Source organism: Streptomyces sp. NPDC037271, assembly GCF_055603605.1.
Window position 1 is genome coordinate 361,127 of sequence record NZ_JBVJVN010000002.1, and the last position, 56,684, is coordinate 417,810.

Here is a 56,684-nt window from a genome sequence, read left to right on the forward strand (position 1 = left end):
CCAGGCCCGTTCGGCGGCCTCGCCGGCGGCGGTGGCCCCCACCGCGTCCGCGATCCGGTCCGCGAACTCCTCCCGCGCCTCCTCGCTGAGCCCGGTCCGCCGCCCGGTGACGTACACGGGACGCAGGCGCCAGGCGGCGGCGTCCACGTCGGCCGCGATCCGGCGCGCCGGGGCCTGCCGTTCGGCGACGAACTGGCCGAGCGCGGCGCGCAGTTCGCCGATGCCGTCCCCGGTGAGCGCGGACAGGGCGAGCACGGTCGCGCCGGGTTCGTCGTACTCCCCGAGTGCGATGCCGTCCTCGTCGAGCAGCCGCCGCAGGTCGTCGAGGACCTGCTCGGCGGCCTCCCCGGGCAGCCGGTCGACCTGGTTGAGGACGACGAAGGTGACCTCCGCGTGGCCGGCCATCGGCCGCAGATAGCGCTCGTGGAGCACGGCGTCGGCGTACTTCTCCGGGTCGACGACCCAGATGACGGCGTCGACGAGCGCCAGGATGCGGTCCACCTGCTCGCGGTGCTGCACGGCCGCCGAGTCGTGGTCGGGGAGGTCGATCAGGACCAGCCCGCGCAGCGGCGAGTCGGCGTCCGGGTGCTGCAGCGGGCGGCGGCGCAGCCGGCCGGGGATGCCGAGCCGGTCCAGGAGGCTGGCCGCGCCGTCGCTCCAACTGCACGCGATGGGCGCCGCGGTGGTCGGCCGGCGGACGCCCGTCTCGGAGATCGTCACCCCGGCGAGCGTGTTGAACAGCTGCGACTTGCCGCTGCCGGTCGCGCCGGCGATGGCGACGACGGTGTGCTGCCCGGAGAGCCTGCGCCGCGCGGCGGCCTCGTCGAGGACCCGGCCCGCCTCGGCCAGGGTCCCGCTGTCGAGCCGAGTACGGGAGAGCCCCACCAGTTCGCGCAGCGCGTCGAGCCGCGACCTGAGCTGTCCGTCGTACGCCAGCGGCATCAGGGCCGAGGAACTGGCGGGCCTGCTCGGCACCACGGCGAACTGCTCCGCCCCGGCGTTCTCGTCCACCCGCCGCGCGATCAGCCCGTCGCCCCAGGCGCCTCCTCCGTCCCCGGCCCCGGAACCGGCCCCGGGGACGGAATGGGAATCGGGCCCGGCGGAACCACCGGCCGCGCGCTCCGTACCCGCCGCGCGATCGCGGCCGGCCGCGCCCTCCGTACGATCCCTGTCCGCCGTACGACCCCTGTCCGCCGCAGGGTCTCTGCGCTCCGTACGTCCAGGGGCCGCCGTGGGATCCCGATCCCCGCGCTCCGTACGGTCCCTGCGCTCGTCACCGCGGTCGCGGTCCAGGGCCGTACGCGGGGACGCTCCGTTGTCCTGCACGCGTGGGTGAGGGCCGGGGGCGCGCTCGCTCGCGCGGCCCTGCGCACGCGTCGCCCGCCCGGCCCCCGTGGCCTCCCGCCGCGCGGCGGCCTCCGCGCCGGCCCGCTCCGGGCCACGGCCGCCCCCGGGCCCCGCCTCGCCCCCCCGACCTCCCTGACCTCCCTGACCTCCCTGACCTCCGTGGCCCCCCTGCCCTCTTTGGCCTCCGGGACCTGCCTGGCCTGCCTGGCCTGCCTGGCCTGCCTCCTCCGTCGTGTGGTCGGTGTGCTCGGTGGGGTCCTGGTCAGTGACGGCGGTCACCGGTCACCTCTCCTTCTGCAATACGGACAGCGCTGCGATGAGTTCGGCCTGCGGTTCGGGATGGACCTCCATCCCGTCAAGCGGTGCCAGTCGGCGCTCGCGCTCGACGTGCAGGACCCGGTCCACCTGTTCGTCGAGCAGCCGCCCGCCCCGGTCGCGCAGCCGCAGCGCACCGTGGGCGCCGATCCGCTCGGCGAGCCGCTCCCCGGCGCTGCGCGCGCGCCGCCCGCCCAGCAGCACGGTGGCGACCAGCGCGGCGACCACCCCCGGGTCCGGTGCCATGCTCCGGTCGAGTTCGCGCACCTCCTCCTCGGCGTACTCCTCCAGCTCCCGCCGCCAGCGCCGTACGGCCATCCCGATGCGGTGCTCGGCGCTCTCCGTCGCCGGGGCGCGGTCCGCGAGTTCCGGTGCGGCGGCCGCCGGTTCGCGCCGCCACGCGTCGTCGACGCGTTCGTCGGCGGCGGTGACGGCGCACAGCAGCAGCGCGCTCAGGCTCTCGACCAGCGAGTCGAGGAGTTCCTCGGGGGAGCAGTCGAGGGGGAAGGCCCGCCACCGCTTCAGCGCGTCCCCGGCGAGCACGGCCCCCGCCTGCAGCCTCCCCCGCACGCGCGCGTGCTCTCCGTCGTACGCGCCGTCGACGGCCGCGGTGAGCCGCAGCGCGGCGGCGTACTGCGCGGCGGTGGCGCCGGCCAGTTCGGGCATCCGGGATGTGAGGGAGTCCAGGATGCCGTGCGCCGTACGGGCCATGGTGTGGTGCCGGGTGTCGAGGTCCTGTGCCCGGTGGACGAGCCAGGACCGCAGCGGCGCCACGGCGGTGGCCGGCAGCAGCCCGCCGCCCCACGCCGATTCGGGCAGTTCGGGCACGGTGAAGCGGGGGACCTCGCCGAGCCCTGCCTTGGTGAGCAGCGCCCCGTACTGCCGCGACACCTCGGCCACCACCTGGTGGGGCACCCGGTCGAGCACGGTGACCAGGGTGGCGTCGTACTCCTTGGCGGTGCGCAGCAGCTGCCAGGGCACGGCGTCGGCGTACCGGGCGGCCGTGGTGACCATCACCCAGATGTCGGCGGCGCAGATCAGTTCGGCCGCGAGGACGCGGTTGTCGGCGACGAGGGAGTCGATGTCGGGTGCGTCGAGGAGGGCGATGCCGGGCGGCAGGGTGTCGGCGGTCTCGATGCGCAGCACGCGCGCGGGCTTCTCGCCCGGCAGGAGCAGGTCGTCGTCCGGGTCCCGGTGGGGCACCCACACGCGCGTGAGGTCGGGCAGCACCCGCATGCCGCTGAACCAGTGGTGGTCCTCCGGATGACACACGAGCACCGGCGTCCGGGTGGTGGGCCGCAGCACCCCGGCCTCACTGACCCGCCGCCCCACGAGGGAGTTCACCAGCGTGGACTTCCCGGCGCCGGTGGATCCGCCCACGACGGCCAGCAAGGGCGCTTCGGGTTCCTTCAGCCGGGGCACCAAGTAGTCGTCGAGCTGTGCGAGCAGTTCGTCGCGGTTGGCACGCGCGCGTGGGGCCCCGGGCAGGGGCAGCGGGAAGCGTGCGGCCGCGACACGGTCGCGCAGGGCGGAGAGTGCGTCGAGCAGCTGAGGCCGTACGTCCAAGGTCACCACATGTGAAGAATGCCCAATTTCAGGGGAATTCTGAAGCATATGAGCATGCCTGCGCGCCGACCGGACACTTCGGACGGAAGGGACTACTGGGACGTGAGGCGACTCCAGGCATAACGAGTGCACAACACCCGATGCGCGAGACGCCAAAAGCGATGCAGGATTCGTACCTGCCTGCGATTATCAGGACCGCTTCACTGAACCTCCACATCGAGCCACGGAGGTGAAGCAGCAGGGACATGGAGCCGGGAGCCCTATCCTTGTCCCCGGCAACCGTCACGGATCAGCCCACACCCGGGCACCACGACCGAGGCCACCACACCAGGCCCCCGTAGCTCAGTGGATAGAGCAGGCGCCTTCTAAGCGCTTGGCCGCAGGTTCGAGTCCTGCCGGGGGCGCCACTGCCCGTTCCGTCGGGAGGGACCGGACGACGTGCGACTGCGCTGCGCGGTGCTCGACGACTTCCAGCAGGTGGCGACCGGGATCGCCGACTGGTCCCCGGTCGCGGACGACGTGGACGTCGTGTCCTTCGCCACCCATTTCGGCAGCGAGGACGCCCTCGCCGCCGCGCTCGCCGACGCGGACATCGTGGTCACGCTGCGCGAACGCGTGCCGTTCCCCGGGTCACTGATCGCCCGGCTGCCCCGGCTGAAACTGATCGTCGCCTCCGGCATGCGCAACAGCGTCATCGACTACGCCGCCGCCGACGCGCACGGCGTCACCGTGTGCGGTACGGCCTCCTCCTCGACCCCGCCCGTGGAACTCACGTGGGCCCTGCTGCTGGGTCTGGCCCGCGGTGTCGTCCGGGAGAGCAACGCGCTGCGCGAGGGCGGGCCCTGGCAGCAGACCGTGGGCGCCGACCTGCACGGTCAACGGCTCGGGCTGCTGGGCCTGGGCAGGATCGGCAGCCGGGTGGCGCAGGTCGGTCTCGCCTTCGGCATGCGGGTGAGCGCGTGGAGCCAGAACCTCACCCGGGAACGCGCCGAGGAGGTCGGCGTCGAACTCGCCCCCTCCAAGGAGGAGCTGCTGCGGGCCTCCGACTTCGTCTCCGTCCACCTGGCGCTCGGCGACCGCACCCGCGGCCTGCTCGGCCCCGCCGAACTGGCGCTGCTCAAGCCGACCGCCTACCTGGTCAACACCTCGCGCGCGGCGATCGTCGACCAGGACGCCCTGCTCGCCGCGTTGCACGGGGGCCGCATCGCCGGCGCGGGCGTGGACGTCTTCGACACCGAGCCGCTGCCCGCCGGGCACCCGATGCGCACCGCCCCGCGCCTGCTCGCCACCCCGCACCTCGGCTACGTCTCGCGCGCCAACTACGCCACGTACTACGGCCAGGCGGTCGAGGCGATCCGGGCCTACCTCGCGGGCTCCCCCGTACGCCGCCTGCCCTGAGGCCGCCCGTACGCCGCCTGCGAGGCCGCCCGTACGCCACCAGCCCCGAGGACTGCACGCCACTCGAAGAGTGCCCCCGGCCTTCCCAGCCGGGGCTCTTCCCGTCCGCGCCGTCCGCGCCGTCCGCGCCGTCCGCTCAGGCGTACCTGTAGATCCGGCTGTGGTCCTCCAAGTCGTCCGGCGTCACGTCCCACGGTGGCAGCCTCTCGTGCCGCGCGACGACCCGGCCGTGCTGCGCGCCGCCCCGGCCGGGCGGCTCGGCGGGCAGGTAGCGGGTGTCGCCGTGCCGGGCCTGCCAGCGGGACCACTGGAGGTCGACGAAGGCGTGGTGCAGCCAGAACACCGGGTCGTTGACCGAGGCAGCACCGACCATGGCCCCGCCGACCCAGCGGTGCACCCGGTTGTGGTTGCGCCAGGAGACGCTGCCGCGGCCGGTCCCCCACCCCTCCAGCTTGTTCCGGAACCCCTCGCGCACCGTGGAGTCCCAGGGCACGGTGTCGTACACCGGGTCGTCGAGCGCCCACTTCAGGTCGCTCTTCGTGGGCAGCTCGATGGGAGCGTCGGCGCGTCCGAGGTCCCGGGTGAGGTACTCGGTGTCGGTGACGTTCTCCTTGATGGTCCAGTTGCCCTCGGCGTGGGCGAACGGCCCGGTGGTGACCCGGCGGTCGGAACGCCGCCCGTTGCCGCCGAGGAGGTCGGCGGTCCAGGGCGAGGACGAGGTGGTGCGGTCCTTGGTCCAGTCCCAGTACGGCACCGTCACGGACGAGTCGACCCGGCGCAGCGCCTCCTCCAGGTCCAGCAGGAACCTGCGGTGCCAGGGCAGGAAGGACGGGGCCATGTGGGCGCTGCGCAGCCCGTTCTCGCCGTCGGAGACGTAGTAGACGATGTGGGTGCGCACGAACTCGTCGTACTCACCGCGCCGTTTGAGCTCCAGCAGCGCGTTGACGAACCGCCGCTTCTCGGAGCCGGTCAGTGTGCTGACGTCCTTACGCGTGTACGCCATGGCGCCCCCCGGAATGGTGCCGGCCGCCCTCGGCCGGCGTGTCGCGCAGCTGCTCGCCGGGGCCGAGTTCGTCGACGGCACCGCGGGCCGCGGCAAGGGGGGTGGGATACGACCGGTAGTGGTCGATCATGCTCAGCCAGCCGCCGTCGGCCCGGCGCATCAGGTGCAGCGGCCGGCCGTCCACGGTCACGTGCCAGGTGCCGACGCCGGTGGCCTGCCGTGCGGTGGGCCTGAAGCCCCGGATGTGGCGGCCCCGGTAGATCTCGTCGAACGCGGCGCCCGCGGCCGGCTCGGGGGCGTGCGGCGCTGGCCGCGCACCGGCCGCGGTGGGGGCGGTCCCGGTGTTCTCCGCGCTCTCGGCGGCGTCCGACGGCGGGGAGGGCCGGGAGGCCGCGATCAGGGGCGTCAGCGTCACGGCGAGGGCCGGGGCGAGCAGTCCCCGCAGCATCCGGCGCCGCGTTCCGTGACCGGGCCCGCCTCTCGCGGGGCCCCGCGTCTCCCCTTCCGCGCCGCTCACTGCTCTGCCCACGTTGGCGATCATGGCTCGCTCCTCGTCCGCTCGGTGGATCCGCACCGTTAACCGGGCGGCGGGCCCCGTGGTCACCGCTCGCTGGGCCACCCGGAGCACCGGCCGCCGACTCCGGCACAGAGGCGACGGGAAGTCGCCGCGGAGTACCCGCGAAGTACCCGTGGAGTACGGGGCAGGTGCTGGGAGCCGCTGGGGGACGCGCTTTCGTCCCGGTGTGCACGCTGGGGGTGGCCTCACACGGGATCACCCGTGCGCCGGGGCGCGGGTCAGCGGCCCAGCGAGAGGCCGCCGAGCAGCCCGTCCTTGGAGTTCAGCCTGTTGGTCGTGTCCTTCACGGTGTGCAGCACGGATCCCTTGTTCTCGCTGTCGGGCGCCTTCGGCCGGTGCTTCGGCGGCACCACGTTGGTGCGTTCCTCGGTGAGCGCGCTCACGACGCTGTTGAGGGCGCCGGACGTGCGGTCGGCGGTGACGTGGGCGGACGCGGGCGCGGCGGAACCGGCGACGGCCAGGGCCCCGGCAACGACAGCGACGGCCTTGAGGGACTTCATCATGTTCCTTTCTTCGGCGACTCACGTCGCCCGAGGACATACCGAGGACATACCGACGCCCTGCCCAACGACCTCCGCGGAGCGCGGAAACCCCGCGCTCGGAAGACATATGAGATATCCGGCAGGCGTCATCGCCCGACGGGACATCCCTGCGCGGGGAACCACGGGGAGAGGCACGGGAACCGGAACGGAGAAGGCCGTCGCGCCGCCCCGGAAGGGCGACGCGACGGCCTGGTTCGCCGTGCGGGCGTCAGGAGGGGTTGGCCGGCTGCGGGTTCGCCGGCACCGGCGCTTGCGGCGTGGCGGCTTCCGGCGCGCTCGGCAGGGCGGGCAGCCCGGCCAGGTCGGCGGCGGGCAGCCCGCTGCCGACCAGCGTGGCGGCGACGACGTTGACGACGCCGGTCACCACTTCCTCCACGGCCGGACTCACCTGCGCGGCCGTACCGGAGGTGGTGGCCTTGAGCAGGGCGTCGATCTGCGCCATCAGGTCGGCGTGTGCGGCGGCGGCCAGGCCGGCCACCGCCGTGGTGCCGTCACTGCTCTGCGCCACGACGGGCGCCGGCAGGGTCACCGGCGTCTCGGCGGCCGGCGGCTGGGCCGGGGTGGTGGTGCCGGGGGTGGTGGTGCCCGGCGTGGACGCCACGTCGTCGGCGTCCGCGTCCGCCGCTTCGGCCTTGGCGAGGGCGTCCTTGACGGCGGCGGCCAGCTTGTCCGCCTCCTCGGTGGACAGGCGGCCGTCGTCGGCCTTGAGTACGGCGCCGAGCAGATCGGTGACCGGCGTGAGCACTGCGCCCAGACCGGCCAGACTGCCGACCTGGCTCTGCAGTTCCGCAGCGTCGGGGAGGGGGGCTCGGGACGCCGCTTGGGTGCGTTCCCGGACCGATTCACCGTCGGCCGCCATCACCGCCGGACCGGAGAGGCCGATCAGCAGGCCGGCGCAGAGAGCGGAGGTGGCGATTCGCCGTGCGGGCAGACGCATGGGGGTTCCTTTCGGTGGTGCGTCGGATCTTGTGCCCACCGTGAAAGCGCCCATGGCGCTCTGCAACCGAGCGGTGACCCCGTGCGCCGGACCGCTTTCCCTCGCATCGGCGTCCTACCTGGTGAGAGGCCCTGTCAAGGTCCGCGTGCCGTGTCGGCGCCCACACCCCCCATTCGGGGCACACGCCGCCGTCCGCGCGGCAGCCGTCCGCACGGCGACGTGAACCGGCCGCCCGCTCGCGGAAGAGCCGCGGTACGGACGGCCGGTGCGGGTCCCCCGAGGCGCCGTCGGCCGTTCTCGCGCGCGTTGCCGAACGCCGGGTTCAACGGGCCCAGGGCCCGCCATGCCGGCGGTGCTGCCGCAGACGCCGGCCGGAGCCCGGACCAGACCTGCGCCACCACGCCGGACGGAGCACCCGGGACACGGGCGGCGCTCCGCCGCCGGCAGCGGCGGCAGCGGCGACACCGGCGGCACCGGCGGCTCCCGGCGCAGCGTCGGCGCGTGCCGACGCGTGCCGACGCGTGCCGACGGCGTGCAGGCGGCGTGAGCGTGCCGCCGATCGAGTGATCTCACAGGAGAACAACATTCACCAATCCAACACACTCGCCCGGCTTCGCCGGATTGGCATGGATCACCGCTAAAGTCCCACATCATCCGACGCATCCCCGTGCACCACTGCGGGACATCGGCCGAGGGGACCCTCCGGGAGCTCCGAACGCGGCGGACGCCCACCGGTCTTCCGGCTCGTTCCCCGGCGGGACGCCGCGTGCGCCCGCGTCCACCGTGTCGCGACGGTGCCCTGCGGTGAGACGCGTTCCCGCCCGTCCCGAGCATGTTCCTTGAGCGAGGAAACGCGTATGCACCTGCCACCGACCGACTCCCCGCCCCGGGTTCTCCACGTCACCCAGCCGGTGGACGGCGGGGTCGCCCGTGTCGTCGGGGACCTGACGCGGGTTCAGCTCTCCGCCGGACTGCGCGTCACGGTCGCCTGTCCCGACGGGCCCCTCGCGGGCGAACTCCGGTCGCTGGGCGCCGACGTCCGGCACTGGGCGGCGACGCGGTCACCGGGTCCCGCGCTGGTACCGGAGGTGCGACGGCTCGCGCGCGTGATCGCGGACGTACGGCCCGACCTGGTGCACGCGCACAGCGCGAAGGCAGGTCTCGCCGGGCGGCTCGCCGTACGGGGACGTATTCCGACGGTGTTCCAGCCGCACGCCTGGTCGTTCGAGGCCGTCGGGGAGCCCGCCGCGGCGCTCGCGCTCGGCTGGGAGCGGTGGGGGTCGCGGTGGGCGGCGCGGACGGTGTGCGTGAGCGAGGCGGAGCGGCTGCGGGGGGCTCGGGCCGGGGTCCGCGGGCGGTGGGCGGTGATCCCGAACGGCATCGACCTCGACCGCTTCCGCGACGACACGGTCTTCCACGACGGCACGGTTTTCCACGACGGCACGGTCTTCCGCGACGGTGCGGTCTTCCGCGACGGTGCGGTCGGAGGCCGGAACGGCGTGGCGGACCCGGAGCCGGCACGGCTGCGGGCCGGTGTCGGCCCGGACGCCCCGCTGGTGGTCTGCGTGGGACGGCTGTGCCGGCAGAAGGGGCAGGACATCCTGCTGGCGGCGTGGGGGTCGGTCCTCACGCGCGTGCCGGGGGCCCGGCTGGTACTGGTCGGCGACGGGCCGGAGCGCGCCCGGCTCGCGGCGCGTGCCTCGGCGTACGGATTCCTCGGCGACGGACCGCACCGGACCGGACCTGCACCCGGAACCCACGGCTGCGGACCGCACCCCACCCGCCCGCGACACCCCGACCCGGCGTCCGTGCTGTTCGCGGGTGCCGTCGCCGATGCCACCCCCTGGTACCGGGCCGCCGACCTGGTCGTCCTGCCCTCCCGCTGGGAAGGCATGGCGCTGGCCCCGCTGGAGGCGATGGCCTGCGGGCGGCCCGTGGTTGTGACCGACGTGGACGGCGCCCGCGAAGGACTGCCGCCCGCTCTCGCGCCGCACTGCCTGGTACCGCCGGAGGACCCGACGGCGCTGGCGGGCGCCGTCAGCGGCCTGCTGCTCGACGCTCCCCTGCGTGCGTCGCTCGGCCGCCGGGGGCGTGCGCACGTCCTGTCCACGCACGACGTACGGCTCACGGCCGCGGCCGTCGCGGCGGTGTACCGCGCCCTCCTCCACGACGGGCACGACGGGCACGACTGCCACGACGGGTACGGCGGGCACGACGGGCGGACGGCCGAACCGCGCCCCCTCCCCGGCCACCGGCCCGCCTCCACGGCGTCCCACCCCTCCGGCGACCGGTCGACGACCGTGGGGCGGTCGCCGGTCGTGCCCATCGAGTACAGGGAGTCCACGCACCCATGACCGCGGAAAGCACCGTCCCCGCCCCCGCCGGCCAGCCGCGCGCCCCGGGCTCCTCATCCCCCGTCTCGGTGCTGCCGCCGAGGGCCGGCACCGGGGGCCTCCGGTTCCCCACCGGGCGCCCCGCGCCACGGCCGGACTCCCCGCTGCCGCTGCTCGTCGCGGACGGCACGGCGGCCGCGGTCCCGGGCTCGCTGACCCTGACCGGCGTCCCGCACCAACCACTGCTGACGGCCCTGCTGGTCGCCGCCGCGCTGCTGCTGTGTCCGCGCCCGCGCCGACGGCTGCCGGGTGTGCTGGACGACCTGCCCGCCCTGTGCGGCCGGATCGCGGTGGTCTGGCTGTCGCTGGCGGCGCTCGTCGCGGCGTACGCCCCACCGCACGCGCTGTCCGCCCGCACGCTGCTCCTCGGCTTCCTGCTGCACGCGGCGACGGGCTGCGCCGGCCGGGGCGTCGTGCACGGGCGGCGCCGTGCCGCGCTGCTGAACCACCCGCGCGCGGCCCTCGTCGCCGGCCCCGCCGCGACCGCGCAGCGCGTGGCGTCGGCGGTGCTGCGCCACCCGCGCTGCGGGGTGCGCCCCGTGGGAATCGTCACCGACGACCCGGGCGGCACCACCGGCCTGCCCGTGCTGACCACGGGAGAGGAGGTGCGGCGGGCGGTCGTGCAGAACGGCGTACGGGACGTACTGGCCGTGCACCCTTGCGAACCGGCCCGGCAGGGGCCGCTGCTGCGGACGCTGGCCGAGTCGGGCTGCGTGGTGTGGGAGGTCGACGCGGACGCCTCCGCGTACCCGGGCCGGGACCGGATCGCCGGGTTCTCCTACCGGCGTCCGGAGCCGGCCGCGCGACGGGCGGGCGGTGCCGGCAAGCGGGTGCTGGACGTGACGGTGTCCGGGGCGCTGCTGCTGCTGCTGAGCCCGTTGCTGCTGACCTGTGCGACGGCGTTGAGGATCATCGGGGGGCCCGGCGTACTGTTCCGGCAGGAGCGCATCGGCAAGGACGGCAGGCCGTTCACGCTGCTGAAGTTCCGCACCTACCGCCCGGCCGACGAGCACGAGTCGGCGACCCGGTGGAGCGTGGCCGACGAGCGTCGGATGCCGTGGTTCTGCCGCTTCCTGCGCCGTACCTCGCTCGACGAGCTGCTCCAGCTGTGGAACGTCTTCCGGGGCGACATGAGCCTGGTCGGGCCACGCCCCGAACGGCCGTACTTCGTGGCGCAGTTCAGCCGGACCTACCCCGGTTACGCCGCCCGCCACCGGGTGCCGGCCGGCATCACGGGCCTGGCCCAGATCAACGGACTGCGCGGCGACACCTCCATCGAGGACCGGGCCCGCTTCGACAACGCCTACATCGACGACTGGTCCCTGTGGCAGGACGTCTGCATCCTGCTGCGCACGGCCGTCACGCTCGTGCGCCCCACCGGGAGCTGAGCGAGTGTCCCAGGCCCTGCCCCTGTGGTCCGCCGTGCGCGTACGGCGGCTGCCGCCCGTACTGGCCGTGGTCGCGGTCGTCGCGCTGCTCGCCCTGCCGGTCGCACCGGACGGCGGGGGCGGCGCGCACCCGGCCGACGCGGTCTCCGCGCTGGTGGTGCTGTACTGCGCCCTGCGCCTGGTACGGGACCGGCGGCGCCCCCTGTCCCGTACGGCGGCCGTGGTGCTGGGACTGCCCGTGTCCGGACTGGCCGTCGCCGCCATGGGGGCGGTGTCGCCGGGGGCCGGGCTCACCGGGCTCGGCCGCTACCTCCAGGTCTTCGTCCTCGTCCCCGCCGCCGTCCTGCTGCTGATCCGCGGCCGGGACGACGCACGGCTGCTCGCCTGGTCGATGGTGGGGCTGGCGGCGTGGCAGGGGGCGGTCGGCGTGCACCAGTACGTCACCGGGACCGGCGCCTCGTACCAGGGCGAGCAGATCCGGGCCGTGGGCACCTTCGGGCCGCAGGACGTGATGGGGATGGCCACCGTGGTCTCCCTGGGACTGGTCTGCGCGGTCGGGCTGGCGCTGGGCCGGCCCCCGGGGAGATCCACGCCATACACGCCATCCTCCGCGCCATCCATGCCATCCGCGCCATCCGCGCCATCCGCGCCATCCGCGCCATCCACGCCAACGACTCCATCGACGTCCTCCACACCGTGCACGCCGTCGACACCGTGCACGCCGTCCGTACGTCAGCGCGCACTCGCCGCCGGGTGCGCGCTCGCGCTGCTGCTGCCGCTCGCCCTGTCGTTCAGCCGCGGGGCGTGGATCGCCACGGCGGTGACGTGCGCGGCACAGCTGCTGCTCGCCGGGGTGCGCCGGGCGCTCACGGTGGGGGCGGCCGCGGTCGCGGCGGGGGTGGTGCTGGTGGGCGGGTTCGGTGTCGGTACGGCGATGCTCCAGGAGCGGGTGGGGAGCATCGCGCGGGTCACCGCATCGCCCGACCAGTCGGTGACCGACCGTTACGCGATGTGGGCGGCGGCGGGCGGCATGTGGCGCGAGCGGCCCCTGACCGGCGTGGGCCTGAAGGGGTTTCCCGAACACCGGGACGCACACGCGTCGCTGGCGCTGTCCTCGGGCAGTGAGACCGAGGGCGCCGGTGCCGGATACCGCAGACAGCCGCTGCTGTCCCCGCACAACATGTACCTGCTGGTCCTGGCCGAACAGGGCCTGATCGGGCTGGTGGCGCTCGCGGGGAGCTGGCTGGCGCTGCTCGTCCTGGGGCTGCGCGGGCTCCGTGCGGTACGGCGTTCCGGGAGGCCCGCACCGGACTGCGCGCTGATCGCCTGCGGGCTGCTGGTGTGGCAGCTGACCGACTTCGCGTACGCCGACATCGGCGGGCCCTCGACCGTGCTGACGGCGGTGTGCTTCGGGCTGGCGGCGTGGTGGGCGCTCGGGTCCGAGTCCGGGACCGGGTCCGGTCACGGCGCTGACTCCGGCTCCGGTCACGGCACTGACTCCGGTCCCGGTCACGGCACTGACTCCGGTCCCGGTCACGGCACTGCCTCCGGTCCCGGTCACGGCCCCGGTACGGAGGAGGTGCCGGCGCGGTGAAGGTGAAGGCGACCTCGGTTCCTGCGGCGGGCGGGACGTCCGTCCCCCCGGCCCGGACCGTCGCGCCCCGGGCGGACACCGCGACGGCCGCCGAGGGCCGGTCCTCGGGGGGCTTCCTCGCCCGGGCCGCGCTGCTCACGGCCGTGCTGTCGGTGGCCGGGTCGGTGCTCGGGCTGGCCCGGGACCAGGCGCTGGCCCGGCTGTTCGGGGCCGGCCGCGAGACGGACGCCTTCCTCGTGGCGTGGACGGTGCCGGAGTTCGCGGCGACGCTGCTGATCGAGGACGGGCTGGCCTTCGCTCTGGTCCCGATGTTCAGTCTGGCCCTGGCCCGCCGCGCGCAGGGCGCCCCCGGCGACCCGGTCCGCGCGCTGGTCGCGTCGACCCTGCCCCGGCTGGCGCCGGCCTTCGTCGCGGTCGGCGCACTGGTCGTCGTCTGCGCGCCCCAGTTGGTCGCGGCCCTGGCGCCGGGGCTGCCCGACCACGCCCTCGCCGTGGACTGCACCCGGCTCACCGCCACCTGCGTCGTCAGCTTCGGGCTGGCCGGGTACTGCAGCGCCGCCCTGCGGGCGCACGGCCGGTTCCTGGCGCCGGCGGCGATCTACGTCGCCTACAACACCGGCATCATCACCGCGATGTTCGTGTTCGGCGGGCGCTGGGGGGTGCGTTCGGCGGCGGTCGGGGTCGCGGCGGGCGGCGTCCTGATGGTGGCGGCGCAGTTGCCGTCGCTGCTGCGGCAGCTGCGCCGCCGGAGCGACGGGGCGCCGCCGTCGGCCGTCGCGGACCAGGCCCGTCCGCTGGCCCTCGCCCTGTTCGGCACCGTCCTGCTCTTCGCCCTGTGCCGCCAGTCCCAAATCCTCATCGAACGCTTCCTCGCCTCCGGGCTCCCCTCCGGGGCCATCTCGCACCTGAACTACGCGCAGAAGGTGGCCCAGATCCCGATGACACTGTCACTGATGCTGTGCACGGTGACCTTCCCGGTGGTGGCCCGTGCGATGGCCGACGGCGACACCGAACGGGCCCGCGACCGCGTCGAGCGGGACGTGGCGCTGGCGGCCGCCCTGGTGCTGCTGGGTGCGGCCGCGGTCGTCGCCTGCGCACCCCAGATGGTCGGGCTCCTCTTCCAGCGGGGCGCCTTCACGGCGGCGGACACGGCGGCGACCGCGACCGTCATGCGCGTGTACGCGCTCGGGCTGCTCGGCCAGACCGTGGTGGGCGCGCTGGCCCGCTCCTACTTCTCGGCGGGCCGCGCCAGCTGGTACCCGCTCGGCGCGATGGCCGTCGGCATCGCCGCCACCGCCGGCGTCGGCGCGTGCGCGGTCGGCCCGTGGGGCGTGACCGGGATCGCCGCCGCCAACGCCGCCGGCATCACCGTCACCGCCGCCCTGCTGCTCGCCGGGATGGGCCCGCGCAGTGTCCCGGTCCGCGTCCGGCGCGTCCTGGGCGACCTGGGCAGGCCGGTGGTGGCGGCGGCCGCGGCGACCGTCGCGGCCGTGCTGGTCACGGACCGGCTCACCGCCCCGGCCGGTTCCCCCGGTGTCTCCCTCGCCGTCGGCGTGGCGACCGTCGTCGGCGTCTTCGTCCTGCTCGGCCGGGTTCTGCGCGTCCAAGGCGTCGCGCAGGCCCTCGATCTCGTCCGCTCCGTCACACGAAGGCTCCCCCATGGCCGTTTCTGCTTCCGCTTCCGCTTCCGCCGCTCCCGCTCCCGCCCCCTCCCCCGCTTCCGCAGATTCCGTTGAAGGCCTCACCCGCCCCGGCGCCCGCACGCGCGCCGACGTCGTCCCCTGGATCGCGATGTACCACTCCGTCGGCGACCGCACGGACGACCCGTACCGCATCACGGTCACGCCCGACCGGCTGGACGCGCAGCTGGGCTGGCTGCGGCGGCGCGGGCTGCGCGGGGTGTCGGTCGCCGAGCTGCTGGCCGCCCGGGCCCGCGGCGACGGCCACGGCCTGGTGGGGCTGACCTTCGACGACGGGTACGCCGACTTCACCGGGCACGCGCTGCCCCGCCTGCGCCACTGGGGCTGCGGGGCGACCCTCTTCGTACTGCCGGGCCGGCTCGGCGGCGACAACGCCTGGGACCCGCTGGGCCCGCGCAAGCCGCTGCTGACCGCCGACGGCATCCGGCACGCCGCCGCCGAGGGCGTCGAGATCGGCTCGCACGGGCTCACCCACGTCGACCTGACGCAGGCGGACGATGCCGCGCTGAAGGCCGAGACCGCCGAGAGCAGGGCACTGCTCTCGGAGTTGACCGGCGCTCCGGTCACCGGCTTCTGCTATCCGTACGGCACGGTCGACGCCCGCGCCGCCGAGGCCGTGCGGGCCGCCGGTTACGCCTACGCCTGCGCGATCGACCCCGGCCCGCTGACCGGCCCGCACGCCCTGCCCCGCGTACACGTCGGCCAGCGGGACACCGCCGTACGCCTGCTGCTGAAGACCCGGCTGCACCGCCTGCGCCGCCGCCGTGCGACGGGGGTGTGAGGTGAAGGCCCTGCACGTCATCACCGGCCTCGGCGTGGGCGGCGCCGAACAGCAACTGCGGCTGCTGCTGCGCCACCTCCCCGTCGACTGCGACGTCGTGACGCTCACCAACCCGGGCGCGGTCGCCGACGGACTGCAGGCCGACGGCGTCAAGGTCGTGCACCTCGGCATGACCGGCAACCGCGACCTGGCCGCACTGCCCCGGCTGACCCGGTTCATCCGCACCGGTGGCTACGACCTGGTGCACACCCACCTCTACCGCGCCTGCCTCTACGGCCGGCTCGCCGCGCGCCTGGCCGGCGTCCGCGCCGTCGTCGCCACCGAACACTCCCTCGGCGACTCCCAGATCGAAGGCCGCCCGCTCACCCCGGGCGTCCGCGCCCTGTACCTGGCCGGGGAGCGGCTGGGCAGCGCGACGGTCGCCGTCTCCCCCACCGTCGCCGACCGGCTGCGGCGCTGGGGCGTTCCCGCGCCCCGCATCGAGGTCGTCCCCAACGGCATCGACCTGGCCCGTTTCCGCTTCGACCCCCTCGCCCGGCTGCGCACCCGGCGCCGCCTCGGCCTGCCCGAGGACGCGTACGTCGTCGGCGGCATCGGCCGGCTGACCCCGGGCAAGCGGTTCGACGTGCTGGTCCGCGCCCTGGCCCGGCTGCCGGACGACTGCTGGCTGCTGCTGGTCGGCGGCGGCCCCGAGGAGCACGTCCTGCGCCGCACCGCCCACGAGGCCCGGGTCGCCGACCGGGTCCTGCTCACCGGCGAACGCCCCTACGTCACCGACGGCTCCCCGGGCCCCGACCTGCCGTCGCTCGCCTGCGCGATGGACGTCCTCGCCGCGCCGTCGCCGGAGGAGGCCTTCGGCCTGGCGGCCGTGGAGGGCCTGGCCTCCGGGCTGCCGGTGCTGTACGCCTCCTGCCCGGCGATCGAGGACCTGCCCCCGGCCGCCGCGCCCACGGCCCGGCACGTCACGGGCGGCGAGGAGGAGTTCGCCCGCGCCCTCGCCGAGGTCCGCGCGGCCGCCGGCCCTGGCTTCGGCGCGCGCACCGTGCCCGAGGCCGCCCGCCACTACTGCGTCACCCGCAGCGCCGCCCGGCTGATGGACGTGTACGCGACCACCCTCACGCACCCGTTGTCCCCGGCACCCCAGGGAGTGAGTTCCGCATGACCGAGCCCCTCACCCGGCCCCCGGCCGACCCGGCGGCCCCGATCCCCGCCGGCCGGCCCACCCGCCCGGGCCGCGCACGCACCGCACTGCGCCGCGTCCGGACGCGGACCCGGACGCGCGCCCGGGCCCTTCCGCCCTGGTCCGCCCTCGCGGCCGGTGCGCTCGCCGGCGGACTCCTCGGCGCCGGCTACGGCCTGGTCACCACCCCGCAGTACACGGCCACCAGTTACGTCGTCGCCGTCCCCACCGACCAGTCCGACCCGGCGTCCGCGCTGGGCTTCGCACAGGCCTACGGCCGGGTCGCCACGCAGCTCGCGGTGCTCGGGGACGCGCAGATGTGGGCGGGCGTGCCCGTGTCGACGCTGCGGGAGAGCGTCCGCACGGCCACCTCCCCGGACGCGCCGATGGTCTCGGTGGCGGCCACCTCCTCCCGCCCCGCCGACGCGGCCGACATGGCCAACGCGGTCGCCCGCGCGCTGACCCGGCACGCGGAGACCTCCGCCGGCGACACCCACGTGGAGCTGCGGCAGTTCGCGCGCGCCACCGAGCCCACCGAGGCGTCCTCGGCCTCGTCCGCCGTGACGGGACTGGTGGGCGCGAGCGCGGGCGGCCTGCTCGGCGGGCTGGCGCTGCTGGCCCGCCCCCGGCGGGCCGCCCGGGGGCCCGGCCGCGCGACGGCGGCCGTACCCGGACCCGCCTCGGCGGCCGACGTCCGCGGACAGCTGTGACGTACCCGACGACGTACGCGGGCACGGACAAGGCGTGGCGCCCGGCGCCGTACCCGACGACGTACACGACCGAGCTGGTCACCGACGAGCGGCGCTTCGCCGAGCTGGCGGCGGACTGGGGGCGGCTGTACCGCCGGTGCGCCGCCGCGACCCCGTTCCAGAGCCACGCCTGGCTGCACTCGTGGTGGCGGTCGTACGGCGGACGCGGCCGGCTGCGGCTGCTGCTGGCCCGCGACGGCCGTGAACTGGTCGCCGCCGCGCCGCTGACGCTCGTACGGCGTCCGGTGCCGGCGCTGGTGCCGCTGGGCGGGGCGATCTCCGACTACGGGGACGTCCTGCTGGACGACGCGCGCGGCCAGGACGCGGTGGACGCGCTCACCGAAGGCCTGTCCGCGGCGGCCCGCACCGCGCTGATCGACCTGCGCGAGGTGCGGCCGGGCGCCGCCGCCGAACGGGTCTACGAGCGCTGGCGCGGCCCCCGGCGCCGGGTGCCCGACTCGCTCTGCCTGGAGCTGCCCGCGGCTCCGATGGCCGAGCTGATCACCCGGCTGCCCTCGGCCAAGGCCCAGCAGCGGGTGCGCGCCAAGCTGCGCCGGCTGGACGCGCTCGGCGTCAGGAGCCGGGCCGTCCTGCCCGGCGAGGTGGACGCGGCGCTGCGCAGGCTGCTGGAGCTGCACCGGCTGCAGTGGCAGGGGCGGCGGGTGACCGGCGAGCACCTGCGCACGCGGTTCAGCGAGCATCTGGTGCGGGCGGTGGGGCCGATGGTGCGTTCCGGGGACGCGGTGGTCACCGAGTTCCGGATGGACGGCGAGGTGGTGGCCGTGGACGTGACGCTGCTGTCCCGGCGGCTGGCGGGCGGCTACCTGTACGGCGCCCATCCCCGGCTGCGGGAGCGGAAGGCGGACGTGGCGGTGATGCTGCTGGACGCGTGCGCCGAGTACGCCCGGGCCCCGGAGCGCGGCACGCTGAGCCTGCTGCGGGGCAACGAGCCGTACAAGCACCACTGGCGCCCGGAACCGGTGGGGAACCAGCGGCTGCTGCTGGCCCGCCGGCGCACGGCCCCGCTGCTGTCGGCGGCCCTGTGCGACGCCACCGCGCGGCGACGGGGCAAGGAGCTGCTGCTGCGCCGGCAGGAACGGAAGGAGCGGAAGGAACGGAAGGAGGCCGGCGGTGGCGGCGGAAGCGGCACCTGACCGCCGCCGCCCCCGCCGGCCCCGCGAGCCGCTACTCGTCCCGCGAGAACCAGTCGAGGCGGACACAGAGCTTCCCGCCGAGCCAGTACTCGACCCAGGCGCCGAGCTCCAGTGGCGAGCAGTCGGCCGCCGGCTCGGGCGTGACGGACGGCACCGCCGGCACGGGCGGCATGGCGGGTGGGGTGGGCGTGACGGGCGGGGTGGGCGTGGCCGGCACCGGGACGGTGGGGGCCGGCTCGTCGGTGCGGCCGAAGAGCACGGACCGGTAGACGGCGGTGGACCGGGGATTGTCGTCGCACTGCCACACGCCGTGCGGGCAGTAGTCGGTGACCGTGTTGTACACGGGTTTGTGCTGGTCCATCCAGGCGAGCATGCGCCGCATGTACTCGGCGTTGTCGCCGTTGCGGAAGAGACCCCATTCGGGGTAGGAGATGGGCTTCTTGTGGGCCCTGGCGAAATCCACGTGCGCCTGGAGTCCGTACGGCTCCCTCACCTGTTCGTCGAACGTCATTCCGCGCGGCTGGTCGTACGAATCCATGCCGATGATGTCGACCGTGGCGTCCCCGGGATAACACCGGGTCCAGGGAACGGCGTCCCGGCCGCGGCTCGGGGTGAAGTCGAACCGGAACTTCTGGCCCGGCACCGCGCGCATGGTGGTGACGATCCTGTTCCAGTACGTCTTCCAGGCCTCCGGGTCGGGCCCGCAGCGATGGGTGTACGTGGTGCCGTTCATCTCCCAGCCGAGGACCAGGACGGTGTCCGGCACGTCCAGTTCGACCAGCCGTTCGGCGAGGGCCCTGAAGTGGTGGTCGAAGTGTCCGGCGGCGCCCCGGCGCAGGAGTTCGCGCACCTCGTCGTCGTCGAGGCCCTCCTCGTTGCGTTCCAGCATGGGCACGTTGAGGACGAACATCCGGTCGGCCTCGCCGGTGCGCCAGTCGGCCCACACGTCGAGGAAACCGGGGGCGCCCTCGATGTTGCTCCAGCGGTCGCCGGGCAGGTACGTGTGGCCGACGCGCAGGTCGGCGCCGCCCAGCCAGTGGCTGAGCTGCGCCATCCGGGCCACGCCGCGCGGGCCGTAGTCCAGGTACGCGCCGAACGCGGCGGAGGAACCGGCGGCGGCCCCCGGGGCAGCGCCTTGGGCGGCGCCCGGAGCGGCCCCCGGGGCGGCGGCCCCCGGGGCGGCTCCCGGCAGGGCCCCGGGGGCGGGCGGGGGTGCCGGACGTGCGGCCGGTCCGCCGGCGGCGACACCCGGGCCGGCCGCCAGGAGCGCCGCCGCCGCGACCGCCGCCGCTACGCATGCCGGCCGCCGCCTGGACCTGGTCCGTGACTGCCGTACGACCATGCCGGCCTCTTTCCTCTTTCCTAGTCGAATAGCTAGTGACACTCAGTCATATGAAATGCCATCACGCCACCGCCGTTACGGCTTTCGAGTGCGCCGATCGACCGCTTCGGTGACCCGAAACGAATAAGAAGGAAGTTTCCCGTGTCGCTGTTCGACACCCGCGTCCCCGCCGTACTGGTGCGGATCGACCGGAATCCCTTTCACCACGGAACGCTGGGTGCCGTGCGTTCGCTCGGCCGCGCGGGGGTGGACGTGCACGTGGTCGCCGACTGCGCCCGGAGCCCCCTGGCCGTCTCCCGTTATGTGAGCCGCCTGCATACTCCGCCGCCGCCCGGCGCGTCGCCCGCCGACATCGCGGTGGTCCTGCGCCGCGTCGCCGCGAGGATCGCACGTCCCGCCGTACTGATCCCGATGGACGACGCGTGTGCCCTGGCGGTGGGGCGGATGCGTGCGGAGCCGGCGTCCGCGTACCTGCTGCCCGACCTGCCCGGCGCGCTGACCGAGCGGGTGGCCGACAAGGCGGAACTGGCCGGCGTGTGCGCGTCCCTTGGCGTCCCGCACCCCGAGACCCTGGTCCCGGACGGTCCGGCCGACGCCGCCCGTGCCGCCCGCCGGCTGGGGCTGCCGATGGTGGCGAAGTGGAGCCGGCCGTGGCTGCTGCCCCCGGGCATCGGGCTGCGCAGCACCGTGCTGGTGCGCTCGGCGCGGGAGGCCGGGGAGCTGTACCGGCGGACCGGGGAGGCGGGCAGCCGGCTGCTGCTCCAGGCGTTCCTGCCGCCGGGGCCGGACCGCGACTGGTTCGCCCACGGGTACGCGGACCGCTCGGGCACGGTCCGGTCCGGCGGTGCCGGCCGCAAGACGCGCGCCAGGCCGCGCGGCGCCGGGCTGACGGCGGTCGGCCGCTGGACGCCGAACCCCCAGGTGCAGGCGCTCGCCGAGCGGATCACCGGGGAGCTGGGTTACCGGGGCATCTTCGACCTCGACTTCCGCCGCTGCGGTACGACGGGCCGCTACCACCTGCTCGACTTCAACCCCCGCCCCGGCGCCCAGTTCCGGCTCTTCACCGACGCCGCCGGGCTGGACGTCGTACGGGCCCTGCACCTGGACCTGACCGACCGTCCGCTGCCTCAGGGGGCGCCGCGGCCGGGGCGGTCGTTCGTGGTGGAGAACTACGCGCCGCTGAGCGCCCTGCGCCGGGCCCCCGACGGACGTGAGCTGGCCTGGCACGCCGCGGACGACCGGGCGCCCGGCCGGGCCCTGTGGCCCCTGTGGGGCCGGCACGCGACCACCCGGCTGCTGCACCGCATGCACCGCCTGCACCGGAGGGACGACCGCCCGGATTCCGGGGAACCGGCCCGGGCCCGGGTGGTCCGCCAGGCGTCCGCTCCCGCTCCCGCCACCGGCCGGGCCGGACGACCGGACGACGAGAGGGCGGGCAGCCACTGACGGGCCGCCCGGCGGAGCGGTCGCCAGGGCGGGTCGCCGGGGCGGTCGCCGGCCGGGCGTCGTGCGGCCCCGGCGGGGAGCTTCGCGCCGGGGCGGGCGCCCCGGACGGCACGACGCCCCCGGCAGACCGAGGGAGGTCGGCCGGGGGCGGCGGGGGCGGGTGAGGCCCGGGTCAGCGGCGGGAGGCGGCCCGGCCCCGGCGGTACAGGATCGCACCGCCGGCCAGCAGGGCGGCGCCGGCGGCCGCGGTCCCCAGCGCGACCTCGCTGCCGGTCTCCGCCAGGGCGGGCGGCTGCTCCTTGCCCTTGTGCGGCGGGGTCTTCGCCTCGTGGGCGGGCGGGGTCTTGTCCTCCTCGGCGGGCGGGGTCTTCTCCTCCTCGGCGGGCGGGGTCTTCTCCTCGTCGGCGGGCGGAGTGGTCGGAGGCGTGTCGTCGTCGCCGTAGCCGCCCGGGGCCTCGTGCTCGCAGACGTTGCCGAAGACGGGGTTGAGCGCGGCGATCACACTGGCGGTGCTGCCGCAGAGGTCGAACGGCATCTCGATCACCGCCTTGGCGTGGTTGCCGGAACCGGTGCCGGACGAGGCCTCGGCCTCACCGCTCGCGTGGGAACCGAGCAGGCCGGACGGGAACTGGGCGTTCTCGCCGTCCTCGCCGTCCTTCTCGTCGTCTCCGCCGTCCGCGTCCGAGCCGTAGGCCGAGACGTCGTCGCCGTGGGCCGCACGGTGGGCTTCGGAGCCGTCGGCCTGCTCGTCCGAGTGGTTCGCGCACTCGTCGCCGGCGGCCGCGACGAACGTGCTCACGGCGTCGGCGGCGCTGCCGCAGACGTGCGCGGGCGCGTCGGCCGGGGCCTGAGCGGCGCTGTCGGACGCGGTGCCCGACGAGTTCTTGGCGGTGCCGTTCGCGGACGAGTCGGCAAGGGCGGGGCTGCCGCACAGGGTCAGGATGCTCGTCGCGGCGGCAGCCGCGACCATCCCCCTGCTCAGGGTCTGTCGCACTCTGGTTGTCTTCCTACTTGAAGAGATGACTGAAGGATGGACTGCACAACCGCTGCGGAAAGGAGGAAAGCCGACCCTGAACCAAAACGAGTTGGCCCGGGCCGGCGGCGACGCAGCCGGTCGGCTGGTGCGGAACGACGTCAGTCGCTCACGCGCACGTTGTCGGACGCCTCGTTCAGCAGGCCCACGACGTTGATGTTGTTGCCGCGCAGGTTGACGGGAATGTGCACGGGAACCTGGACCGCGTTGCCGGAGAGGGCCCCCGGGGAGCCGATGTCAGCAGCGTTCTTCTTCATGTACTTTCCCTTCTCCGCGGCCATGCGTGAATGACCGCGGAAATCGCGCGAGCCCGGTGTCGGCGGCTCGCACCATGACCTGCAGTCTGCCAACGAGAATGTGACGACCGGAGAAACGAAGAAACGCGAAACGCCGAGGAATTCACTCGAATGCCGCACGGCGCAATTGAGGGCGGCGGGCGGGCGGATGCGCAGGCGGTCCTCCATGACGGCCGGGGAGACGTTCTTGCCGCCGGATGTGCCCAGGAGGTCCTTCTTGCGGTCGGTGATGGTGGGGCGGCCGGCGACGTCGAGGGAGCCGAGGCCGCCGGTGGCGAACCAGCCGTCGGTGAGGGCGGCGGCGGTGGCCCGCGGGTTGTTCCGGCAGGACCCGAAGACGATCCCGCCCTTGAGGAGCACCTCGCCGTCGTCGGCGATGCGCACGGCCGTGCCGGGAACCGGTGGGCCGACGGTGCCGGGCCGGGGGCCCAGGGGCGGGACGATGGTGGCGGCGGTGGTCTCGGTCAGGCCGTAGCCCTCGTAGACCGTGCCGCGAGGTGAGGGGTGTGTCTCAGGTCAGCCGGTCCGCCTGCCGGACCGCCTCGGCGAGCCGCCCGAGCTCCGGGTCCTCCGTGCGGTCGGCCAGCGCGTCGGCGCGTTCGGCGAGTTCACCGAGGCCCGGTGCGCCGGGCAGGGAGCCGTCACCGTCGTACGGGGCGCGCAGCGCGTCGGCGAAGTAGGCGGCGGTCGCCGCGACCCGCAGGCCGCGGTCCGCGCCCCGGGCGGAGTCGTCGTCCGCGTCCCAGACGGAGCCGTCGAGGGCGTCGGTCTCCACGTCGCCGGACTCCTCGTGCGGGGCCCGGGTACGCGGGTCGAGCCAGCGGACGGTGGCCGTGGCGAGGTGGCCGTCGGCGCCGGGCCGGGTGCGGACCGCGTACAGGGCGGTGACCGTGTGGCCCGGGCCGACCTCGCCGCCGTCGACGCGGTCGTCGCGGAAGTCGTCGTCGGCGATCCGGCGGTTGTCGTAGCCGACGAGGCGGAACTCGGCGACCGTCCGAGGGTCGAAGGCGACCTGGGCCTTGGCGTCGCGGGCGGTCAGTTCGATGTGGCGCGGGAGTTGCTCGCAGAAGACCTCGCGGGCGTCCTCGGTGTCCGAGACGTACGTGGTGTGGCCGTCGCCCTTGTCGGCGAGGCGTTCCATCAGGGCGTCGCCGTAGTCGCTGCCGACGCCGACGCCGAAGAGGGTGATGCCGTGCTCGCGGCGGGCGTCCGCGACGCGTTCGAGGATGGCGTCCGCGTCGGTGTCGCCGGTGTTGGCGAGGGCGTCGGAGACGAGGACGACGCGGTTGGTGGCGCCCTCGCGGCGGCCCTCGACGGCGGTCGCGTAGCCGGTCTCGACGCCGGCGCCGAGGTTGGTGGACTCGGCGGGCTCCAGGCTGTCGATCGCGTCGTGGACGCGGCCTCGGCGGTCGCCGAGCCGGGTCATGGGCAGTACGGTCTCGGCCTCGTCGCTGAAGGTGACGAGCGCCACCGAGTCGTCGTCGCGCAGGCGGTCGGTCATCGTGCCGAGGGAATCCTTGGCGAGGTCGAGCCGGCCGGGTTCGGCCATGGACCCGGAGACGTCGATGACGAACGTCAGGGCGGCGGGCGGGCGTTCGCCCTCCTGCTCGGCGGTCCGCGTGGCCAGGCCGACGCGGACCAGCGACCAGTCCTCCGCGTCGGTGCGGGCGCCGTCCACGGTCACCGTGAAGCCGTCGCCGTCGGGGCGGTCGTAGTCCTGGCGGAAGCTGTTGACGAACTCCTCGGGGCGGACCGTCGACGGGTCGGGCAGCCGGCCCTCGGCGAGGGTGCGGCGGGCGTAGCCGTAGGAGGCGGTGTCGACGTCGAGGGCGAAGGTGGAGAGGTGGTCGGGGGCGGGGGCGACATCGCGGGAGTCCCCCGTCTCTCCCGTCTCTCCCGTCTCTCCGGTCTCTCCGGTGGTCGTGCCGCCGTCGTGGCGCTGTTCGCCCTCGCCGCGGGGGCGCTCGGGCGCGGGCGCCGCGGCCGAGCCGCCCCGGGAGTCGGCCGCGGAGTCCTTCGCGCCCTGGGCCGTGTCGTCCCCGCCCCGGCAGCCGGTGAGCAGCAGGCCGCCCGCCGCCGTGAGCGCGAGCAGCGCGCCGATCGGCCTTCGTGTCCGGTACCGCTTCATCGTCCGTGCCCCCTGGTTCCGTTGACGCCGGTGTACGTGACTGTGACGGCGCGGCGGGGCGGAACGTGCGGCACGGGGCGTCACGGGTGCGTCTCGAAGTGGGCACGGCGGCGGGCCGCCGAGACCGGTGGGTGATCCTCCGGTGACCTCGGCGGCATCCCGGCCCCCTACGACACGACGTCCTTGCCGGCGAACCCCCGGAAGGCCAGGGCGAACAGCACGAGCGCGTACGTCACCGACAGGGACGCGCCCTGGGCCAGGCGGGTCCAGTCCATTTCGGGCCGGACGGTGTCGAGCCAGGCGTACTGCCAGTGCGCGGGCAGGAAGTCGCGCCAGCCGCCGAGGGCGGTCACCTCGTCCAGGACGTTGCCGATGATGGTCAGGCCGACCGCGCCGCCGACCGCGCCGAGCGGCGCGTCCGTCTTGGTGGACAGCCAGAACGCCAGGGCGGCGGTGACCAGTTGGGAGACGAAGACGTACGCCACCGTGATGGCCAGGCGCTCGGCCGCGGTACCGGTGGGCAGGCTGCCGCCGGTGGGCAGCTCCAGCGGCCCCCAGCCGTAGGCGGCCGTGCCGACGGCGAGCGCGACCAGCGGCAGCAGCACGATCGCGGCGAGGCTGAGGGTGAGGGCGACGACCAGCTTGGACCAGAGCAGGCGGGCGCGGGGCACGGGTGCCGCCAGCAGGTAGCGCAGGGACGACCAGCCGGCCTCCGAGGCGACCGTGTCCCCGAAGAACAGGGCGACGGGCACGACGAGAAGGAAGCCCGCGGAGGCGAAGAGGTTGACCGCGGCGAAGTTCGCGCCCGACGCGGTGGCCGAGTCCATCAGGCTGACCTGGGTGTTCGCACCGCCCGGCTCGCCGCCGATGCGGAAGGCGACGAGCAGGACGAACGGCAGGGCGAACAGGATGCCGCCCATGACGAGGGTGCGCCGCCGCTTCAGCTGCCGGACCAGCTCGACCCGGACGGGCAGCGTGCGGCCCGCGCGGTAACCCTCGGCGACCTCCTGGGGGCCGGCGGGCGCGGCGCGTTCGGCCAGCGTGCTCATGCCGGTTCTCCGATCAGGGTGAGGAAGGCGTCCTCGAGGCGCCGGTGGGGGCCCACCGACTCCACGGGCACGTCCAGGCGTACGAGTTCGGCGATCAGGTCCCGGGCGGTGCCCCCGGGGCCGAGCCGGACCAGCAGACCGCCGTCGGTGGCGGTCGCCGAGGCCACGCCCGGCAGGGCGGCGACCTTCTCGACGAGCGGTGCGTCCACGCGCGCGAAGGTGCCCACCAGCAGGGTGTCGCCGGAGCCGACGATCTCACCGACCGGGCCGGCCTGGACGAGCCTGCCGTGGTCCATGACCACCAGGTGGGTGCAGGTCTGCTCGACCTCGGCCAGCAGGTGGCTGGAGACGATCACCGTGCGGCCTGCCGCCGCGTAGCGGATCATCACCTCGCGCATCTCGCGGATCTGCGGCGGGTCCAGGCCGTTGGTCGGCTCGTCCAGTATCAGCAGGTCGGGCAGGCCCAGCATGGCCTGGGCGATGGCGAGGCGCTGGCGCATGCCCTGGGAGTAGGTGCGCACCGCGCGGGCGAGCGCGTCGCCGAGGCCGGCGATCTCCAGGGCCTCGTCGAGGTGGGCGTCCTCGGGCGGGCGGCCGGTGGCCCGCCAGTACAGCTCCAGGTTCTCCCGGCCGGACAGGTGCGGCAGGAAGCCCGCGCCCTCCACGAACGCGCCGACCCGGGAGAGCACCGGGGCGCCGGGCGCGATGGCGTGGCCGAAGACGCGGATCTCGCCGCCGTCCGGTGTGATCAGGCCCATCAGCATGCGCAGGGTCGTCGTCTTGCCGGCGCCGTTCGGCCCGAGCAGGCCCAGCACCTGGCCCTGCTCCACCCGGAAGGACAGGTCCCGGACGGCGTACCGGTCGGTGGACTTGGCGTACCGCTTGGTCAGGCCGGTGATCTGGAGGGGTACGCCGGCCAGTGCGGGGTCGGGCGGCGGGGCCGTGGTGCGGCGGCGGGCGGTCAGCAGCAGGGCCGCGGCGACGGCGGCTCCCGCGAGGGGCGCCCACCAGACCCAGGCGGGCAGTCCGGCCGCCGGGCCGGTGTCGCCGAGGGCCGTCGGGACCTCCAGGTCGCCCTTGAGGGAGACGGTGTACGTGGCGGGGGCGGCCGGGGAGGCGTACCCGAGGTCGGTGGAGGACAGGACCAGGCGCAGCCGGTGGCCGCTCTCCACCTCGTGGTCGACGGCCGGCAGGGTGATCTTCACGTCCCTGCCGTCCCCGACGTCCTCCACCCGGATGGGGGTGACCAGTTGGGAGGGGAGTACCGGCTGGGTGCCGCCGGGGCCGACGTCGTACACCTTGGCGAAGAGCACGGCGTCGTCCTTCGTGGACTCCACGTGGACGGTGGCGGTCGGCGAGCCGGTGATGCGGAGGTCCTCCCGGACGGGCGCCGACTCGAACGCCGCGTGCTGGCCGGGGAAGTCCAGGGAGACGCCGATGCCGAGCGAGGAGAGCTGGGAGAGTCCGCCCGAGCCGCCGATGCCGGGCAGGGCGGAGACGGCGGGTGGACTGGCGCCGGCCGGGTTCTCGAAGCTCTGCTCACCTCCGCGCAGTCCGACCGGGCGGAGCTCGCTCTCCAGGCCGGGGTAGGAGTCGGCGCTCACGCCCTCCAGCCGGGGTTCGCCGTCTCCGCTGCCGGTGCCGAGGGTGCGGCTGACACGGAAGCCGGGGCCGGTGCCGGCCGATTCGTCGCCCTTCAGATAGCGGTCGAACCACGCTCCGACGCGGGCCTGGACCCGCTCCGTCTCCAGGTCGCCGCCGTCGTGTCCGCCGGCGATCCAGTCGACGGCCGCCGGGGCGCCGCCCGCACGGATCGCCCGCGCGGCCTGGTCGGCGTGGCCGAGCGGGAAGAGCGAGTCGGTCTGGCCCTGCGTCAGCAGCGTGGGCACGTCGATGCGCTCGCCGACGGCCTGCGGGCTGCGCTCGTCGAGGAGCTCCACCGCCTCCGGGTCCGGCGCCCCGGACTCGGCGACCCGCTGGTACATGCGGCACAGCTCTTCCTCGAACCGCTCGCAGCCGCCGCCCATGTTGACGAAGATGCCGGCCCACAGCTTCTTGAGGACGCCGTTCGGGAAGAGGGCGTCCGAGAGGTTCCAGTACGTGATCGCGGGGGCGATCGCGTCCACCCGGCGGTCGTGCCCGGCGGCCAGCAGCGCGACCGCGCCGCCGTAGGAGTTGCCGGCCACGCCCACGCGCGGGTCGCCCTCCCCGTCCAGCCGGACCTGCGGCTGCCCCGCCAGCCAGTCGATCAGCCGGGACACGTCGGCGACCTCGCCGTCCGGGGCGTTCAGCCCGATCTTCCCGGTGGACCTGCCGAAGCCGCGCGCCGACCAGGTCAGCACCGCGTACCCGTCCCGGGCGAGGCCTTCGGCCTGCTCGCGGACGTCGTCCTTGCTGCCGCCGAAGCCGTGGGCGAGCAGGACGGCCGGGCGGCGTCCGCCGGAGCCGGCGGTGAAGTACGAGGTGTCCAGGCGCACCCCGTCGCCCACGGCCATGGTCCGGTCGGCGCGGTGCACCGGGGGCGGGTCGTCGCCGGCGACGGCCGTCCATGTCCCGGCGCCGGCGAGTACGACGACGGCGGCCGCGGCGGAGAGCATCCGCCGCGGCCCCCGAAGCAGCCCTCGCACGCGGGGCAGTCGAAGATCCATGCGTCAACGGTACGGGCCGCCGCCGACAACCAGGCAGTCCAGGGGATGAACCACCGCCCCTCCCACGGAAGTACGGCTCCGTGCCGCGTACCACGGGCGCGGTAGGGGCAGTGGGCGGCGGTGGCCGCGGCAGGGAGGTTCGCGGCCGGGGACGCTCACGCCCCGGCGGGCTCCCGGGCGTCCTCCGGGACGGTCACCAGCCAGCGCGTGTCGCGGCGCGGGCGCAGGTACAGGGCCCAGTACAGGGTGGCGGCGGCGGTGATGCCGCCGGTCCACAGCAGGTGGACGGTCTCCTGCTGGGTCAGGATGTAGGCGAGGACGGCGATCAGCAGGATGGGCATCGCGGGCCACAGGGGCATCCGCCACGCCTGCGCGTCCCGGTGGGAGCCGCGCCGGGCGAGCAGGGCGGCGACCGCGACGAGCAGGTACATGCCGGTGACGGAGACGCCCGTGACGCCGTACAGGGTGTCCAGGTCGACGAAGCACATCACGGCGCCGGGCACGCCGACGGCGAGCGTGGCGACCCAGGGGGAGCCGAACCGGCCGAGCTTGGCGAAGAGGGTGTTGACCGGCGCGGGCCAGGCCTTGTCGCGGGCGGAGGCGAACAGGACGCGCGAGTTCTGGATGACCATGACGATGCCGGCGTTGATGATGGCGAGGGCCACGCAGAGGCTGACGAAGGTGCCGACGGCGGAGTTGGACCAGGCGGTGACCATGGCGCCGAGGTCGCCGCCGGTCAGCTCCGCGAGGTCGGAGGCGCCGAGGGTGATGGCGACGACCGGGACCAGGAGGATCACGGCGGAGATGCCGAGGGTGGCGAGGACCGTGCGGGCGACGTTGCGGCGCGGGTCCTCCAGCTCCTCGGAGAGGTAGACGGCGGTGGAGAAGCCCTGGGTGACGAACAGGGCGATGGCGAGCCCGGAGACGACCAGCATGCCCGTCACGGGGTCCGCGCCGCCGTCCGCGCCGGCCACCTCCATGGATACGAGGCTTTCGGGGCCGCGCTCGGCGTGGGCGAAGCCCAGCACCGCGACGACGGCCGCGGCGATGACCTCCAGGACCAGGAAGACGCCGGTGATCCAGGCGTTGGCGCGCAGGTCGAGCAGGCCGGCGAGGGTGGCGAGCACCATGACGCCGGCGCCCGCCAGGGACGGGTCGAGGTGCACGACCGGTTCGAGGTAGTCGGCCGTGCCCATCGCGATCACCGGCGGCACGATCATGACAACCAGCAGGGACAGCACGAAGACCAGCCAGCCCGCCAGGCGCCCGGCCATCGTCGACACCATGGCGTACTCGCCGCCCGCGCTGGGGATGAGGGTGCCCAGCTCCGAGTAGCAGAACGCCACGGCGACACAGAGCAGGGAGCCGATGGCGATGGTCAGGGCGGTGGCGGTGCCGAGCGAGCCGAAGAGGTCGGGTACGACCACGAACAGCGTGGAGGCCGGAGTCACGCACGAGAGCGTCAGCAGCGTGCCGCCGACGACCCCGATGGAACGCTTGAGCGTCCGGGTCTCCCCGGGGGCCTGGAGGTCCGGGGGTGCCGCTGCGGCGGTCTCGACGGGGCGGAGCGTGTCGGTCATGGAGCGGTTCCGATCGACTCGTGCGGTGTGGTTCGGGCGGGAGCGCTATCGCCTCCGGCGGCTTGGTCGTACGTGGTTCTCGTCCGCTCCCGACGCCAGATGGAATACCGACGAAAACCGGCGCGTCAATGGGTGTTTACCTACGGAATCCGTTGACGGATCTCGGCGCGACTTCCGGAAACCGCATCAGGTTCCTTCCGGCAGAGCCTCTTTGAGACGTACGGGAACCGTAGGGAGCGGCGTAAAAAAACGTGCCGTTTTCCGGCGCCCGCACACTGTCGGTGGGGCCCGGTACAGTCCGGGACACAGACGAATCACAGGAACACGGCAACGGGGTGGGGACTCATGAAGCTGAAGTACACGGCGGCCTGGGTGGGGTTGACGGCCGCGGCGATGGCCGCGGCGACCGCGTGCGGTTCGGACGGCGCCGGGACGGCGGCCGAGACCGCCGACAAGGCCGTGGAGACGGCCGCGGACAGTGCCGCGGGCAAGGCCGACATGATCATGGCGGCGCTCTCGCGGGCCACCGACCGGACCGAGGAGCTGGGCTCCGCCGAGGTCAGGACGACGACCGACCTGGGCACCGGTGAGCCGATCGCCATGGACGGCACGTACTCCTGGGGCGACGGCTACGCGCTCGACGTCGAGATGGACACCGAGGCCGTGCGGATGCAGGAGCTCACGGACTCCCCGACCGTGCGCACACTGTTCGTGGACGGCGCCTACTACTACGACATCGACCCCCAGCCCGCCGGCCCGCTCGCGGGCAAGGAATGGATCAGGATCGACGGGTCGGCCGTGTTCGGCGAGTCGGGTGCCGCCGCGATGAGCGGGGGCGGCGGAGGCAGCCCGGTGGACTCCCTGAAGGGCCTGAAGTACGCGAGCGACGTCGAGGACCTCGGCGAGGAGACCGTCAACGGCAAGCCCACGACCCACTACCGGGCCGTGCTCGACCAGGGGGACCTGGGCAGGTTCAAGGAGGCCCTCCGCGGCGCCGACAGCCTCCTGAACTCGACCGCCGGCGGCGGCTCGATCACCATGGACATCTGGGTGGACGCCAAGGACCTGCCGGTGCGCCTGCAGCAGGACTTCGGCAGCATGGAGGTCACCATGGACTTCGACAAGTTCGGCGCCACGAAGGAGATCGTGGCCCCGCCCGCCGGGCAGACCGGTGACCTCACGGAGGACGTGAAGGACGCCGGGAGGCAGCAGGGCTGAGACCGCGCCGACGGTGCCTCCGTCCCCCGCGTGGGAGACGGGGGCACCGGGTGGCTCAGTGGTTGCGCGGGAAACCCAGGTCCACGCCGGCCGGGGCGTCGGCCGGGTCCGGCCAGCGGGTGGTGACGACCTTGCCGCGGGTGTAGAAGTGCGTGCCGTCGTTGCCGTAGATGTGGTGGCCGCCGAAGAGCGAGTCCTTCCAGCCGCCGAAGGAGTGGTAGCCGACGGGGACCGGGATCGGCACGTTCACGCCGACCATGCCGGCCTCGACCTCCAGCTGGAAGCGGCGGGCCGCGCCGCCGTCCCGGGTGAAGATCGCGGTGCCGTTGCCGAAGGGGGAGGCGTTGATGAGCGCCACGCCCTCCTCGTACGTCTCGGCGCGCAGCACGCACAGGACCGGGCCGAAGATCTCGTCCTGGTAGGCCTTCGCCGTGGTCGGCACCCGGTCCAGCAGGGAGATGCCGATCCAGTGGCCGTCCTCGTGGCCGTCCACCGTGTGGCCGGTGCCGTCCAGGACGACCTCGCAGCCCTCGGCCGCCGCGCCCTCGACGTAGGACGCCACCTTGTCGCGGTGCGCCTTGGTGATCAGCGGACCCATCTCGGAGGACGGGTCGTCACCGGGGCCGATCTTGATCTTCTCGGCGCGTTCGCGGATCTTCTCGACCAGCTCGTCGCCGACCGCGCCGACCGCCACGACCGCGGAGATCGCCATGCAGCGCTCGCCGGCCGAGCCGTAGGCCGCGGAGACGGCCGCGTCGGCCGCCGCGTCGAGGTCGGCGTCCGGCAGTACCAGCATGTGGTTCTTGGCACCGCCGAGGGCCTGGACGCGCTTGCCGTTCGCGGAGGCGGTGGTGTGGATGTAGCGGGCGATCGGGGTCGAGCCGACGAAGGAGACCGCCTTGACGTCCGGATGCTCCAGGAGGCGGTCCACGGCCACCTTGTCGCCGTGCACGACGTTGAAGACGCCGTCCGGCAGACCCGCCTCGGAGAGCAGCTCGGCGATCCTCATCGAGGCCGACGGGTCCTTCTCGCTCGGCTTGAGCACGAAGGTGTTGCCGCAGGCGATGGCGAGGGGGAACATCCACATGGGCACCATCGCCGGGAAGTTGAACGGCGTGATGCCGGCGACCACGCCGAGCGGCTGCCGGATCGAGGCCACGTCGACGCGGGTGGCGACCTGGGTCGACAGCTCGCCCTTGAGCTGCACGGTGATGCCGCAGGCCAGGTCGACGATCTCCAGGCCGCGCGCGACCTCGCCGAGCGCGTCGGAGTGCACCTTGCCGTGCTCGGCGGTGATCAGCTCGGCGATCTCGTCGCGGTGCGCGTCCAGCAGCGCCCGGAACCTGAAGAGGATCGAGGTGCGCTGCGCCAGCGAGGACTGACCCCAGGTCAGGTACGCCTCCTTGGCGGCGGCGACCGCGGCGTCCACCTCGTCGACGGAGGCGAAGGCGACCTTGGTGGTGACCTCACCGGTCGCCGGGTTCGTCACCGGCCCGTACGTGCCCGAGGCGCCGTCGGCGGTCTTGCCGCCGATCCAGTGGTTGACGATGTTCGTCATGACCGAGAACTCCTTCACAGATGGCGGCGACGGGTCGAGACGTGCCGTTGGTCCTGCTCACGGGCCGTGACCGGCGACGTCCGGGTCGCGGCCGCGGCCATGGGTCCATCCCACCAGCCGGGCACTCCGGGCGGGCCCGACACTGTGTCTGCGGTTTGCGCGTCCGCGTAGACACGTGGGCCAGTGTGAGCGGCCCACGCGCCGTCCCGTGGGCGAGCGCGGACGGCCCGCACCCCGGCACACGGGCCGGCACGGACGGCCCGCACCCCGACACACGGACGAGTACGGACGGCCCGCCCCCGTCGGGACGTCGGGAGGTGAGGACGTGGGGACGTGGGGACGTCGGGACGTCGGGACGTCGGGACGAGGGAACCTCCGGCGCGGAGCCGGTGCGAGCGGGGAGTCGGCGCTCGCGCCTCGCTCCTGCCAGGGCGAAGCGGCCTTCCCGCGCCGGAGGCGTTTCGTGGGGGTACCGGTGACGGCGGGGGCGGACGTCCGCCCCGCGGTGATCAGGTCGTGCGCCATCGCCTTCCCCTTCGTGCCCGTCGTCGCCTGCCCGCCGTTGCGTCTCCCCCGGTTTCTAGCCCCGTACGTGGGGCCTGTCAATGTTTTGTCCGGACATTCGGACGACAGGATGGGCGACATGGCCCGGGTGGCGGCGCACCCTCGCGACCCAGTTCATACCGGCCGGGCGAGGTCAACGCGCCACGCCCGGCATCCGACCTATTCCTTTGCGCCACTTGGGTCACGAAAATGACCGCTCCGTCACGGATGTCACGTGCACGCGGCCCTTCCGTCACATCCGGGAACGGGCCCGGTCCGCCCCTCACCCCGCGACGTTCACCCGGGTCAGGCTTGTGATCGCCGGCGCAGCGTCCGGCTCCCCCGGCGGCCGTCCCCGGCCGCCGCCGCGGTGCACACAGGGAGGTGCGGCTCATGACCGACCGAAGGCTCTGGTCCTACAAGGACATCGCGGCCCACATCCGGGTACAGCCGGACACCGTGCGGTCGTACCGCAAGCACGGGCTCCTGCCGCCACCCGACCACGTGGAGGGCGGGAAGCCCTACTGGTACGCGGACACGATCCGGACCTGGGTGGCGTCCCGGCCCCGCAACCGGAACCGGTAGGACGGCCGGGCGCCCGACCATCGGCCATCGGCCACCAGCCACCGGCCACCGGCCACCACCGGAAATCGTTCTGTGCCCCACGTCCGCGTGGGGCACAGTGCCGCACATGGACTTCTCCGTGAAACCCGTCCTGACCGGCGACAGGGCCGTCCTGCGGCCGTTCACCGAGGCCGACGCCGAGCGCATGTGGGAGATCATCAACGATCCCGAGGTCGAGCGCTTCACCGGCTCGCCGGGGCACGAGCTCACCCCGGAGCTGGTGCGCGCCTGGTACGGCTCCCGCAGCGCACAGCCCGACCGGCTCGACCTGGCCGTCACCGATCCCGCCGACGGCGGACTCCTCGGCGAGGTGGTGCTGCACGAGTGGGAGCCCGAGAGCCGTTCCTGCACCTTCCGCATCCTGCTCGGCGCGCGGGGCCGCGGCCGGGGCACAGGCACCGAGGCGACCCGGCTGATCGTCGGCTACGGCTTCGAGGAACTCGGCCTGCACCGGATCCAGCTGGACGCCTACGGCTACAACCACCGGGCCCTGCACGCCTACGAGAAGGTGGGGTTCGTGGTGGAGGGCGTCCGGCGTGAGGTGGAGTGGCGCGACGGCGCGTGGGCGGACGAGGTGCTGATGGCCGTCCTGGACCACCAGTGGGCCGCCCACCGCGGGCGCCCCCTGGCCGACGACGGGCGCCCCCTGGCCGACCGCGGGCGTCCCGAGGCCGGCGTCACGGCTCGATGACCGTCACACCCGCGCCGGGCGCCGTCCCCATCGCGGCCAGGGCGGCCGGGACCGCGCCCAGCCCGATGGTGGACGTCACCAGCCGGTCGGGCCGGAGCGCCCCGGTGCGGACCAGCTCCAGCATCGGCGGATAGGTGTGCGCGGCCATCCCGTGGCTGCCGAGGAGTTCCAGCTCCAGGGCGACGGCGCGGGCCATCGGCACCGGCGTGGTGCCGTCCGCCGAGGGCAGCAGGCCCACCTGGACGTGCCGGCCGCGGCGGCGCAGGCCGTTCACGGACGCGGCGCAGGTGACGGGCGAGCCGAGGGCGTCGAGGGAGAGGTGGGCGCCGCCGCCGGTCAGGTCGCGGACCGCCGCGGCCGTGTCCGGCGTCGCGGACGCGTCCACACACTCCGACGCGCCGAACGTACGTGCCAGCTCCAGCGCCCGGGGCGACACGTCCACGGCGAGGACCCGCGCGCCCGAGGCCGCCGCGATCATCACCGCCGACAGGCCGACCCCGCCGCAGCCGTGCACCGCGACCCACTCCCCCGCCGCGACCCTTCCCTGCTGCACCACGGCCCGGAACGCGGTGGCGAACCGGCAGCCGAGCGAGGCGGCCGTCGCGTACGACATGTCCTCGGGGACGGCGACGAGGTTGACGTCGGCGTGGTCGAGGGCCACGTACTCGGCGAAGGAGCCCCAGTGGGTGAAGCCGGGCTGGGTCTGCCGTTCGCACACCTGCTGGTCGCCCGCCGCACACGCCCCGCAGCTCCCGCAGGCGCAGACGAAGGGCACGGTCACCCGGTCGCCGGGCCGCCACCCGGCCACCCGGTCGCCGACCGCCTCCACGACACCGGCGAGTTCGTGACCGGGTACGTGCGGCAGCGTGATGTCCGGGTCGTGCCCCTGCCAGCCGTGCCAGTCGCTGCGGCACAGCCCGGTGGCCTCAACGCGGACCACGACCCCGTGCGGCGCGGGCGCCGGGTCGGCCACCTCCCGCACCTCGGCCGACTCTCCGAACCTCTCGAACACGACCGCGCGCATCCGCCGCCCTCACTTCCGTACCGGTGTTCCCGCTTCCCGTCCCCCATCTCACGGCAGGCCGTCCGAAGCCATACCCCCTAGGGGTACAGTGGATGGTGAGTGGTCCACGCTGGACCACGGGCGCACGGCTGTACGCCCCGAGTGCGCTCCAGTACGCCCCCCTGACGAGGAGTAATGACATGACCGCCCAGACCGACACCCAGGGCTCCGTCACCACCGTCTACAAGGTGAGCGGAATGAGCTGCGGACACTGCGAGGGCGCCGTGTCCGGCGAGATCTCCGAGATCGCGGGCGTCGGCTCGGTGCGGGCCGTCGCCTCGACCGGCGAGGTCACCGTCGTCTCCGAGGCACCCCTCGACGAGGCGGCCGTGCGCGCGGCCGTGGACGAGGCGGGCTTCGAGCTCGTCGGCAGGGTCTGAGCCACAGCGGCCACAGCGGCCACAGAGGCCACAACGGACCGCAGCGGACCGCCCCGGCCGCAACCGCCCCCGCCGCATCCACAGCCCCTCCGGCCGGGCCACCCGCGGCCCGGCCGGCCCGTCTGGAGTCCGGACCATGACCAGCCCCACCGCGTCCCGCCCCACCGCACCCACCGCCGCGTCCAGCCCCACCCCGCCCACTGCCGCGTCCAGCGCCGCCTCGGCGTCACCCGCGGCCGGCCCGGCCGCCGGGCCGGACCTCGCCGAGGTCGAGCTGCTCATCGGCGGGATGACCTGCGCCTCCTGCGCGGCCCGCGTCGAGAAGAAGCTCAACCGCATGGACGGCGTCACCGCCACGGTGAACTACGCGACGGAGAAGGCCCGGATCACCCACCCGGTGACCACCGGGGTCGCCGACCTGATCGCCACGGTCGTCAGGACCGGATACACGGCCGAGCAGCCCGCGCCGCCGCCGGAGCCCGCCGACGAGACCACGCCCCCGGAAGAGGCCCCGGAAGAGGCGCCGGCAGAGGCCGCGGACGACCACCCCGAGCTGTCCGCCCTCCGCCGCCGCCTCGTCGTCTCCGTCCTCCTCGCCGCGCCCGTCGTGCTGCTCGCGATGGTCCCGGCGCTCCAGTTCGACAACTGGCAGTGGCTCTCGCTCACCCTGGCCGCGCCCGTCGTGGTCTGGGGCGGCCTGCCCTTCCACCGCGCCGCCTGGACGAACGTCCGGCACGGCGCGGCCACCATGGACACCCTGGTCTCGCTCGGCACCCTCGCGGCGTTCGGCTGGTCGCTGTGGGCGCTGTTCTTCGGGGACGCGGGCATGCCGGGCATGCGGCACGGCTTCGACCTCACCGTCTCCCGCACGGACGGCGCCTCCGCGATCTACCTGGAGGCCGCCGCCGGAGTGACCGCCTTCCTCCTCCTCGGCCGCTGGCTGGAGGCCCGCTCCAAGCGCCGCGCCGGAGCCGCGCTGCGGGCGCTGATGGAGCTGGGCGCGAAGGACGTCGCCGTGCTGCGGGACGGCCGCGAGGTGCGGATTCCGGTGGCCCGGCTGGCGGTCGGCGACCGGTTCGCCGTACGGCCGGGCGAGAAGATCGCCACCGACGGGACGGTCACCGAGGGCGCCTCGGCCGTGGACGCCTCGATGCTGACCGGCGAGTCGGTGCCGGTGGACGTGGGCGTCGGCGACACCGTCACCGGCGCCACGGTCAACGCCGGCGGCCGGCTGGTGGTCGAGGCCACCCGGGTCGGCGCCGACACGCAGCTGGCACGCATGGCCAGGCTGGTCGAGGACGCGCAGAGCGGCAAGGCCGAGGTGCAGCGGCTCGCGGACCGGATCTCCGGGATCTTCGTACCCGTGGTGCTGCTGATCGCGGCCGCCACGTTCGGGGGGTGGCTGGGCGCCACCGGTGACACGGTCGCCGCGTTCACCGCCGCCGTCGCCGTACTGATCATCGCCTGTCCGTGCGCCCTGGGTCTGGCCACGCCGACCGCGCTGATGGTCGGCACGGGCCGCGGCGCACAGCTCGGCATCCTCATCAAGGGCCCCGAGGTGCTGGAGTCCACGCGGCGCGTCGACACGGTCGTCCTGGACAAGACCGGCACGGTCACCACCGGCCGCATGACCCTGCACGAGGTGTACGCCGCCGAGGGCACCGACGAGGAGGAGCTGCTGCGGCTCGCGGGCGCCGTCGAGCACGCCTCCGAACACCCGGTGGCCCGCGCGGTCGCGGCAGGCGCCGGGGAGCGGGTCGGGCCGCTGCCCGCCGTCGAGGCCTTCGAGAACGTCCCCGGGCGCGGCGTACGCGGCCGCGTGGAGGGCCGTGAGGTGGCCGTGGGGCGCCTCTACGACGCCCTGCCGCCCGAGGTGTCCCGCGCCAGGGACAAGGCCGAGAGGGACGGGCGTACGGCCGTCGTCGTCGGGTGGGACGGTGCGGCGCGCGGGGTCGTCGCCGTGGCGGACGCGGTCAAGGGGACCAGCGCGGACGCGGTGGCCGAGCTGCGCCGGCTGGGCCTCACCCCCGTGCTGCTGACCGGCGACAACCGGCGCGTCGCCGAGTCGGTCGCCGCGGCGGTCGGCATCGACGAGGTGATCGCCGAGGTGCTGCCCGAGGACAAGGTCGCCGTGGTGGAGCGGCTGCGGGCCGAGGGCCGTACGGTCGCCATGGTCGGGGACGGCGTCAACGACGCCGCGGCGCTCGCCACCGCCGATCTGGGTCTGGCGATGGGCACGGGGACGGACGCGGCGATCGAGGCGGGCGACCTGACGCTGGTCCGCGGCGACCTGCGGGTGGCGGCGGACGCGATCCGCCTCTCCCGGCGCACGCTCTCCACGATCAAGGGCAACCTCGTGTGGGCCTTCGGCTACAACGTGGCCGCGCTGCCACTGGCCGCCGCGGGGATGCTGAACCCGATGATCGCGGGGGCGGCGATGGCCTTCTCCTCGGTGTTCGTGGTCACCAACAGCCTCCGGCTGCGGGCCTTTCGCTGAATGCGCGTTTCACGCAGGTCGAGGGGGAGTGCCTCTGGAGTCCGGCACCCGCCTCACATAAGCTCTTCACAAGGCTCGCGCATCTTCCTTACGCTTGGGCCCCGTCCGGCGTATGGGTGCTCTTGCGCATCTACCGGACATATGCAAGAGACGCAGATCACAGTGATGCGAACGTAACCATCGAAGGGGTTCGAAGGTCTAAGTTGGCGATGTCAGGCAGCGTCTTGGGGGGCGCCACCTGGCATCTGGGGATGTCTTGGGGGACTTTCCCAGAGCTGCGTTGCCGGGACACGTACACCGGGAAGCTTTGAGCGGCCCTCCCGGGCGTGCGCTGTCCCGGCAGACCGCACCACAGGCACGGCGGGTTTTGCTCGTTGTGCTCAGTACAGCGATTCAGGCGCTGTCCTCACAGACGCCCGGCCGGATCCCGTGGGGGGAATCCGTACCGGGACATGGGAAGGCGCCCTGGTTCGTCGGCCCGTGGGGGGACCGGCGCCAGGGCGCCTTCTGCTGTCCGCCTTCTGCTGTCCGCCTTCTGCGGGCCGCGGGCCGCTGTCCTCGGGCCGCTGTCCTCGGGCGTCATGCACACATCCGGGTCCGGACACGGAAAAGTCCCGTACCGCTCGGGCGGCACGGGACTCCTCGGACGCGCTGCGGGGGTGCCTGGCGGCTCAGCGCTCCTCGACGGGGACGAAGTCGCGCTCGACGACGCCCGTGTAGATCTGGCGCGGGCGGCCGATGCGGGAACCCGGCTCCTTGATCATCTCGTGCCACTGGGCGATCCAGCCCGGCAGCCGGCCGAGGGCGAACAGGACCGTGAACATTTCGGTCGGGAAGCCCATGGCCCGGTAGATCAGGCCGGTGTAGAAGTCGACGTTCGGGTAGAGGCTGCGCGAGACGAAGTAGTCGTCGGAGAGCGCGTGCTCCTCCAGCTTCAGGGCGATGTCCAGAAGCTCGTCGGACTTGCCGAGGGCGGAGAGCACGTCGTGCGCGGCAGCCTTGATGATCTTGGCGCGCGGGTCGAAGTTCTTGTAGACCCGGTGGCCGAAGCCCATCAGGCGGACGCCGTCCTCCTTGTTCTTCACCTTGCGGATGAAGGAGTCGACGTCACCGCCGGCGTCGCGGATGCCCTCCAGCATCTCCAGCACCGACTGGTTGGCGCCGCCGTGCAGCGGGCCCCAGAGCGCGTTGATGCCGGCGGAGATCGAGGCGAACATGTTCGCCTGCGAGGAGCCGACCAGGCGGACCGTGGAGGTCGAGCAGTTCTGCTCGTGGTCCGCGTGCAGGATCAGCAGCTTGTCGAGCGCGGCGACGACCGTCGGGTCGAGCTCGTACTCCTGCGCCGGCACCGAGAACGTCATGCGCAGGAAGTTCTCGACGTAGCCGAGGTCGTTGCGCGGGTAGACGAACGGGTGGCCGATCGACTTCTTGTACGCGTAGGCCGCGATCGTCGGAAGCTTCGCGAGCAGCCGGATCGTGGAGAGGTTGCGCTGACGCTCGTCGAACGGGTTGTGGCTGTCCTGGTAGAACGTCGACAGCGCCGAGACGACCGACGACAGCATGGCCATCGGGTGGGCGTCGCGCGGGAAGCCCTTGTAGAAGTTCTTGACGTCCTCGTGCAGCAGGGTGTGCTGCGTGATCTCGTTCTTGAACGCGCTGAGCTCGTCGACGGTCGGCAGCTCGCCGTTGATCAGCAGGTAGGCGACCTCCACGAAGGAGGAGCGCTCCGCCAGCTGCTCGATCGGGTAGCCGCGGTACCGGAGGATGCCCGCCTCGCCGTCCAGATACGTGATCGCGGATTTGTAGGCGGCGGTGTTGCCGTACCCACTGTCCAGCGTCACCAGACCGGTCTGGGCGCGGAGCTTCCCGATGTCGAAGCCCTTGTCGCCGACGGTGCTGTCGATCACCGGGTAGGTGTACTCGCCGTCGCCGTACCGCAGTACTACTGAGTTGTCGCTCACGTCTTCCCTCACCGACGTAGTGCCTCATCTTCGAGGTGCCCTGACTGTCTCTACCATCCCCCACTTGGCTCAGGAGAGTGCACTCGGGGTCGCCCATCGGGCCTATCGACGGCACTCAGTGCCGCCAACTTGCTCATCCTGCCCCCTCTCCTCCCCTTCCGGAAGAGCTCTGTGACCTTTGCGACTCGTTTGATCGATCATTTTTTTCACACAGGTCGAGAGGTTTCACCGGAAGGTCTCCGGGTCAGGAGCCCGCCAGCCGGAAGTCGAGCGCCGTGCAGCGCCTGCCCGCCGACACCGTGCGCACCGCCTGCCCGATCGCCCTGCGGGAGCCGACGAGCACGACCAGCTTCTTGGCCCGGGTGACCGCCGTGTACAGCAGGTTCCGCTGGAGCATCATCCAGGCGCCGGTCGTCACGGGGATCACCACCGCCGGGTACTCGCTGCCCTGGGAACGGTGGATGGTCACCGCGTAGGCGTGGGCCAGCTCGTCCAGTTCGTCGAACTCGTACGGGACCTCCTCGTCCTCGTCCGTCAGCACGGTGAGGCGCTGCTCCACCGGGTCGAGCGAGGTGACGACGCCCACGGTGCCGTTGAAGACGCCGTTCTCGCCCTTCTCGTAATTGTTGCGGATCTGGGTGACCTTGTCGCCGACGCGGAAGACCCGGCCGCCGAACCGCTTCTCCGGCACGTCCGGGCGCCCCGGGGTGACGGCCTGCTGGAGGAGCCCGTTCAGCGTGCCGGCGCCGGCGGGCCCGCGGTGCATGGGGGCGAGGACCTGCACGTCCCGGCGCGGGTCCAGCCCGAACTTGGCGGGGATGCGCCGCGCGGCGACGTCGACGGTGAGCCGTCCCGCTTCCTCCGTCTCGTCCTCGACGAAGAGGAAGAAGTCCTTCATGCCGTCGGTGAGCGGGTGCTGTCCGGCGTTGATCCGGTGCGCGTTCGTCACGACGCCCGACTGCTGGGCCTGCCGGAAGACACGGGTGAGGCGGACGGCGGGGACGGGGCTGCCGTCGGCGAGCAGGTCCCGCAGCACCTCCCCGGCGCCGACGCTGGGCAGTTGGTCGACGTCCCCGACGAAGAGCAGGTGCGCGCCGGGGGCCACGGCCTTGACCAGCTTGTTGGCGAGGAGGAGGTCGAGCATGGAGGCTTCGTCGACGACGACGAGGTCGGCGTCGAGCGGCCGGTCCCGGTCGTAGGCGGCGTCACCGCCGGGCTTGAGCTCCAGCAGGCGGTGCACGGTGGAGGCCTCGGCGCCGGTCAGCTCCGCGAGGCGCTTGGCGGCCCGCCCGGTCGGCGCGGCGAGCACCACCTTCGCCTTCTTCGCGCGGGCCAGCTCGACGATGGACCGGACGGTGAAGGACTTGCCGCAGCCCGGCCCGCCGGTGAGGACGGCGACCTTCTCGGTGAGGGCGAGCTTGACGGCGGCCTCCTGCTCGGGGGCGAGGTCGGCGCCGGTACGGCCCTTCAGCCACCCGAGGGCCTTGTCCCAGGCCACGTCCCCGAACCCCGGCATCCGGTCCTCGCCGGTGCGCAGGAGGCGCAGCAGCTGGGCGGAGAGGGCCAGCTCGGCGCGGTGGAAGGGGACGAGGTAGACGGCGGTGACGGGGTCGCCGCCCTGCGGGTCGGGGACCTTCTCGCGTACGACGCCGGGGTCCTCGCCCTCCTCGGGCTCGGCGGCCAGCTCGGCGAGGCACTCGATGACGAGCCCGGTGTCCACCTGGAGCAGCTTCACCGCGTCGGCGATCAGCTTCTCCTCGGGGAGGTAGCAGTGCCCCTGGTCGGTGGCCTGTGACAGGGCGTACTGCAGCCCCGCCTTCACCCGGTCCGGGCTGTCGTGCGGGATCCCGACCGACTGGGCGATCTTGTCGGCGGTGAGGAAGCCGATGCCCCACACGTCGGCGGCGAGGCGGTAGGGCTGGTTCTTGACGACGGAGATCGACGCGTCGCCGTACTTCTTGTAGATCCGCACCGCGATCGACGTCGACACCTCGACGGTCTGGAGGAAGAGCATGACCTCCTTGATCGCTTTCTGCTCCTCCCACGCGTCGGCGATCTTCTTGGTCCGCTTGGGGCCGAGGCCGGGCACCTCGATGAGCCGCTTCGGCTCCTCCTCGATGATCTGGAGCGTGTCCACGCCGAAGTGCTGTGTGATGCGGTCGGCGAAGACCGGCCCGATGCCCTTGACCAGGCCGGAGCCGAGGTAGCGCCGGATGCCCTGGACCGTGGCCGGGAGCACGGTCGTGTAGTTCTCGACGTGGAACTGCTTGCCGTACTGGGGGTGGGACCCCCAGCGGCCCTCCATGCGCAGGGACTCGCCGGCCTGCGCGCCGAGCAGCGCGCCGACGACGGTGAGCAGGTCGCCGGCGCCTCTGCCGGTGTCGACGCGGGCGACCGTGTAGCCGTTCTCCTCGTTGGCGTACGTGATGCGCTCCAGGACGCCTTCGAGGGTGGCGAGGCGGCGTTCGCCGGGGGCGGCGTCGGACTGGTTGGGCATGGTCCGACGGTACCGGTGGGGTGTGACAGCGGGGGCGGTGCCGTCAGGGGTTGGCGTACATCGTGACGCGGGCCGGGGCGAAGCGGCGGGCCACGAGATCGTCCTCGCTGATCGCCCAGTACATGGTGACGTGCTCCAGGTTGTAAATGCCGGCGTGCCACTGGGCCAGGAGCGCCCAGTCCTCGCGCCGTGACCCGTCCGCCCCGGCGGCGTACGCGCACTGCCTCACCGGGTCGCCCCACCCCTCGGCGTCCAGGGCGTACCCGCCGATCTGCAGTTGGGGGCCCTTGTACCAGTAGCCGTCGGCCCGCACGTCCGACCACACCCCGCGCAGTTCCGCGGCCCGGGGATGCTTGTCGAGGAGGGGATCACCGCCGAAGCTCCCGTAGTCGGGCAGGGAGACGTCGTACTTCACGCGCAGCTCACCACGGAGCTCGCCGTCGAAGTCGATACCGCCCAACTCGTCGTCCGGCTCGTAGTGGTACTCCACCTTCCGCTCCTCGACCACGGTGCCGGCCGGGACGTACACCGCGTGACCGCTGGTACAGGAGTCGTCCTCGCTCGCCTCCAGTGCGGGCCAGGCGAACAGCAGCAGACGGCCGTCGGCCGGCAGCGGAAGGTTCGTCGCGCCCTCGGGCAGGGCCGCGAGGTCGAGGGTCGCGACGAGGTGCTGGAACCCGGGCGCGTCGGACGGCTCGTCGGACAGGTGGTCGAGCGGCTCGTCGTACAGCCGTGGGAAGGCGACGTCGGGCGGCAGCATCACCGGGCTGCCGAAGTGCCCCACGACCGGGCCCTCCACGTCCGACGCCAGTACCAGGCAGGGCCGCGCCAGCCCCAGCCAGCGCTCCACGTCGGCGGCGGGTATGCCGTGCGCGAGCGCCGCGTCGCGGAAGCGGTCCAGCTTCGCCCGTGCCTCGGGGTTCCAGACGGCGGTTGCCGTGTGCTTGCCCACCGGGGGTCCGACGCGCCTTCGCCCCGCCTCGTGAGGGGCCGTCCTCCCCCGGTAGCCGACGGTGGGACCGTGCTCGTCGCGCAGGACACCGGAGAACTCGTGGCCGGCGGTGTTCCGGTCGCCGTTCCTCTTCGTCACCAACTGCACGCCCTGGAGCTGGATCTCGCGCACGCCCTCCGCGTTGGCGGTGATGTCCAGCCGGTAGCGGGAGTACGGTGCCGTGGCGGTGGTGGTGAACTCCCGTGCCAGGAAACGCTCGGAGAACATCTCCCCGGACCGCCGGTCGACGGTCGTCCAGGTGCGTCCGTCCTGGGACCCCCGCAGCACCCAGTCCTTCGGGTCCCGCGAGCAGTGGTCGTTGGCGGACGTCAGCGTGTAGGCCGTGACAGCGGCCGGCTCGGGCAGGAAGAAGTCCAGCGTCGCGGTGGACGAGAACGTCAGCCACTTGCCCGCGCCGGCGTCGAGCAGGTTGGCGGCGACCTCGCCGGCGCTCCGGTGCTCGCCGCTGGCCGCGACCCGGGTGACGGGGACGGGCGTGCCGATGAGTTCGGCCTCGTCCTGGGTGAGCAGTTCCACCCGGTTCAGCTGGGTCTCGGGCTGCCGTCCCCAGTTGCGGCCGATGTCGAGGCGGTACAGCGGGTACGGCGTCGAGTTGGCCACGGTGTACTCACGCACCTGGTGGCGCTGTGGAAAGGCCTGGTCCAGGCGCGCGTCGAGGGTGATCCAGGTGTGTCCGTCCACGGATCCCCGCAGCCGCCAGTCGCGGGGGTCGCGGTCGCGGTAGTCGTTCGCCGCGGTGAGCCGGTAGGCCGTGACGGCGGTGGGCTCGGGCAGGAAGAAGTCCAGCGTCGCGGTGGACTCGAACGCCAGCCACTTGCCCGGGCCGGCGTCGAGCAGGTGGGCGGCGACCTCACCGGCCCTGCGGTTCTCCGCGCCGGCCACGACCTTCGTGACCGCCACCGGAACGGTGCCGCGGGCGGCGGGGGGTGCGGTCCGCCGCAGCGCCAGAGACGCGAAGGTGCCCCGCCGGTCCCGCCAGGTGACCCGCTCGACCGCGCCCCGGCCGTCGTCCAGCAGCAGGCGCAGCCGGCCCTCGTCCGTGCCGTGGCCGCCGTCGCCGTCCCGGTCCTCCTCGGTGACGAAGACACGCACTCGGTCCTCCCCCGCCCCTTCGAGGTCCGGCCGGTGCTCACGCTCGACGCCGCGGTAGTCCTCCGACGAGCCGTCGGCGGAGCGCCGGTGTCCGCGGAAGGCCGTCATGCCCTCGTCGAACGCGACCACCGCCTCCGCTCCGCCGTCGGAGCGCCAGGCCAGCTCCGCCAGTTCGGACGGCTCCCCACGGTCGAGGTGGACCACCAGCTGCGGGGCCTTCCGCCACTGGCCTCCGACCCGCACCTCGGTGTCATAGACGGCAACCGGCACGCCGGTGGGCTTGGAGGCGGAGCGGGTCGGTCGGGAACCGGGCCGAACGGGCATGGGGTACTCCAGTGGGACGTCGACAGTTCGCCCACTCCGTACCGTCCGGCCGGGGCGGCCGGCGGACGGGGTGGTGCGAGGCACTCTCACACAGGGGTCCGACAATCAGGGACGGGGCGGCCGCGTCTTGAGGGCTTCGAGGAAGGGGACGAAGACCTGCGCGGGGAAGGTGAGGGTGGCGCGGGACGGGGCCTTGGTGTCGCGGACGGCGACGCGGGTGGGTGAGTTCGCGATCTCCACGCACTCATTGCCGTCACCCGGGCCCGAGTAGGACGACTTCCGCCAGTTGTCCATGGGGTTCCTACAGCTCCTTCGCCAGACGGTGGATGAAATCACGTGACTGTCCAGGGTCGAGTGACGCGGCCTCCACCTTATGGAAACTTGTTCGGTAGGTGTTGAGCTGAGCCTCGGAATCAATGAAGGCCGAGCCGTGCAACGCGTCGCGGACCACGGTGTCCAGCTTGGGCACGGAACCGCCCAGGTACGTCATCGTGCTGGAGGCTCTGGCGAAACCGTCCAGGTCGAAGGGGACGACGCGCACGGTGATGTGGTCCGCTTCCGACAGCTCCAGGAGTCGCGTGAGCTGGGACCTCGAGGTGGCACGATCGCTGACCCTGATGCGGAGTGCCGCCTCGTGGAGCACCGTTTCGTAGGGGACGGTGAGCTTCTGCCGCGCCTTGCGGTGCTGGATGCGCAACTCCGTCTCCTCGGCCGTCAGTTCAGGCAACCGGGCGGAGAAGACGGCACGCGAGTAATCCTCGGTCTGGAGCAGGCCCGGCACGTACAGGATCGCCACGTGGCGGATGAACCGAGCGTGGTGCTCCAGCTCGGACAGGTCCAGGAACGACGTGGGCAGACGGCCCCGATACTCCTCCCACCAACCGTGGGTCCGGTCGTTGGCCATCGCCACGAGAGCGTCGATGAACTCCTCGTCGGTACAGGCGTAGTGAGAGGCGAGGCGGCGAGTCCGCTGCTCGCTCACCCCCGCGAGCGCTGACTCGATATGGGTGATCTGGGCGGGAGCCACACCGAGCAGCGCGGCCGCCTGACGGGAGTTGAGACCCGCAGCCTCACGGAGTCTGCGCAGTTCAGTGGCCAGCCGCAGCTGGCGTGCCGTCGGTTCGCGCCTCTTCACCATCGACTGGCCCCTCCCGCGCCTCTGTTGATGCGACCCGTTCGGCGTCAGATTACGCGATCGACTTGCCGCGTCCCTATATTTAGATCTACTTTCGGTGACGCGACGCACACGCTGCGGCACCGGGCGACCGGAAGTGCACCGCCCCGTCCTGCCATGACGGGCGCGGCAGAGACACCGGGCCCGCATTCAACTCCCGCCCTGAATTGGAGCCTCGCATGCCCGAAAACGAATCCTGGGAGTACTCCCTCTACATCCCCAACGACCTGCGCGCCGTCACCGTAAGTCGCCGCACCCTCCGCCTGATCCTCACCATGCACGGCCTGATCCGCCTCGTCGATGTCGCCGAACTGCTGGCGACGGAGCTGGTGTCCAACGCCGTACAGCACACGAAGGGGCCCGCCGCCCTGCGTGTGTGCTGGTCGCCGCCGGGCACGTTGCGGATCGGGGCGTGGGACGCGGACCCCGAGCCGCCGGAGCCGCCGAGGCCGTTCGGACGGGTGGAGGAGCTGGAGGAGGGGCGCGGGCTGGCCCTGGTCCGGGCGTGCGCCGACGTGTGGGGCTGGCATCCACTGGCCCGGCACGGCAACCGGGGCAAGTACGTGTGGTGCGAGCTGACCGCCGCCTGACCCCACCCGCGCACACCCCATCAGCGCGAGGACGTTCACAGCCATCCGTCCACCACCCGCTCACATGAGCGGGCCGCGAACAACGCAAGCAAATCGTTCACGGCTGGGACGGAGGGAGCGGACCGGGCGCCCCGAGCGCCCGCGGCTGCCGCCGGTGGTCAGCCCGTTATGGAGAAGAAGATCGTGTCCTGGGTGTACCAGTCGATGTTCTTCGTGGAGTACTCCCACTCCTCGTGCTCGAACTCGAGCTTCTCGATCACCTCCCGGACGTCGTACCGGAGGCTTTCGTCCATCCGGTCCAGGACCGCGCGGTAGGCGTCCGCCGCCGGCTTCGCCTTGGCCAGCGGGAACATGCCGATGTGCGGCCCGTCCACGGGGTACGGGATGGAGAAGGGGATCTCTTCCGGCGGCCCGGAGAAGAGGTGGTCGTGCAGCAGGAGATCGGCACTCACGCCCAGCCGGCGCAGCTCCTCGTCGACCAGCCCGAAGAAGGTGGACGGCTTGGAGTACACACCCAGCTCGGCGGGGTCGGAGGCGTTCCGGTCGATGATGTGCTGGAGGGCGTGGTAGTAGGCGCCCGCCGCGTACTCGGCTTTCGAACTCGCGTGGCCGGCCACCAGGTGCTCGAGCGCGTCGGGTATGGACAGGCCCAGGTCGATGCCCTGGTGGTCCAGGTCGCGTTGGCGCTCCCGCGCCTTCTCACGCATGATGCCGAGACGACGCTGCTGATCGTGCGTCAGTTCGTCGGCGGCGCCCAGGAAAGCGAGGACGTCGGCCTTGTCGGCCGTGCTGTACGAGATGATCCGGCTCATGATCGTCATCCTGTCAGCCGCCACTGACAACGGCGTGCGGCCCGCGACCGGAGAGGCGAACGGCCGGAGCGCCGCGAACGGTCAGAGCACGGCGAACGGTCAGAGCACGGCGAACAGTCCCGCCAGCGGGTCGGGCGTGCGGGCCGGGTCCAGGGCCTCGATGAGGACGCGGCCGTAGTGGATCTTGCGGCCCTTCTTCGTGCCGAAGAAACGGCGCAGCTGCTGCGGTGCGGGGCGGCCCTGCTGGGCGGGCTGGCGGAGGAAGGTCTGGAGGGGGCGCAGGTCACCCTCCGCCTCGATGAGCGCCGTCACCCGTGGCACGCCCAGCGCGCGGATGAGCTCGTCCTCCAGGTCGGCCGTGCAGACGAACAGGTCGCGCCGGGCCGCGTTCGCCCGGTCCAGGGCGCGGACGTAGTAGCCGCGCTCCCGCTCGTCGCACAGGCCCGTCAGGCGGAGGTCCAGGCCGGACGGTCCGAGGAGAGCGGCGAAGCGGCCGACGCTCATCGCGCCGCCCATCGGGAGGACGCAGATCCCCTCCGCCGCCAGGTCCCGGCCGTGGTGGGCGGCCAGCGCGTCGACCGCCGCCGCGTCGCTCGGCCCTTCGAGCAGCACCGCCGTCCGGACGGTCAGGCGCCCGGCCAGTTCGTGCGCGGGTCCGCCGGGGCCACCGGCCGCCCACGCCGTGACCGCGTCCCGGAACGATGCCATGTCCGCCATGGGACGAGTCTCCGCCCACGCAGGCCGCCGCGGTAGCGAATATCGACGCCCCGTTCGACCCGTTTGACATGCACCCCATTGGCTGCCTAACGTAATAGGCAGCCAATGGGCTGCATGTCGGAGGGGCTGAGATGGCGGAAATGGACGAGGTCTTCAAGGCGCTGGCCGACAGCAGCCGACGGCGGCTGCTGGACAGCCTGAACGCGCGCAACGGGCAGAGCCTGCGCGAGCTGTGCTCCGGGCTGGACATGGCCCGGCAGTCGGTCAGCAAACATCTGGCGCTGCTGGAGGCGGCCAACCTGGTCACCACCGTCCGGCGGGGCCGGGAGAAGCTGCACTACCTCAACGCCGAACCGGTCAACGCCATCGCCGAACGCTGGATCAGCCGCTACGACCACGAGCGGGTGCGCGCACTCGCCGATCTCAAGCACGCGCTGGAGGACACCACCATGGACAGCAACGCGTTCGTGTACACGACCTACATCAGGACCACGCCGGAGAAGCTGTGGCAGGGCCTGACCGACCCGGCCTTCACCAGCCGCTACTGGGGCCTGGAGTTCGCCACCGACTGGAAGGCGGGGTCGCCCATGGTCTGGCGGCAGGGGGGTGCGGAGACCGCCGGCCCCGGACAGGCCGTGCTCGAGTCCGACCCGTACCGGCGCCTGTCCTACACCTGGCACACCTTCACGCCCGAGTGGGCGAAGGCCAACGGCATCGACGACGAGACGCTCGCCAGGCTGGCCGCCGAGCAGCGGTCGAAGGTGACGTTCGAGATCGAGGACCTCGGCGGGACGGTGAAACTGACCGTCGTCCACGACGGGTTCCAGCCCGGCAGCACGGCGCGCGAGATGGTCCAGCACGGCTGGCCGGCCCTCCTCTCCAGCCTCAAGACGCTGCTGGAGACGGGCGACACGCTTCCGGACCCGGCCTAGCCGGGCGACCGCCTAGCCGGGCGACCGCCCAACCGGGCGACCGCCGGGCCGGGCGCCCGCCGGCCACGCGGTCAGCGGCGCAGGGCCGTCTCCCGGCGCATGTGCGACAGCTTCTCCGGGTTGCGCACCGCGTAGAGCCCGGTGACGCGGCCGTCGTCGAAGCGCAGCGCCAGCACGGTGTCGAGTTCGCCGTCGAGGTGGACGACCAGGGCCGGGTAGCCGTTGACCTGGGCCGGTTCCAGCGACAGCCTGGCGGCCTGCCTGAGCATCCCCCCGACCATGAAGCGGGCCACCTTGCCGGCCCCCGTGACGGGCCGCAGGACGGCCTGCTTGATGCCGCCGCCGTCGCCCAGCAGGACGACGTCCGGCGCGAGGATGTCGAGCAGGCCCTGCAGGTCGCCCGTCTCGACCGCCCGCTGGAACGCGGCGAGCGCGTCCCGGCTCTCGGCGGGGGAGACGACCCCGCGCGGGCGGCGCGCCGCGACGTGCGCGCGTGCCCGGTGCGCGGTCTGGCGGACCGCGGCCGGGCTCTTGCCGACGGCCTCGGCGATCTCGTCGTAGCCGAGGTCGAACACCTCGCGCAGTACGAACACCGCGCGCTCGGTCGGCGTGAGCGTCTCCAGGACCAGCATCATCGCCATGGAGACGCTGTCGGCCAGTTCGACGTCCTCGGCCACGTCCGGCGCGGTGAGCAGCGGCTCGGGCAGCCAGGAGCCGACGTAGGACTCCTTGCGGCGGCCGAGCGTACGCAGCCGGCTCAGTGCCTGCCGGGTGGTGATGCGGACCAGGTACGCGCGCCGGTCGCGCACCGTGCCGAGATCGACTCCCGCCCAGCGCAGCCAGGCCTCCTGGAGGACGTCCTCGGCGTCGGCGGCCGAGCCGAGCATCTCGTAGGCGACGGTGAAGAGCAGGTTGCGGTGGGCGACGAAGGCCTCGGTGGCCGGGTCCGTGCGTCCGCCGCCGCTGCCGTCCCTGCCGCCGCCACCGTCGCTGCCTACGTCGCCGACACCGTCGCTGCCGGCGTCGCTGCCACTGTCGCTACCGCCGACGGGCCGCCCGGTCGTGCCGTCCGGCTCGCGTCCGCTGTTCCCGCTCGTCACCAGCTGCTCCCGCATCTTCGCCTCCGACGGTGTCATGCGCACAGGACGCCGGTCGCCGCCGCTCTGTGACACCCGCCGGCGGTGGCTCACGTCACACCGGCGCCCCGTCACAGGGTTCGGGCCGCCGGCGTCTTGTGTTCGTCAGTGAGGCACCGAGAGTGAGGACGAGGTCATGGAAGCCCGATTCAACCTGTTCGAGAACGAGTTCGGCAGCAGGTTCGCCAAGCGGTTCGCGGGCGCAGGCATGCTGGTCCACGAGTCGCCGCTGCCGAAGTCCACGCAGGAGCTGGTGTCGCTGCGGGCCAGCCAGATCAACGGCTGCGGCCACTGCATCGACATGCACGTCAAGGAGGCCGCGGCCGCCGGGGAGAGCGCGGTCCGGCTCCACCTGGTCGCCGCCTGGCGCGAGTCCACCGTGTTCACCGAGGCCGAGCGGGCCGCGCTGGCACTCGCAGAGGAGGGCACCCGGCTCGCCGACGCCCACCGGGGCGTGTCCGACGAGACCTGGGCCCAGGTGCGCAAGCACTACGACGACGACCAGACCGCCGCGCTGGTCTCCCTGGTGGCGCTGATCAACGCGGCCAACCGGCTCGCCGTGATCACGCATCAGCGGGGCGGCTCCTACGAGGCGGGCATGTTCACCGCCGCGCTCGCCGACTGAGCCGGCCGGCCGTCGCGTCCGGCCCGGCCCGGGGTCCTCCGACCCGGGGCCGGGCCGCCACATGTCCGGCGGCGGACGCGCGACGCCCGCCGGGTCACGATTGGGTTTCGGCACACCCGCACCCTCTTGCCATCCAGCCGTGTAATCGTTTCCAATCCTCCGTGTAATCGATTCCACAAGGAGGTGGAACGGCGATGGCGAGCATCGGCATCAAGGACGTCGCCGCCGAGGCGGGCGTGTCCGTCGCGACGGTCTCGCGCGTCCTCAACGGCCATCCGTCCGTCAGCCCGAGCGCGCGCACCCGTGTGCTGGCCGCCGTCGAGACGCTGGGCTACCGCCCGAACGCCGTCGCCCGGTCACTGCGCACGGACCAGACCCGCACCCTCGGCCTGGTCATCAGCGACGTCATGAACCCGTACTTCACCGAGCTGGCCCGTTCCGTCGAGGAGGAGGCCCGCGCGCTCGGCTACAGCGTCATCATCGGCAACGCCGACGAGCGGCCCGACCTCCAGGACCACCACGTCACGACGCTGCTGGACCGGCGTATCGACGGGCTGCTCGTCTCCCCCACCGACGGCGGCTCGCCCGGCATGCTGGCGGCCGCGCGGGCCGGGACGCCGATGGTGTTCGTCGACCGCTGGATCCCCGGCGTCGACGTGCCCGTCGTGCGGTCGGACGGGCGGGCCGCCGTACGGGACCTCGTGGCCCACCTGCACGGGCTCGGGCACCGCCGCCTCGCGATCATCGCCGGGCCGGCCGCCACCACGACCGGACGCGAGCGCGTCGACGCCTTCCGCGAGGCGCTCGGCGCGTACGGGCTCCCCCTGCCCGACGCCTACATCGGCCAGGGCGACTTCCAGGCCGACAGCGGGCGCCGGGTCACCGAGGGCTTCCTCGACCTGCCCGAGCCGCCCGAGGTCGTCTTCGCCGCCGACAACCTGATGGCGCTCGGCGCGCTGGACGCCGTACGGGCGCGCGGGCTGCGGGTCCCCGAGGACATCGCGCTCGCCGCGTTCGACGACATCCGCTGGTTCGTGCACACCGATCCGCCCGTCACCGCGATCGCCCAGCCCACCGGCGACCTCGGGCGGGCCGCCGTGCGCGCGCTGGTCGACCGCATCGAGGGCCGGACGGGCGAGTCCGTCACCCTGCCGGCCCGGCTCGTCGTCCGCCGCTCGTGCGGCGAGCAGAGCGGTCCCCCACTGTCCCCCTCCCCCGTACGAAGGAGTACGCCGTGAGCAGCCGCAGTCCGGACGAGTTGCTGCGCATCGAGGGCATCCGCAAGACCTTCCCCGGTGTGGTCGCGCTCGACAGCGTCGACTTCGACCTGCGCCGGGGCGAGGTGCACGTGCTCCTCGGTGAGAACGGCGCGGGCAAGAGCACCCTCATCAAGATGCTCTCCGGCGCCTACACGCCCGACGCCGGGCGGATCCTGGCCGGTGGCGAGGAGGTGCGCATCCACGGTGCGCAGGACTCCGAGCGCCTCGGGATCGCCACCATCTACCAGGAGTTCAACCTCGTCCCCGATCTGACGGTCGCCGAGAACATCTTCCTGGGGCGCCAGCCGCGCCGCCTGGGGATGATCGACCGGAAGAAGATGAACGCGGACGCCGAGGTGCTGCTGAAGCGGGTCGGCGTGAACGTGTCCCCGCGGGCCCGGGTGCGTGAACTCGGCATCGCCCGGCTCCAGATGGTGGAGATCGCCAAGGCGCTCAGCCTGGACGCGCGCGTGCTCATCATGGACGAGCCGACCGCCGTACTGACCTCCGAGGAGGTCGAGAAGCTGTTCGCCATCGTGCGGAAGCTGCGCGAGGACGGTGTCGGCATCGTCTTCATCACCCACCACCTGGAGGAGATCGCCGCCCTCGGCGACCGGGTCACCGTCATCCGGGACGGACGGAGCGTCGGGCAGGTGCCCGCCTCCACGCCCGAGGACGAGCTCGTACGGCTCATGGTCGGCCGGTCGATCGAGCAGCAGTACCCGCGCGAACGCGCCGACACCGGCGAGGCACTGCTCAAGGTCGAGGGGCTGACCCGCGACGGCGTCTTCCACGACGTCTGTTTCGAGGTGCGCGCCGGTGAGGTCGTCGGCATCGCGGGCCTCGTCGGCGCCGGGCGGACGGAGGTCGTCCGTGCCGTGTTCGGCGCCGACCCCTACGACGCCGGGACCGTGCACGTCGCGGGCGACCGGCTCCGCCGCCACGACGTGAACGCCGCCATGGCGGCCGGTATCGGGCTCGTCCCCGAGGACCGCAAGGGGCAGGGGCTCGTCCTCGACGCCTCCGTCGAGGAGAACCTCGGTCTCGTCACCCTGCGCTCCACCTCCCGCGCGGGACTCGTCGACCTCAAGGGGCAGCACGAGTCGGCGGAACGGATCGCCGGGCAGCTCGGCGTGCGGATGGCCGGTCTCGGTCAGCACGTGCGCACGCTCTCCGGCGGCAACCAGCAGAAGGTCGTCATCGGCAAGTGGCTGCTGGCCGACACCAAGGTGCTGATCCTCGACGAGCCGACGCGCGGCATCGACGTCGGCGCCAAGGTCGAGATCTACCAGCTGATCAACGAACTCACCGCGGCCGGCGCCGCCGTCCTGATGATCTCCAGCGACCTGCCCGAGGTGCTCGGCATGAGCGACCGGGTGCTGGTGATGGCGCAGGGCCGGATCGCGGGCGAACTCCCCGCCGACCGGGCGACCCAGGACGCCGTGATGGCCCTCGCCGTCAGCACGCCCCACGGCGACACCCCTCACGGTGACACCCCCGACACCGACACCCCCGACAGCAACACGTCGCGCAGCGACACCCCCCACAGCGACGGAACGGAGGCCTCCCGTGGCCACTGACACGCTCAAGAGCAAGCCGGGCGCGCAGGGCGCCACGGGCGGCCTGCGCCGCCTGTTGCTCGACAACGGCGCGCTGACCGCGCTGATCGTCCTCGTCATCGCCATGTCGGCGCTGTCCGGGGACTTCCTGACCGCCGACAACCTGCTGAACGTCGGCGTCCAAGCCGCCGTCACGGCGATCCTCGCCTTCGGCGTCACCTTCGTCATCGTCTCCGCGGGCATCGACCTGTCGGTCGGCTCGGTCGCCGCGCTGTCGGCGACCGTACTGGCCTGGAGCGCGACCGAGGCCGGGATGCCCGTCGTGCTCGCGGTGCTGCTGTCCGTCGCGACGGGCATCGCGTGCGGCCTGGTGAACGGCTTCCTCATCTCGTACGGGAAGCTGCCGCCGTTCATCGCGACGCTCGCCATGCTGTCGGTCGGGCGCGGTCTGTCGCTGGTCATCTCGCAGGGCTCGCCGATCGCCTTCCCGGACTCCGTCTCGCACCTGGGCGACACCCTCGGCGGGTGGCTGCCGGTACCGGTGCTCGTGATGATCGTGATGGGGCTGATCACGGCCTTCGTCCTCGGCCGGACCTACATCGGCCGCTCCATGTACGCCATCGGCGGCAACGAGGAGGCCGCGCGCCTGTCCGGCCTGCGCGTGAAGCGGCAGAAGCTCGCCATCTACGCCTTCTCCGGACTGTTCGCCGCCGCCGCGGGCATCGTGCTCGCCTCCCGGCTCTCCTCCGCACAGCCGCAGGCCGCGCAGGGCTACGAACTGGACGCCATCGCCGCCGTCGTCATCGGCGGCGCCTCGCTCGCGGGCGGCACCGGCAAGGCGTCGGGCACGCTGATCGGCGCGCTGATCCTCGCGGTGCTGCGCAACGGCCTCAACCTGCTGTCCGTCTCCGCGTTCTGGCAGCAGGTCGTCATCGGTGTCGTCATCGCGCTCGCGGTGCTGCTGGACACGCTGCGCCGCAAGGCGGGGGCGACCGCTCCGGCGGCCGGGGCCGGCGGGGGCGGCAAGGGCAAGCAGGCACTGACGTACCTGATCGCGGCCGTCGTCGCGGTGGCCGTCGTCGGCGCGACCTCGCTGCTGCACAACGGCTCCTCGGACGGGAAGACGCGCAAGGTCGGCCTGTCGCTGTCCACGCTCAACAACCCGTTCTTCGTGCAGATCAGGGACGGCGCCGAGGAGCAGGCGAAGAAGGCGGGCGTGGACCTGACGGTCACCGACGCGCAGAACGACGCCTCCCAGCAGGCCAACCAGTTGCAGAACTTCACCAGCGAGGGCCTGTCCTCGATCATCGTCAACCCGGTGGACTCCGACGCGGCCGGTCCCGCGGTGCGCGGCGCGAACAAGGACGACATCCCCGTCATCGCCGTGGACCGCGGCGTCAACGACGCGAAGGCGGCCGCGCTGGTCGCCTCCGACAACGTCGAGGGCGGTGAGCTGGGCGCCAAGGCACTCGCCGAGAAGCTGGGCGGCGAGGGCACCATCGTCATCCTCCAGGGCCAGGCCGGCACGTCCGCCAGCCGGGAGCGCGGGGCGGGCTTCGCGGCCGGCCTGAAGGAGTACCCGGGCATCAAGGTCGTCGCCAAGCAGCCCGCGGACTTCGACCGCACCAAGGGCCTGGACGTGATGACCAACCTGCTCCAGGCACACCCCGACATCGACGGCGTCTTCGCGGAGAACGACGAGATGGCGCTCGGCGCGATCAAGGCACTGGGCTCCAAGGCCGGCAAGTCGGTCCAGGTCGTCGGCTTCGACGGCACCCCGGACGGACTGAAGGCGGTGCGGGAGGGCACGTTGTTCGCGTCCGTCGCGCAGCAGCCGAAGGAACTGGGCAGGATCGCCGTGCAGAACGCGCTGCGCGCGGCCGACGGCGAGAAGGTGGACACAATGGTGAAGGTGCCGGTGAAGGTGGTCACCAAGGAGAACGTGGCCGGCTTCGAGGGCTGACACGCAGCACCAGGGCGCGGGTCGGGGGGCGTACGGGCGGGCGGTCGCGTCGGCCGTACGCCCGCCCTCCTCACTCGGATTCATGCGGTACTCGGATTCATGCGGATCGGGGAGCGATTCATGTACGACTACGACCTCCTGGTCGTGGGGTCGGCCAACGCCGACCTCGTGATCGGCGTCGAGCGGCGGCCGGGTGCCGGCGAGACGGTGCTCGGCACCGACCTGGCCGTCCACCCGGGCGGCAAGGGCGCGAACCAGGCGGTCGCCGCCGCCCGCCTCGGCGCCCGTACGGCGCTGCTGGCCCGGGTCGG

General features: G+C 73.4%; 45 protein-coding genes, 1 tRNA gene and 2 pseudogenes (2 of these 48 running past the window's edge). 23 read left to right on the forward strand and 25 right to left on the reverse strand.

Going from position 1 to position 56,684, the window contains the following annotated elements; translation table 11 throughout:
- A protein-coding gene (locus tag ACZ7G3_RS06285) for a YfjP family GTPase (RefSeq protein WP_470923559.1) crosses the window boundary here: on the reverse strand, positions 1-1,626 show its 5' portion. The gene continues 657 nt to the left of window position 1, outside the view; only the first 1,626 of its 2,283 coding nucleotides appear in the window; its start codon is at positions 1,624-1,626; its stop codon lies beyond the left edge, outside the window.
- A 3-nt stretch (positions 1,627-1,629) separates the two neighbouring features.
- On the reverse strand, positions 1,630-3,237 hold the full coding sequence (locus ACZ7G3_RS06290; protein ID WP_470923561.1) for a dynamin family protein: 1,608 nt from the start codon (positions 3,235-3,237) through the stop codon (positions 1,630-1,632).
- Between the two features lie 322 nt (positions 3,238-3,559).
- Between ACZ7G3_RS06290 and ACZ7G3_RS06295 the strand changes: the two genes are divergently transcribed.
- Both ACZ7G3_RS06295 and ACZ7G3_RS06300 read left to right on the forward strand, forming a co-directional pair.
- Positions 3,560-3,635 (forward strand) — tRNA-Arg (locus ACZ7G3_RS06295).
- Between the two features lie 31 nt (positions 3,636-3,666).
- Entirely contained in the window at positions 3,667-4,626 is a 960-nt protein-coding gene (locus ACZ7G3_RS06300; RefSeq protein WP_470923563.1) for a D-2-hydroxyacid dehydrogenase family protein, read from the forward strand.
- Between the two features lie 136 nt (positions 4,627-4,762).
- Here ACZ7G3_RS06300 and ACZ7G3_RS06305 read toward each other — a convergent pair whose 3' ends face one another.
- The 4 genes from ACZ7G3_RS06305 to ACZ7G3_RS06320 all read right to left on the reverse strand — a co-directional run bounded on the left by ACZ7G3_RS06305 (position 4,763) and on the right by ACZ7G3_RS06320 (position 7,685).
- The gene (locus ACZ7G3_RS06305) at positions 4,763-5,629 is read right to left on the reverse strand and encodes a tyrosinase family protein (RefSeq protein WP_470923565.1); all 867 of its coding nucleotides are present in this window, start codon (positions 5,627-5,629) and stop codon (positions 4,763-4,765) included.
- Positions 5,613-6,170 carry a tyrosinase family oxidase copper chaperone gene (locus tag ACZ7G3_RS06310; protein WP_470923566.1) on the reverse strand — a complete coding sequence of 186 codons (558 nt, stop codon included), beginning with the start codon at positions 6,168-6,170 and terminating at the stop codon, positions 5,613-5,615. Before ACZ7G3_RS06310 ends, ACZ7G3_RS06305 begins: the two co-directional genes overlap by 17 nt.
- A gap of 254 nt (positions 6,171-6,424) precedes the next feature.
- On the reverse strand, positions 6,425-6,706 hold the full coding sequence (locus tag ACZ7G3_RS06315) for a hypothetical protein (protein WP_426600561.1): 282 nt from the start codon (positions 6,704-6,706) through the stop codon (positions 6,425-6,427).
- A 250-nt stretch (positions 6,707-6,956) separates the two neighbouring features.
- The gene (locus ACZ7G3_RS06320; RefSeq protein WP_470923568.1) at positions 6,957-7,685 is read right to left on the reverse strand and encodes a hypothetical protein; all 729 of its coding nucleotides are present in this window, start codon (positions 7,683-7,685) and stop codon (positions 6,957-6,959) included.
- 857 nt (positions 7,686-8,542) lie between these two features.
- Between ACZ7G3_RS06320 and ACZ7G3_RS06325 the strand changes: the two genes are divergently transcribed.
- The 8 genes from ACZ7G3_RS06325 to ACZ7G3_RS06360 all read left to right on the forward strand — a co-directional run bounded on the left by ACZ7G3_RS06325 (position 8,543) and on the right by ACZ7G3_RS06360 (position 18,624).
- Positions 8,543-10,039 carry a glycosyltransferase gene (locus ACZ7G3_RS06325; protein WP_470923569.1) on the forward strand — a complete coding sequence of 499 codons (1,497 nt, stop codon included), beginning with the start codon at positions 8,543-8,545 and terminating at the stop codon, positions 10,037-10,039.
- The gene (locus ACZ7G3_RS06330) at positions 10,036-11,466 is read left to right on the forward strand and encodes a sugar transferase (RefSeq protein ID WP_470923571.1); all 1,431 of its coding nucleotides are present in this window, start codon (positions 10,036-10,038) and stop codon (positions 11,464-11,466) included. Before ACZ7G3_RS06325 ends, ACZ7G3_RS06330 begins: the two co-directional genes overlap by 4 nt.
- A 4-nt stretch (positions 11,467-11,470) precedes the next feature.
- Positions 11,471-13,060, forward strand: a complete 1,590-nt coding sequence (locus ACZ7G3_RS06335; RefSeq protein ID WP_470923573.1) for an O-antigen ligase family protein — start codon at positions 11,471-11,473, stop codon at positions 13,058-13,060.
- On the forward strand, positions 13,057-14,796 hold the full coding sequence (murJ, locus tag ACZ7G3_RS06340; protein WP_470923575.1) for a murein biosynthesis integral membrane protein MurJ: 1,740 nt from the start codon (positions 13,057-13,059) through the stop codon (positions 14,794-14,796). Before ACZ7G3_RS06335 ends, murJ begins: the two co-directional genes overlap by 4 nt.
- Before the next feature lie 55 nt (positions 14,797-14,851).
- Positions 14,852-15,541, forward strand: coding sequence for a polysaccharide deacetylase family protein (locus tag ACZ7G3_RS06345; protein ID WP_470923577.1), 690 nt, complete (start codon positions 14,852-14,854; stop codon positions 15,539-15,541).
- 1 nt (position 15,542) lies between these two features.
- Entirely contained in the window at positions 15,543-16,703 is a 1,161-nt protein-coding gene (locus ACZ7G3_RS06350) for a glycosyltransferase (protein WP_426600555.1), read from the forward strand.
- On the forward strand, positions 16,700-17,431 hold the full coding sequence (locus ACZ7G3_RS06355) for a YveK family protein (RefSeq protein WP_470923579.1): 732 nt from the start codon (positions 16,700-16,702) through the stop codon (positions 17,429-17,431). Before ACZ7G3_RS06350 ends, ACZ7G3_RS06355 begins: the two co-directional genes overlap by 4 nt.
- A 74-nt stretch (positions 17,432-17,505) precedes the next feature.
- Positions 17,506-18,624 (forward strand): GNAT family N-acetyltransferase, encoded by a 1,119-nt coding sequence (locus tag ACZ7G3_RS06360; protein ID WP_426600562.1) that lies wholly within the window; start codon positions 17,506-17,508, stop codon positions 18,622-18,624.
- 31 nt (positions 18,625-18,655) lie between these two features.
- Here ACZ7G3_RS06360 and ACZ7G3_RS06365 read toward each other — a convergent pair whose 3' ends face one another.
- Positions 18,656-19,966 carry a glycoside hydrolase family 26 protein gene (locus ACZ7G3_RS06365; protein ID WP_470923581.1) on the reverse strand — a complete coding sequence of 437 codons (1,311 nt, stop codon included), beginning with the start codon at positions 19,964-19,966 and terminating at the stop codon, positions 18,656-18,658.
- 141 nt (positions 19,967-20,107) lie between these two features.
- Between ACZ7G3_RS06365 and ACZ7G3_RS06370 the strand changes: the two genes are divergently transcribed.
- A complete protein-coding gene (locus ACZ7G3_RS06370) occupies positions 20,108-21,412 on the forward strand; it encodes a carboxylate--amine ligase (RefSeq protein WP_470923583.1) in 1,305 nt (434 codons plus the stop codon).
- 172 nt (positions 21,413-21,584) lie between these two features.
- Here the strand turns inward: ACZ7G3_RS06370 and ACZ7G3_RS06375 are convergent, their stop codons facing one another.
- The 7 genes and pseudogenes from ACZ7G3_RS06375 to ACZ7G3_RS06405 all read right to left on the reverse strand — a co-directional run bounded on the left by ACZ7G3_RS06375 (position 21,585) and on the right by ACZ7G3_RS06405 (position 30,146).
- Positions 21,585-22,406: a chaplin gene (locus ACZ7G3_RS06375; protein WP_470923585.1), complete on the reverse strand. Its 822-nt coding sequence runs from the start codon at positions 22,404-22,406 to the stop codon at positions 21,585-21,587.
- A gap of 140 nt (positions 22,407-22,546) precedes the next feature.
- Entirely contained in the window at positions 22,547-22,726 is a 180-nt protein-coding gene (locus ACZ7G3_RS06380; RefSeq protein WP_426602831.1) for a chaplin, read from the reverse strand.
- A gap of 137 nt (positions 22,727-22,863) precedes the next feature.
- Positions 22,864-23,227 (reverse strand): annotated as a pseudogene (locus tag ACZ7G3_RS06385) (AMP-binding protein); the annotation flags it as partial.
- 25 nt (positions 23,228-23,252) lie between these two features.
- Complete coding sequence (locus tag ACZ7G3_RS06390; RefSeq protein WP_470923587.1) at positions 23,253-24,869, reverse strand: vWA domain-containing protein; 1,617 nt, start codon at positions 24,867-24,869, stop codon at positions 23,253-23,255.
- A 167-nt stretch (positions 24,870-25,036) separates the two neighbouring features.
- The gene (locus ACZ7G3_RS06395; protein WP_470923589.1) at positions 25,037-25,918 is read right to left on the reverse strand and encodes an ABC transporter permease; all 882 of its coding nucleotides are present in this window, start codon (positions 25,916-25,918) and stop codon (positions 25,037-25,039) included.
- On the reverse strand, positions 25,915-28,566 hold the full coding sequence (locus ACZ7G3_RS06400) for a CocE/NonD family hydrolase (protein ID WP_470923591.1): 2,652 nt from the start codon (positions 28,564-28,566) through the stop codon (positions 25,915-25,917). Before ACZ7G3_RS06400 ends, ACZ7G3_RS06395 begins: the two co-directional genes overlap by 4 nt.
- A gap of 155 nt (positions 28,567-28,721) precedes the next feature.
- The gene (locus ACZ7G3_RS06405; protein ID WP_426602785.1) at positions 28,722-30,146 is read right to left on the reverse strand and encodes an APC family permease; all 1,425 of its coding nucleotides are present in this window, start codon (positions 30,144-30,146) and stop codon (positions 28,722-28,724) included.
- A 345-nt stretch (positions 30,147-30,491) separates the two neighbouring features.
- Here ACZ7G3_RS06405 and ACZ7G3_RS06410 point away from each other — a divergent pair, with 345 nt between their 5' ends.
- Positions 30,492-31,364 (forward strand): SCO4651 family lipoprotein, encoded by an 873-nt coding sequence (locus ACZ7G3_RS06410; protein WP_470923593.1) that lies wholly within the window; start codon positions 30,492-30,494, stop codon positions 31,362-31,364.
- Positions 31,365-31,419: 55 nt separating this feature from the next.
- On the opposite strand, the gene mmsA is transcribed toward ACZ7G3_RS06410, so the two are convergent.
- Both mmsA and ACZ7G3_RS06420 read right to left on the reverse strand, forming a co-directional pair.
- Complete coding sequence (gene mmsA, locus ACZ7G3_RS06415; RefSeq protein WP_470923595.1) at positions 31,420-32,922, reverse strand: CoA-acylating methylmalonate-semialdehyde dehydrogenase; 1,503 nt, start codon at positions 32,920-32,922, stop codon at positions 31,420-31,422.
- 355 nt (positions 32,923-33,277) lie between these two features.
- A pseudogene (locus tag ACZ7G3_RS06420) lies at positions 33,278-33,380 on the reverse strand (5-deoxy-glucuronate isomerase); the annotation flags it as partial.
- A 478-nt stretch (positions 33,381-33,858) separates the two neighbouring features.
- Here ACZ7G3_RS06420 and ACZ7G3_RS06425 point away from each other — a divergent pair.
- Together ACZ7G3_RS06425 and ACZ7G3_RS06430 are read left to right on the forward strand one after the other, a co-directional pair.
- Complete coding sequence (locus tag ACZ7G3_RS06425) at positions 33,859-34,050, forward strand: helix-turn-helix transcriptional regulator (protein WP_426602791.1); 192 nt, start codon at positions 33,859-33,861, stop codon at positions 34,048-34,050.
- 106 nt (positions 34,051-34,156) lie between these two features.
- Positions 34,157-34,780, forward strand: a complete 624-nt coding sequence (locus tag ACZ7G3_RS06430) for a GNAT family N-acetyltransferase (RefSeq protein ID WP_470923597.1) — start codon at positions 34,157-34,159, stop codon at positions 34,778-34,780.
- Here the strand turns inward: ACZ7G3_RS06430 and ACZ7G3_RS06435 are convergent.
- Positions 34,767-35,804 carry a zinc-dependent alcohol dehydrogenase family protein gene (locus ACZ7G3_RS06435; RefSeq protein ID WP_470923599.1) on the reverse strand — a complete coding sequence of 346 codons (1,038 nt, stop codon included), beginning with the start codon at positions 35,802-35,804 and terminating at the stop codon, positions 34,767-34,769. The genes ACZ7G3_RS06430 and ACZ7G3_RS06435 overlap by 14 nt on opposite strands.
- A 179-nt stretch (positions 35,805-35,983) precedes the next feature.
- Between ACZ7G3_RS06435 and ACZ7G3_RS06440 the strand changes: the two genes are divergently transcribed.
- Both ACZ7G3_RS06440 and ACZ7G3_RS06445 read left to right on the forward strand, forming a co-directional pair.
- Complete coding sequence (locus tag ACZ7G3_RS06440) at positions 35,984-36,223, forward strand: heavy-metal-associated domain-containing protein (protein ID WP_426602797.1); 240 nt, start codon at positions 35,984-35,986, stop codon at positions 36,221-36,223.
- Positions 36,224-36,359: 136 nt separating this feature from the next.
- Positions 36,360-38,720 (forward strand): heavy metal translocating P-type ATPase, encoded by a 2,361-nt coding sequence (locus ACZ7G3_RS06445; RefSeq protein WP_470923602.1) that lies wholly within the window; start codon positions 36,360-36,362, stop codon positions 38,718-38,720.
- A gap of 671 nt (positions 38,721-39,391) precedes the next feature.
- On the opposite strand, the gene ACZ7G3_RS06450 is transcribed toward ACZ7G3_RS06445, so the two are convergent.
- The 5 genes from ACZ7G3_RS06450 to ACZ7G3_RS06470 form a co-directional block, all read right to left on the reverse strand.
- Positions 39,392-40,681 (reverse strand): citrate synthase, encoded by a 1,290-nt coding sequence (locus ACZ7G3_RS06450; RefSeq protein WP_426517026.1) that lies wholly within the window; start codon positions 40,679-40,681, stop codon positions 39,392-39,394.
- A 244-nt stretch (positions 40,682-40,925) separates the two neighbouring features.
- Positions 40,926-43,178 carry an SF1B family DNA helicase RecD2 gene (gene recD2, locus ACZ7G3_RS06455; RefSeq protein ID WP_470923604.1) on the reverse strand — a complete coding sequence of 751 codons (2,253 nt, stop codon included), beginning with the start codon at positions 43,176-43,178 and terminating at the stop codon, positions 40,926-40,928.
- Between the two features lie 43 nt (positions 43,179-43,221).
- Positions 43,222-45,606, reverse strand: coding sequence for a DUF1963 domain-containing protein (locus ACZ7G3_RS06460; protein ID WP_470923606.1), 2,385 nt, complete (start codon positions 45,604-45,606; stop codon positions 43,222-43,224).
- 105 nt (positions 45,607-45,711) lie between these two features.
- Positions 45,712-45,900 (reverse strand): DUF397 domain-containing protein, encoded by a 189-nt coding sequence (locus ACZ7G3_RS06465; protein WP_470923608.1) that lies wholly within the window; start codon positions 45,898-45,900, stop codon positions 45,712-45,714.
- Between the two features lie 7 nt (positions 45,901-45,907).
- Complete coding sequence (locus tag ACZ7G3_RS06470) at positions 45,908-46,744, reverse strand: helix-turn-helix domain-containing protein (RefSeq protein ID WP_470923610.1); 837 nt, start codon at positions 46,742-46,744, stop codon at positions 45,908-45,910.
- Positions 46,745-46,959: 215 nt separating this feature from the next.
- Here ACZ7G3_RS06470 and ACZ7G3_RS06475 point away from each other — a divergent pair, with 215 nt between their 5' ends.
- Positions 46,960-47,370: an ATP-binding protein gene (locus tag ACZ7G3_RS06475; RefSeq protein ID WP_470923612.1), complete on the forward strand. Its 411-nt coding sequence runs from the start codon at positions 46,960-46,962 to the stop codon at positions 47,368-47,370.
- Positions 47,371-47,528: 158 nt separating this feature from the next.
- On the opposite strand, the gene ACZ7G3_RS06480 is transcribed toward ACZ7G3_RS06475, so the two are convergent.
- Entirely contained in the window at positions 47,529-48,182 is a 654-nt protein-coding gene (locus tag ACZ7G3_RS06480) for a DUF7691 family protein (RefSeq protein WP_470923614.1), read from the reverse strand.
- Positions 48,183-48,281: 99 nt separating this feature from the next.
- The gene (locus ACZ7G3_RS06485) at positions 48,282-48,899 is read right to left on the reverse strand and encodes a TOPRIM nucleotidyl transferase/hydrolase domain-containing protein (protein ID WP_470923616.1); all 618 of its coding nucleotides are present in this window, start codon (positions 48,897-48,899) and stop codon (positions 48,282-48,284) included.
- A 140-nt stretch (positions 48,900-49,039) separates the two neighbouring features.
- Here ACZ7G3_RS06485 and ACZ7G3_RS06490 point away from each other — a divergent pair, with 140 nt between their 5' ends.
- On the forward strand, positions 49,040-49,831 hold the full coding sequence (locus ACZ7G3_RS06490) for an ArsR/SmtB family transcription factor (protein WP_470923980.1): 792 nt from the start codon (positions 49,040-49,042) through the stop codon (positions 49,829-49,831).
- Between the two features lie 71 nt (positions 49,832-49,902).
- Here ACZ7G3_RS06490 and ACZ7G3_RS06495 read toward each other — a convergent pair whose 3' ends face one another.
- Complete coding sequence (locus tag ACZ7G3_RS06495) at positions 49,903-50,967, reverse strand: RNA polymerase sigma-70 factor (protein WP_470923618.1); 1,065 nt, start codon at positions 50,965-50,967, stop codon at positions 49,903-49,905.
- Between the two features lie 136 nt (positions 50,968-51,103).
- Here ACZ7G3_RS06495 and ACZ7G3_RS06500 point away from each other — a divergent pair, with 136 nt between their 5' ends.
- The 5 genes from ACZ7G3_RS06500 to ACZ7G3_RS06520 form a co-directional block, all read left to right on the forward strand.
- Entirely contained in the window at positions 51,104-51,592 is a 489-nt protein-coding gene (locus ACZ7G3_RS06500; RefSeq protein WP_470923620.1) for a carboxymuconolactone decarboxylase family protein, read from the forward strand.
- A 194-nt stretch (positions 51,593-51,786) separates the two neighbouring features.
- Entirely contained in the window at positions 51,787-52,830 is a 1,044-nt protein-coding gene (locus tag ACZ7G3_RS06505) for a LacI family DNA-binding transcriptional regulator (protein WP_470923622.1), read from the forward strand.
- Positions 52,827-54,431 (forward strand): sugar ABC transporter ATP-binding protein, encoded by a 1,605-nt coding sequence (locus ACZ7G3_RS06510; protein ID WP_470923624.1) that lies wholly within the window; start codon positions 52,827-52,829, stop codon positions 54,429-54,431. Before ACZ7G3_RS06505 ends, ACZ7G3_RS06510 begins: the two co-directional genes overlap by 4 nt.
- Positions 54,421-56,373, forward strand: coding sequence for an ABC transporter permease/substrate-binding protein (locus ACZ7G3_RS06515; RefSeq protein WP_470923626.1), 1,953 nt, complete (start codon positions 54,421-54,423; stop codon positions 56,371-56,373). The genes ACZ7G3_RS06510 and ACZ7G3_RS06515 overlap by 11 nt, the downstream gene beginning before the upstream one ends.
- 120 nt (positions 56,374-56,493) lie before the next feature.
- A protein-coding gene (locus ACZ7G3_RS06520) for a ribokinase (RefSeq protein ID WP_470923628.1) crosses the window boundary here: on the forward strand, positions 56,494-56,684 show its start. 715 nt of this gene lie beyond the right edge of the window; 191 of the gene's 906 nt are visible here — the first part of the coding sequence; the start codon lies at positions 56,494-56,496; the stop codon falls past the right edge of the window.

What these genes read in the sequence shown, in the direction of transcription:
- ACZ7G3_RS06305 (WP_470923565.1), bottom strand. Translation starts at nt 5,629, where the DNA reads ATGGCGTACACGCGTAAGGACGTCAGCACACTGACCGGCTCCGAGAAG.
- ACZ7G3_RS06310 (WP_470923566.1), bottom strand. Translation starts at nt 6,170, where the DNA reads ATGATCGCCAACGTGGGCAGAGCAGTGAGCGGCGCGGAAGGGGAGACG.
- ACZ7G3_RS06315 (WP_426600561.1), bottom strand. Translation starts at nt 6,706, where the DNA reads ATGAAGTCCCTCAAGGCCGTCGCTGTCGTTGCCGGGGCCCTGGCCGTC.
- ACZ7G3_RS06320 (WP_470923568.1), bottom strand. Translation starts at nt 7,685, where the DNA reads ATGCGTCTGCCCGCACGGCGAATCGCCACCTCCGCTCTCTGCGCCGGC.
- ACZ7G3_RS06325 (WP_470923569.1), top strand. Translation starts at nt 8,543, where the DNA reads ATGCACCTGCCACCGACCGACTCCCCGCCCCGGGTTCTCCACGTCACC.
- ACZ7G3_RS06330 (WP_470923571.1), top strand. Translation starts at nt 10,036, where the DNA reads ATGACCGCGGAAAGCACCGTCCCCGCCCCCGCCGGCCAGCCGCGCGCC.
- ACZ7G3_RS06345 (WP_470923577.1), top strand. Translation starts at nt 14,852, where the DNA reads ATGTACCACTCCGTCGGCGACCGCACGGACGACCCGTACCGCATCACG.
- ACZ7G3_RS06355 (WP_470923579.1), top strand. Translation starts at nt 16,700, where the DNA reads ATGACCGAGCCCCTCACCCGGCCCCCGGCCGACCCGGCGGCCCCGATC.
- ACZ7G3_RS06365 (WP_470923581.1), bottom strand. Translation starts at nt 19,966, where the DNA reads ATGGTCGTACGGCAGTCACGGACCAGGTCCAGGCGGCGGCCGGCATGC.
- ACZ7G3_RS06380 (WP_426602831.1), bottom strand. Translation starts at nt 22,726, where the DNA reads ATGGCCGCGGAGAAGGGAAAGTACATGAAGAAGAACGCTGCTGACATC.
- ACZ7G3_RS06390 (WP_470923587.1), bottom strand. Translation starts at nt 24,869, where the DNA reads ATGAAGCGGTACCGGACACGAAGGCCGATCGGCGCGCTGCTCGCGCTC.
- ACZ7G3_RS06395 (WP_470923589.1), bottom strand. Translation starts at nt 25,918, where the DNA reads ATGAGCACGCTGGCCGAACGCGCCGCGCCCGCCGGCCCCCAGGAGGTC.
- ACZ7G3_RS06400 (WP_470923591.1), bottom strand. Translation starts at nt 28,566, where the DNA reads ATGGATCTTCGACTGCCCCGCGTGCGAGGGCTGCTTCGGGGGCCGCGG.
- ACZ7G3_RS06405 (WP_426602785.1), bottom strand. Translation starts at nt 30,146, where the DNA reads ATGACCGACACGCTCCGCCCCGTCGAGACCGCCGCAGCGGCACCCCCG.
- ACZ7G3_RS06410 (WP_470923593.1), top strand. Translation starts at nt 30,492, where the DNA reads ATGAAGCTGAAGTACACGGCGGCCTGGGTGGGGTTGACGGCCGCGGCG.
- mmsA (WP_470923595.1), bottom strand. Translation starts at nt 32,922, where the DNA reads ATGACGAACATCGTCAACCACTGGATCGGCGGCAAGACCGCCGACGGC.
- ACZ7G3_RS06425 (WP_426602791.1), top strand. Translation starts at nt 33,859, where the DNA reads ATGACCGACCGAAGGCTCTGGTCCTACAAGGACATCGCGGCCCACATC.
- ACZ7G3_RS06430 (WP_470923597.1), top strand. Translation starts at nt 34,157, where the DNA reads ATGGACTTCTCCGTGAAACCCGTCCTGACCGGCGACAGGGCCGTCCTG.
- ACZ7G3_RS06435 (WP_470923599.1), bottom strand. Translation starts at nt 35,804, where the DNA reads ATGCGCGCGGTCGTGTTCGAGAGGTTCGGAGAGTCGGCCGAGGTGCGG.
- ACZ7G3_RS06440 (WP_426602797.1), top strand. Translation starts at nt 35,984, where the DNA reads ATGACCGCCCAGACCGACACCCAGGGCTCCGTCACCACCGTCTACAAG.
- ACZ7G3_RS06445 (WP_470923602.1), top strand. Translation starts at nt 36,360, where the DNA reads ATGACCAGCCCCACCGCGTCCCGCCCCACCGCACCCACCGCCGCGTCC.
- recD2 (WP_470923604.1), bottom strand. Translation starts at nt 43,178, where the DNA reads ATGCCCAACCAGTCCGACGCCGCCCCCGGCGAACGCCGCCTCGCCACC.
- ACZ7G3_RS06460 (WP_470923606.1), bottom strand. Translation starts at nt 45,606, where the DNA reads ATGCCCGTTCGGCCCGGTTCCCGACCGACCCGCTCCGCCTCCAAGCCC.
- ACZ7G3_RS06465 (WP_470923608.1), bottom strand. Translation starts at nt 45,900, where the DNA reads ATGGACAACTGGCGGAAGTCGTCCTACTCGGGCCCGGGTGACGGCAAT.
- ACZ7G3_RS06470 (WP_470923610.1), bottom strand. Translation starts at nt 46,744, where the DNA reads ATGGTGAAGAGGCGCGAACCGACGGCACGCCAGCTGCGGCTGGCCACT.
- ACZ7G3_RS06475 (WP_470923612.1), top strand. Translation starts at nt 46,960, where the DNA reads ATGCCCGAAAACGAATCCTGGGAGTACTCCCTCTACATCCCCAACGAC.
- ACZ7G3_RS06480 (WP_470923614.1), bottom strand. Translation starts at nt 48,182, where the DNA reads ATGAGCCGGATCATCTCGTACAGCACGGCCGACAAGGCCGACGTCCTC.
- ACZ7G3_RS06485 (WP_470923616.1), bottom strand. Translation starts at nt 48,899, where the DNA reads ATGGCGGACATGGCATCGTTCCGGGACGCGGTCACGGCGTGGGCGGCC.
- ACZ7G3_RS06490 (WP_470923980.1), top strand. Translation starts at nt 49,040, where the DNA reads ATGGACGAGGTCTTCAAGGCGCTGGCCGACAGCAGCCGACGGCGGCTG.
- ACZ7G3_RS06495 (WP_470923618.1), bottom strand. Translation starts at nt 50,967, where the DNA reads ATGACACCGTCGGAGGCGAAGATGCGGGAGCAGCTGGTGACGAGCGGG.
- ACZ7G3_RS06500 (WP_470923620.1), top strand. Translation starts at nt 51,104, where the DNA reads ATGGAAGCCCGATTCAACCTGTTCGAGAACGAGTTCGGCAGCAGGTTC.
- ACZ7G3_RS06505 (WP_470923622.1), top strand. Translation starts at nt 51,787, where the DNA reads ATGGCGAGCATCGGCATCAAGGACGTCGCCGCCGAGGCGGGCGTGTCC.